The organism is Mucilaginibacter pineti, from assembly GCF_900101875.1.
Classification (GTDB): domain Bacteria; phylum Bacteroidota; class Bacteroidia; order Sphingobacteriales; family Sphingobacteriaceae; genus Mucilaginibacter; species Mucilaginibacter pineti.
Genome location: NZ_FNAI01000020.1, coordinates 1 through 57,671, shown reverse-complemented (window position 1 = coordinate 57,671; position 57,671 = coordinate 1). Strand labels below are relative to the sequence as shown.

The following is a 57,671-nucleotide window of genomic DNA, read 5'->3' as shown; positions in this document are numbered from 1 at the left end:
GTGTGTTTTCATTTTTTGTGTCTTTATGGATATTTTCTCTATTCAACCCGTTCATTAAAAGGTATATCTTAAACTCAATTGCACCTGGGTTCTGGAACCATAATAATCAATACTGTAGGGTTTACCCGGCGTGTTAAACTGATATAGCGGATAACCTCCTGGGTTTTGCTTTGGCGGAAACAATACAGGTGTAAGCCCCACACTTGATGTAGAATTGAATGTATTTGGTGAGAAATATTGAATGCCCCAGCTTTTATTGATGAGGTTGGTGAGGTTCATTACATCGGCTGTAATGGTTACAAAGCTTTTGCTATCTTCCTGAAGGTAAATATCATGTGACAGGTGCAGATCTGCCTGTATGTTCCAGGGAGTACGCCCTTTATTCCGCTCTGTAAACTGCCCGCGCCTGCTACTCAGGTAACCGTCTTTGTCAATATAATTATTAAACGCGGCAGCCTGTTCTATTGCCGAACCGGCAGCATTATCCTGGAAGAAACTGATAGCCTCATTTCTTTGGGGGATATAAGCCAGACTTACCTGCTGCGGCAATCCCTGTACGCTGTTATTAACAATACCGTAAGTAAAAGGACTGCCAGACTGGGCACTAAAAAACAGGGATACATTGCTTCTACCCGCTTTTGCCCATACCTTACTATAACTAATACTGCTTACAATGCGGTGCCTGATATCAAAATTACTATTAGCCAGCGTTGGATTATTGGGTACCAGTGATTGGTTCAACTGCCAGTTTGATTCCATAGAATTACGCACCCCGTTTGAAAGATCTTTTGATTGCCCGTAGGTATAGGAAACTGATGCCTGTAGCACACTGGCAATAGTTTTACTGATACTTCCGGTTAAACTATAGCGGTAACCCTGGCTGGTATTGCTTAACAGATACGTGTTTGAAAAACGCTGATCAACCGTGCCGCTATATATAGGCTGCTGACGGTTTTTATCATATGGATAGTAAGTAGGATTATCCTGTACGTTTAACTGCTGAAACAATACGTCCTTTATATTTTTGGTGTAAATAGCCTCAACAGTAAACTTCCATTGATCGGTAGTAGTGTAATCTGCAGCTAAACTGGTACGTAATACCTGCGGCATTACAAAGCCATTATCTATTAAATCAACCTGTGTTTTACCACTGTTCGGATTATCAGTAACTGTTCCGTTATCCCGGATGAAGCCTGCAATGCCGGTTGCCCCTCCTTTAAGCGGATTACTACCGGCCACAAAAGGTTTTTGATCTGCTTTTTGATCAAAGCCACCATAACTGTTACCCGTATTGTAATAGGCATAGGCAAGCCAGGCCATAGGAATACGACCGGTAAATAACCCTGTACCACCACGAATTATCAAACTTTGATCGCCAAACCAGTCATATCTAAATCCTACCCGTGGAGATAGCTGCACCTTATTCAGAAACTTATTATTGATCTTTTTTAATGGCGTATAAGTGTATGTTGTTCCAAAAAAAGGATCATCCATTGCTGTACGGGTTTTGTCGCTCAGTTCCGGCAGATCTGGCAGATCGGTCATATCCGCCCTTAAACCCGGGATCACTTTAAATTTGTCAGAAATTGTTATTTCATCCTGCAAATAAACACTGTACATATTTACATTAAATTTAGCGCCGGGGTTATTGAGGATATAATCCCGGTTATTATTAGTGTAGTTATAGGCGCCGCGTACGCGGTAAGGGTTATTGTTTAAATAATCTTCAATGCTATTATAATCTACACGCCCGTTCCAGGCGTTTACAAAGCCATAGGTAATATTGTACAACTCATTATGCGTGCCGACAGTAAAACGGTGTTTACCAACATTCCAGTTAAGATTAGCCGTTAGTTCCAGTGTACGCTGCTTCATATCAAAGATACTTGCTTCCCTATCTGTACCTAAATAAATGGTGGTACCGGGGGTACGGCCCATAATTTGTATCTGCGGAAGACTTGGATCGCTCAACGGATCGCGGGAATCATTTACCATAGTATAACCTACCAGTACATTGCCTGAAAGATTATTGGTAAGCCTGCTTTTTAATTCGGCAACGGTAGAGCTTTGATTATTCTTCTGCAGATAAGCCATACTGCTGAACCTGAAATCCTGCTGATCACGATCCATGCTGGTTGCCTTGGAAAGGATGGTATTATTACGGATAGCCAACTGGTTTCTGTCATCAATATTCCAATCAAGCCTGTTAAAAAACTTGGTTGACCTGGAATAGGTGTTAAAAGCTCCTGCTGTTCCTGCATTAAATGGACTGGCCTTGCTTATTGCCTCAGCATCGGCAACACTTAGTATCTGACTGGTTTCTGCCTGACCAGCCATGAGTTGTACCGGGTCCTGCCTGCGAGTAACCTCTTCATTGCTAAAAAAGAAAAGTTTATTTTTAATGATTGGGAAGCCTACCCGGAAACCCGTCTGGTAATCATAAAAATCGCTGTTCATTTTACCAAGCGTTCCCACCCTATCGTTACCTGTTAAGGCAGCATTACGGCCAAAACCATATACAGAACCACTGAAGGCATTGGTACCGCTGCGGGTTACTGCATTTACAGAACCACCGGTAAAGTTTCCTATCTTAACGTCATAAGGTGCCAGGTAAACCTGCATATCCTCAATAGCGTCAAGAGAGATGGGATTGGTACGGGTAGAACTGCCCGCCATTCCGGATGTACCCGATTGGCCGCCTAAAGAAGGACTAAACCCAATGGCATCGTTGTTAATCGCTCCATCAATGGTTACATTGTTGTATCGGAAGTTACTGCCGCCAAAGCTGTTATCCTTACTGGCCTGGGGCACCAGGCGGGTTATGTCTGTAATGCTTCGCGATACGCTTGGCATATTACGAACCTGTGCCGCGTTGATGTTTTTACCCGCACCGTAGGTACTGGCCTGTGCCCCCTTTTTGGAAGCTTTTACAACCACCTCCCCAAGCTGTTTAGCGTTATCGGTCAATACAAAATCTAATTGTTCAGCGGCACCTAAACGTACGGTTACATCTTCTTTTTTTGAAGGATTCATGCTAACCATAGTTGCCTCAACACTGTATGGGCCGCCTATACGCATGTTTGACAAATAATAGTGGCCATCTTTATTTGCTGCAACTGCGTACCTGGTACCTGATGGCTGATGAACAGCCGTTATTGTAACCCCGGGTAAAGCTTGTCCGGCGGCATCTTTCACCGTACCGCTAAGCGAGCCGCTTGTTTCCTGGGCCTGTATTGCGCAAGGCAGTAGCAGCACCAGGAATAATATTATTTTCTGGAGTAGTTTATTTAACGTCATCTCTAATATCTTAATTTAATTTACTGGGTAATCTTCAGTACGCTTCCAATAGTGTGTAAAACGCCGTTTCCGGTTAGCACGTCCTGTTTACTAAGGCTCACTACAGCGGTATTTCCCGTTCCTTTCAATTGAATTCCGCTGAAAGCCCCGGGTATCTTTGGATCGGGTAAAAGCCGTATCTGTACAGAATTTCCATCCATCATGGTTTGCTCTGTTTGATTAGAAGTACCCGTGCTGAGTATATAGTCATACACAAACCGGCGGTCGTTCAGGATATGATAGCGTAAAAAGGTTGCCAATACCGATGGATTGGCTTCATTAATAGCAGCCAGGGTAGGCAAACCATAAGTGATCATTGCCGCGTTATTAGGGGCAAACACGGTTAAAGGTCCTTTGCCCTGAAGTACCCCCAATAAACCTGCACGCTGAATAGCCTGGTAAAATAAGCTCAGGTTTTTATCCGAAGCAATGGCATCGGTGATCTGTTCATATTTAAAAGGCTCCAGCATCCGGTCAACCACCTGGATAAGGCCGTTTGAAGCCATTACATTTTGCGACAGTACTCTTGAGCCATTAATGGTAAGTATGGTATCGGTTCCCTTTACCCAGTGTGTTACAAAAAGTTTCCCGCCGTTTGATGAGCGAATTTCCTGATTGAACAAAAAAGGCAGTTTATTGAGTTCATACCTGCCATTAAGGATGTGGTAATTAATGATAGACGATATCCTGGCGGGCACCTCTCCCAAAACGGCCACGCTTGAACCATACCCCGCCCTGGCAAATGCATCATCAGAAGGGGTGATTACGGTGTAAGGGCCTTGTTCCATCATTTTGGCTCTCAAATTACTTACAGTAAGGGCTGTGTTGAATATAGATAGGTTAAAATTATCAGCAATCACATCGCTGAGCTTGCTGTTGTCCTGTGTGCTTGTAGCCTGTTTATCTTTTTTACAGCTGTACAGGCAAATACTAAAAGTTAGCAGGGCCAGTAAAATATATTTATAGTTATTCATTGATTTCCTTTTAATTCGTTAGCGTTTATCCGGGTACTAAAACCTGAAATCCCTGGGCACCATAAAATGATCAACCACATGAATAGGTCCCATAATGGTATTGATATCTGATTCAAGAATTTTAGCTGCCGGACGATTAGATCCTATTACCTTTATTGTTGTAGCACCATTACTCTTTTCAAAATCAAATGGCATTAAATAAGGTGGATAGGTGCCGTTATAGCCAGAATTAACCAACGTAAAGCCCGACAAAACAGCATTGGTTAAATCATTGGAATAGAAATTATTTGCGGCTTCCTGTCCGCCGCCATAATTGGGATCATAATAAGCAAACATCTTCCCCCAGCGGTGGTAACCAATAAGGGTATCCGTAGCCAATCCTCCTATTACAGAATAGGTATCAAAATCAACTGTTGGCAATGGATTACGATCATTCAACGCCATTACATCATCTACCGTTTGATAGCCCGCTGCATGAAAAACATCATCGGGAATGGCAAAAACAGAGGTAAACGCAACCGTGTTATTATAATCAGGAATAAGATTGGTAGTAAAGTCATGGGGTTTAATGCCATAAGTAAGTTCGGTAAACAAGGCATCATTTCGTTCATTCAGTTCCAGGTACATCTTAAACCGTCCGTCATCACGCAATGCTTGTAAAATTGTTTTTGTTGGCTTATGCAGTATCTGATCTATTGGCCAAAGGGTTCCGTCCTTTGCCTGTACAGGTACTGATTTCCCGGCTGTTTTACCATTTATAAAGAGCTCGCCATCTGTTAATTTAAGATACTGAAGATAATAGTAAGGGTCATAAACTGTAGCTCCATATACAGCAGCCGAAACCTGTAAGTTTACATTTGGCAGCAGCGTTTTACTTTTCAGGTTTTCTTTCCTGCCCTGCATATCTTCCAGGCTTATGTTTGCTAATAGCGTATGATAGAGCAATATACTGTCCAGCAAAGCGGGCGAAGTTTTATTGATCACCTCCAGCGTTAATCCCCCGGCTGTAAAAGCGGCATCGGTTGGCACAAGCAGTGTAAAAGGCACCTTGTTTCCTTTTGTCTTTAAAATACTATCCATACCGCCACGTTTCCATGCGGCTTTAAATAACGTATATGGCGATGCATCGAGCGCTTCTTTCAAAGTAAGGGTAAGATCAGTATGCGGAACAACCTGCCCTTCAGGCTGGGGCATAAATTCGGCTTTCCTGCAGGATACCAGCGCGGTTACCAGCAAGGAAAAAACAAATAGTTTTAATAATTTCATATCAATTGTTTGTTTTAGATAAATCAATGTTTTAAAGCCTGTTGTGGTAGTAGCAATAGTCCCTGAATATCATGCACCAGGCCATTATCGGTTAAGTTATCTGTTAAGGCCGGCAACAGACCGCTTGCACCTGGGTAGCTATCATAAGGGTAATCAAACGCCGTTCTGAGGCTTACAGAATAAGTAAGCGCCGCTGTATAATAGTCCCTTACTGATCCTATGGTCATATACCAGGTATCGTTATTGAGCTGTTTGGTATAGCCAGACTCTAAATTGATAATTGAGAACACATTAAAATCAGAAATAAAGAAGTGCTTATTATTTAAAATATAACTACCAAAAAGACGCTCGCCAACATATGCCGCCGTATCCATACCGGCAATTGATGCTGCTGTTATGTTACTGGCTTCAAATATTTTATTTTGAGGCGCAAAAACGGTAAAGGGACCGGTTCCGGAAAGCTTATCCCAGAGGCCAAACTTTTTTAAGCCACTCACAAAAATGCTATACTGCGGGCTTTTGGCTAACCAGCTTTGAACCGTACTGGCCGGTGTATATTTCATTACTTTATTTAGCACATGAATTACACCATTGGCCACCGTAACATTGTTACGGGTAACTGATGACCCATTGAAATAAAGATAATTTGCCGGATAACCATTATTGTTAGGCGAGTAGCTTGCCAGGGAGGCATAAACCTCTGTTCCGGCCAGTGTATGGTAGCGAATATCAACACCATTTACGGGAACATCATTAAACAATAGTCGCTGATCTAAAATGTGACGTTTCACCAATTCTTTAAGGCTATCGGTGTTCATCTTATTAAAGTCGGCGGCGGTGTGAATACCGATTTCATTAAAGGCTGTATTATTAGGTACCAGGAGCGTAAAGGGACCTTTACCCCGTAACTGCTCTGCCATTCCTGATTTTTCTAAAGCGGCCGAAAACAAGGTGAGCTCATAATTATTTTTAATGAAATCTGTCGCCAACCTGAAATTTTCATTTTCCTTGGTAATCTGCAGGTCTTCATGCTTGCAGGAGCCGAGTAACAGCAACGTTAATGCAGGAATAAACAGCAGTAAATTTTTTATTGATTTTATAATATCCATTTGAATTATATTTAAGATATGATCGGCGCTATTAATAAATCGGAGGGGCGTATTTTCGTTGTACAGTAGTGAGGTAAACATTTCCATTTACTATTTCAATGGTATTTACTGTAGCAAACGAACGCATGTTGTACTTACCCGATGGAATGTTCACGATCATGTTTGTTAACAAAGCACTATTTTGATTTCCGGGTACAAGTGTCTGGCCTGTAAGGATACAATCTATGGGAGCCCAGTTACCGTCTGTATGCGATTCAAATGTGTAGTATGGGTTATTTGAAGGATCTAAACCTGGCGCCATGATATCCAGGTGCTGCCATATACCGGTAACAATACCATTTGATGTGCCATCGGCAAACAATGGAAAACTGTAATATGGATTTACATCCGGTACCTCTGTATTACGGGTAAGGCCACCCATAAATTTTTGCGTGTAACCAGGCACGGGAGCCTTTACCGAAAGGTTGGTTTTGTACAACGTATAAAAAACATTCATCTTATCTTTTATACCATCGCCCAATGCTCCCGACTTTGCATAGGCACTTTTCAGGGTGCTGCTTGCCTCCTGAAATCCTTTGGCACTCATATTATAAAAGTTTACATATACGAGCGAATCTGATAATGACAAATTCTGAAAATTCTCTTTCCGCAGGTAGATGCCGTTCTTCTTCTTAACAAAATCCTTTTGCAATACATGAAGTGTATATACTTCCTTAGCATCAAGCGCCAGTGTAGTATCAATAAGTATATTGTGCTTTAATTTAGGATCCAGATCAAAGAAAGGCGTATTATTAACAGGCCTGAACATAAATACAACCCGGTGTTTACCAAAGGGGATCTGCGCCCAGCTGCTTAAATCAAACCCGTTAAGAATTGGACCAACCAGCACACTTTCTTTACCGGGATATTCCGGATTTTTATAGGATATACTTGTCCCCACATGTGAAGGGTATGGCGGTGCATAAGGTTCACGCTGATCCAGGAAATCGCCCTTAATAGCTGCGCTAACCGGCATCCCGTCGCCATCCATTACCGGGTCAATAAGCATGGTTAAAAAAGGCACAGGTTCATCCTTATTTTCAAGGGATATCGTATAGTTTAGGTTATTAAATACCCGTAAATAAGCCGGACTATCTATTTTCGCATATTCTACTTTGCTGCAGCCCGAGGCAAATACCAGCAAAGCTGCGGTATATAACAGCATATTTTGTAATCTCAATCGTAACATAAATTCGCTATTTACTGTGTTTTACAATGATCATTTTTGCTTTCTCTGCGGTTGGTACACCTGCGTCGGTTTTACCTACAAGCGCGATCGTATAAAAACCAGGCTCATGATTAGGCAGCGTTCCTCTAACATATAGCGCCGGCCTGGCTATCAGATCTTTCCCCGTTAAAACAGGAATATCACTTGCCCACGTGCCGGGTACCACTGCCGGGGTAGAACGGAATGCCATAATCTGGTACGGATTAGCATTATAAACCGCCCTGATGTAAGGAAACTCTATGGGGACGATGCCAGGCCGCAGGTTATTTACAGCGCCGGTATTGAATCCGTAAACGCTATTGAAATCCTGTGCATTATCAGTAGTGAGGGTTAAATAAGGCATATCCGGACAAAGGTTCAGGAAACGCATGGTGAATGAGAACTCATCATAATTACGTGCATAAGTAGCATCATCTGTTGCATTACCAACCAATGTGCCGCTCAAATCATTAGCCACCGCCGTAATAGTGGTTTTGCCACCAGCATCAGGATGAACCCAAAGGGTATAGTTGCTATTTGCGTCGGGTTTTAATGATGTGCTTGCTAATACCGTACCCGCAGCATTAACTGCCTGAATAGTATATTGCCCAATAATGAACGTACCATATTCCGTATAGCTGGTATAATCAATGGCCGCCCCTAAAGGCTTGCCATTAACCATAATTTTTATACCATTGATGCCCGGAAGGGCATTCACGGCCTGCATACGAGAATAGGTAATATTTACCGGTTCGGCAATATCATTAATCAGCCTTAAACTGTTTTGATAAGCTGTAGTGGTTTCGCCGGTTGTGGTACCTGCCGTTGGAATATTAAACTGGCGCGGGGTAACAACCATGGTATAAACACCTCCCGGCGCAAACGTTTTAATTGGCGCATAGGTAAGGCTGGTACCAACAATTGTGGAAGTGGTGGGGTTTAACACCATGTACTGTCCGTTGCCGGGTACCTGTATACCATTAGTGGTTAGTACTTTTAATTGAGCAGTACAATACGGCAGTTCAATATATTCGGAATACTTCCCTGGAAGGATATTACTGGTTTCACTGCTCACTGGCGTACCATCGGCCCAGGTGAGGCTCAATGGGGTTACCAGATCTTCTAATCTCGGGTCGCCGGTAACTTTACCTGTAAGGTTTAAGATCCGGATTTTAAAATGTGATGGATCAGGGGCAGCGGCTATTGATCTTGGTATTTTTAAAAAATCCGGCAAACCCGCCGTTAGTGCATTAGAAGCCGGGCCGGGTAAAAGGTAGTAATCAAGAGCCTGCTGCGCATCTTCCTGAACTTGTAAATCCAAACGGGCACCTCCGCCCTGATAACTCTTAGTTTCAACTAATAACCTGGCCGAGCTATTAATAAGTAAACCCTGCGGAATGCTCCAGGTAGTGCCCAAACGTCCGTTATCGGGAAAGTATTTAGTACCGGGATAACTATTTTCAAGCGGATCATTTAATGGCCTAACCACATAATTGGTCAGCGTATCGCCATTTACCTGTAGCTGATTGTAGCCGGCCAGGTTAATGATCCTTACAGATGAATTTTTACGCACATCGGTTATATTCCGGTTATCGGTATTAAAGTCCTGTTTAGTTTTTTTACAAGAGCCAAGCACCAGCAATAAAAGCAGGCCGATCCAAAAAAATGAGCCGCTTAAATATTTATTTAGTTCTTTCATTGTTACAATAAATTATAGGTAAATCCCAGCATGATCTCGCTTCCCCGTTCATAGCTCCGGTTAATGTATTCGTTACCATACCATTTGCCGCCAGTACCGGGATTGGCGTATACTGTTTTTACTGCCGGGTTGAGCACATTTTTCATATATCCCTTAAACAATATTTTACGGGTTACACGCTGACTGAACACAAAATCAAGCACTGGAACCGGCCGGGTATAGAGGTCGGGTTCGCCGGTAAGGTTAATTTGCACCAGGCGTTCGCCTACCATATTGAATGTTCCGGTGAGGCTGGTACCCGATTTTTTATTGTTGTAATTCAACCAGCCATTTACAGAATAAGGAGCCTGTTCAAACAAAGGACTATTGTTTGGTGAATGCCTGTCGAGAGAACGATTAGCGGCTAAACGTTCGGGAGATTTTTTAATATCACTTTGCGCCAGCATCAGGTTAGAACCAATGGAGAAATTGTTGAGGGGGTCCCATGTCTTTCCAAGGTCTTTCACAATTTCTACCTCAAGCCCCCATACCTTACCGGTATTCGGATCATTTTCAAACCGGATAGTTGGGTACTCGGGATAAGTAGCCGCCAGGCCGTTTGTTTGTAAACTAAAAACCTTGTACAATTGGTTTTCTATCCGTTTACCAAAAAGTGAAAAAGAGATCACCTCTCCCGGAGAAGGGAAATACTCCCAGCGAAAATCCAGATTTTGAGTAGATTGATTGATGAGATTTGGGTTACCAACTACAAGCCCCATCTGAAAAGCATCAAATTCAAATACATTGGTTATTTCCCGTAATTCTGGCCGGGCCAGGGTTGTGTTATAGCCAACCCTGAAGTTCATATTCTCCTTGTAGTTGTAAGTCATGTTTAAGGAGTAATAAGGCTTGTATCCTACTTTATAAACAGAGTTTGGATTAGTTAACGATAAGGGAATACGGGTACCATCTGCACCGGGAGTTGTTAAAGCAGGATCAAGGAAAACACCCGAAGTATCAACCGCCGATTGGATATTGGTAGATTCAAAACGTACCCCTCCGGTTACCCGGAGATCTTCGGTCAATTTAAGATCAAGCATGGCATAGCCAGCCTTGGTTTCAAAAAAGCCTTTATAATTATTGGGCGACTTTTGGCTGTTGTACAGAAACCCTCCTATCGGTGCAGCACCTTCGCCTGTGCCAGAAGTCATGGAATGTATGCCAATAACATCAGAACTTACCAACCTATTGAGGTTACCCTCTACGGTGTATAAGGGCAATGACCCTAATGATGAGAAATTAGACCCTGGCAGGAACAAAACATTCTCGGTAAATACCCTGTCGCGGTTCAGGTAGTTAAAGCCGGTTTTAAATTCCTGTTTTTTACCAAATAATTTAAACGGAATACTCACATCTGCCTTGTAATTATGGTTGGTTTCATCAAGATTACGGTACCTGCGGCCATTGGGTTCGGCCTGGATAATACCATAAGCACCAAAACCGTTTACATAGCCAGATGAAAGCGCATATAAATGATTCGCATAATTTTGACCTGGATTGGTGTTTACCGACCCAACCACTGGATTTGAAGAATAACCGCCTCCGCGTGGCATATAGTCGGCAAGCGTAACAAAGCGGTAATCCGGATCATTCTGTAGCGCCTTTGATGAGGCTACGTTATAACTCAAACGCGGAGAATATTCACCCTTCAGGAATTTATGCTCACCCTGTAAATTAAAAGTATTTAATGTGCGATAAGATTGTTTAAGGGAGTATATGGTACTTTTTACATCGCCCGGTAAACCAGTGTAATCATACTTACCATTTAAGTTGGTTGCCTGTGTTTCACCACCCCAGCTACCCAGATATTGCATACTAATTTCATGCCTTGAATTAAAACGGTACGTTAACCCCACTAATCCACCATAATTTAATGTTTGCGTGCCTGTATTTTCCTTATAGGTTTGATACTTACCCATGTACAAGCTATTAGGAGTAATATAATTAGGAATATTACGCGGACTGCTTACCTGCGGGTTACCGGTGATTACGCCCTGGTATATACTATACTGCTGAACATCTCCGCCAGAAATATCAGTAGTACGGCTATAATAATTGAAGCCGGCAATTACCCCCAGTTTATGTTTCTTAAAAATTGTATAGCTATCGCCAAAAGTGGCCGAGTATAACTGGTTAAGCGGTGTTTGTTTGTATTTGGTAGTTAATACAGGGTCAAAGCTTTGCATTATTCCATTTATCCGGTTAACCTCTTGCTTTACTTCGGGGCTATAACCGCTATTAGCAATCATGCGCTGTATTTGTGGCAGGCCTCCTTTGTATTGTTTAGCCAGGTTTAAAAAGTCAGGTGATAGATTTTTCTTGTTGATACGGTTACCCAAAAAGCCCATATCACTATTGTAAAAGCTATTGTGCTGACCGCCAATCCCAATATTGGAGTTGAAGCCTGTTTGCACAACCATTTCAAATACCATACTGTCTGGTACCGATTTGGTTTTCAGCTCCACAATACCCGCAGCAGCATCGGCCGGCTTATCGGGAGTTACCGTTTTAAAAATGGTGATATTATCTAACAGCGATGCGGGCACCAGATCAAGGGGGATTGCGCTTCGGTCGGGATCTGAAGAGGCTAAGCGGATACCGTTCAACTGGCCTATTACGCTTCTGTCGCCCAAGCCGCGTATGGCTACATATTTATCGTCGGTAACTGTAACACCAGATACCCTTTGAAGCGCCTGGGTTGTTGTGATACTGGCCGTTCGCTCTATCTGCGCGGCCGATATGGCATCCTGCACAATGGCCGACTTTTTCCGTTCGCTAAGTACAGAAATATCAGTATTGGTTTTTCGCCGGGCCTGAACCGTAACCTCGCCCAATTGTGTTGAAGAAGCTTTGAGGCTGATATTTATCTCTTTACTGCCGGCATCTACCTTAATTTCCCTTGTCTGATAACCAATATATGAAACCACTAAAATGCCGCCCTCTTCGGGTACGGTAATACGATAGCGGCCGTTACCATCAGTCATAGTGGTAACACCTCCGGTTTTGAGCCTTATACTTACACCAATAAGCGTTTCCTTGTTTTTTTCATCGGTTATAATACCTGTAACCACAAGTGGTACTGGCTTACTATCCACAACAATATAACCATCAACAATTTTGTACTGTAAATTGGTATTGATCAATATTTGTTCGATTGCTTTTTTAATGGTAATTCCATCAGCAACCAGGTTAATTTTAGATTTGATACTTTGTAACGACTGTTCTCTGATAGAGAACCTGATGCTGCTTTGCTCACTAATGGCCGACAGGCCCTGCGCTACAGAGGCATTTTGCAGCCTCATGTTAATTTTTTGATTAAGATCCTGACTCTTTACATTATTAGCCAGCAACATGCTCATAAAAATAAGCTGGGCTGCAATAACAATAAAAGAACATTTCATAATAAATCTGATTGAAGGATATCGTTTTAATCCTTTTTGCATATTTTTGAACATTACGGGGTATTCGCCGTAAGGCGATAATCTGTTAAATCCCGTATCCTTTCAGGATACGGATCGCTTTAAACCGGGAGGACGTCGAAATTCACACGGTTTATTCGTAAAATGCGTTCCCTGCCTCTGGCGGGGAATGTTGTTTGTAGCAATAATTACATACCTATACCTTTCTGTTATTTATGATTAATTGATAATTACCGTATTACCCTTAACGGCATATTTAAAGTGCCCGGTAGCACTCAGTACATTCATAATATTATTAAAAGGCCGGTCGGCCTGTAAGATGACACTGATTCTTTCGCCCGATTTTTTACTATTTTGATACTGAACATGTACATTATACCAGCGTTCAAGTACATCGGTAATGTTTTTTAATGTTTGGTCATTAAATACCTGGCGGCCATCTTTCCATGATCTCACATCATCAATTACGGCCTTACCGGCAAATGCCTGTCCATGATTATACGTTACTTTTTGACCAGGAGTAAGTACCGCAAGTGAACTATGGCTTTTGCCTGTATAATTGTCAACTCTTACCTTTCCTGTAACTACAGCAACCACAAGGGGCTGGCCTTTAAAAGCTTCAATTTTAAAAGATGTTCCCAACACTTTGGTTTGTACCGTTCCAGTATGTATAATAAAAGGCTTTTTAGGATTTTTGGTCACTTGAAAAAAAGCTTCACCTTGTAACGAAATTTCGCGCAGGTTACCGGTAAATACTTCGGGCACTGTTAGTTTACTCCCTGCTCCTAAAAAAACCTCGGAGCTATCAGGTAATATAATTTTTGATCTGCGACCGTAAGGATTGACCATTTCACGCATAGCAACCCGTGGTTCAGCAACGGGTTTTGATGAAGACCAAAAGCGATAGGTGAAGAAACCAATTACAAATACAGCCCATATGGCCGCATAAGAAAGGTATCTGCGTTGGTATAAAACCCTTATAAATGCCGATTTGCCCTGCCTCTGGCTATCAATTTCCTGGTTGTTTAACTTATTATAAAATTTATTTAATTGCAGATCCAGATGCGGCTGATCAATATCATTTTCGGGCTCAAGGCTTGTCCAGGTTTCTGATAATACTTCCTCAAAAAGGTGCTGCACTTCTGGCAAACTCATCAATTTCTGCAATTCCTCCATTTCCTGGGGCGTGCAGTTTTTGTTGATGTATTTCCTGATGAGATGTTTATTCCTGTTTTCTAAATCCATTTTATGAGTGCTTCATTAATATAAACACCATTATGAAAGAGCACCACCTATTGAAATGAAAAAATATTTTCTTTTGTGAATAGCTGCATCATCCAGAGCAGGACTCGCCGGCAGATTCATTAAAATATTAAAAATGGTAATGCAGCAAAGCAGATAGGCTAAGCCAGATAAATCAGAAAAAAAGTAAGGTAATAACCAGGAGTACAATTTGATCAGTATACTCTTTAAGATGCTTACGAAAAAAACTAAGCGAGGCAACCATATAATTCTCAACCGTGTTCACAGAAAGATCAAGATGTTTAGCAATTTGAGGATAGGTCATATTTTCCTCCCTGCTCATCCGGAATACCTTCTGGCGTTGAGGGCTTAGCTCGTTAAGTTTCTGTTTATAAAGCTTTTCGAGTTCGATATATTTAACTTTATCTTCAGCAGTAGCAGAGGTTTGGATAATTTCAGGGATAATTTGATCTATGGAAATAGTGGCTAATATTTTTTTTCGATGATGATTATAAATAGCGTTTTTGACAGAACGCTGAAGATAAGGACGAAGATCAGTATCGATTGTTATTTCTGCCCGCATTTGCCATAGTCTTAGCATCACGTCCATAATCAACTCTTCCGCTACCTCGTAATTGTCGACATTTTTCAACGTATATCTAAAAAGCGAATCGTAGTACCTTTTAAATAAAATATTATAGGCATCGGCATTGCCAAGAAGATGTTTCTTTAATAATATACTATCCGGTAAGTCCCTATCTGCTTTTGACATGTTCGACCAAAAAACTTTGGGCAAAAGTAAGCAGCATCAATCACTACACAGATTAACATAGTATTAACTTATTAATTAATTAAGTTACACGAAAACTCCAGCCAACGCCCCATTTTCCTTGTCCTTCGCCTACCATCTGAAATAACCAATTACCTATTGTTTGTTATTACAACGATAACACAACTTTAACGGCGGCTTAAAATTTGCCCGGTTAATAACCCTGCTTATAAGGTTTGAACGAACACCAAGCCAAACATATGATCTTGATAAGTGGGCATAATAATGGCTCCGGTTGCGGGATCTTGTCCTTTATGGCTGAACTGTTTTTTTATTACCGGATACAGCAAGTAAGACAACTTGGTAGATAATATTCCAATTCCGGCACCTGCCACTACATCACTAAACCAGTGTGCGTTGTTATAAATTCGTAAAGTAGCGGTTGTTGCAGCCAATGTATAGCCGGCAACGCTATACCAGGGCGAAATATCACCGTATTCCTGATTAAGAAATTCTGCCGATGCAAAGGCGTTCCCTGTATGGCCCGATGGAAATGAATTACGATCGGCACCATTGGGTCTTAAACGGTTGGAGGCTCTTTTGGTAATAAAGGTTGTTCCCGCAAAAATACCTTCAGAAAGAACATATAATGCCGTTCGGTCGGCAAAGTTATGTTTACCCTTTACCCCTGCAATATTTAACCCATATACCATTATGGCAGGTACAAACTGGGTAATATCATCAATGTTGGTTTTAAAATTTGGATGATCGGCCTGCCGGTCATTGTGTATATCATAATCAATTTGGCGGATACCTTTAATATGAAAAGAAAGCACACCATAGGTAATAAAGGCAACCGGAGGGATGTAAGAAATTAAAGCATTGTTGTATTGATGGCCCGATTGAACTGAGGTAACAGAATCTTGACCCGGTGCCTGTTGTGCTATGATCCTTACGGGAACAAGCATCATTAAAATAATGAATATTCTTTTTAAAAACATGAATGGCATTTTGAAAAACGTTTATTACATTTTCAATTTACCATATCAATTCTGTAGAAAATCTGAACTTTTCTTAGAATAGGCCGCATATGACTTTATTTTGATTAATTCTTTGCCCCCTTGTCAATTAATCCAAAATGTTTACAAATTGCTGTATTAGCTTTCGCAAAAAAACAGTGAAAATACTCATCATTGAAGACGAAACCGGGCTTCGCGAAAGCATTGAGGAATACTTTAGTGATACCGGTAATATTTGTGAAAGCGCCGAAGATTATAGCACAGCATTAAGCAAAGTAAATTTGTACAGATATGACTGTATACTGCTTGATATAACTTTACCCGATGGCAGCGGTATTGATATTCTTAAAAGCCTGAAGGATAACAACCATAAGGATGGCGTTCTTATTATATCGGCCAAAAACTCTTTAGATGACCGCCTGAACGGACTTTACCTTGGTGCCGACGATTACCTTGTAAAACCCTTTCATTTATCCGAACTAAAAGCGAGAGTAACAGCTATCATAAGGCGTAAAATGTATGATGGAAATAACTTTCTTCATTTTAATGAGATCGATATAGACCTATCTGCAAAAACTGTTAAAATATTAGGTGATTATGTAAAGTTTACCCGTAAGGAACTGGCCCTGCTCATTTATTTTATTGCCAATAAAAACAAGGTTGTTTCAAAGAACGCTATTGCCGAACATCTTTGGGGAGATGGTATTGACCTGGTCAATAACTTTGATTTCATTTACTCACATATAAAAAACATCCGAAAAAAAATGGTTGAAGCCGGATGCAAGGATTATATAGAGGCAGCCTACGGTATGGGTTATAAATTTGTTGACCGGTAAACCCTTTCATGATTCCAATTCAACAAACGAGCCAACGTAAATTCAAATAACAAATTGACTATCAAATAATTTACTACAAAAAATATACAGATTGATCATTTATCTTGATAAAAAAATACAATTATGAAAAAGATCATTTTAAGTATGGTAATGGCCGTTGCCGCAGTAGGTGCGGTAAATGCGCAAAATGTAAAAAGCGCAATGGTTCCTGCAGCTGCCAAAGCAGCGCTATTGAAAAAATACCCAATGGCCGGCAAGGCAACATGGGAAAAAGAAAAAGCTAATTATGAAGCCAACTGGGGCGGTAAATCTGGCGAAGATATGTCTGTACAGTTTACACCTGCAGGGGAATTTGTAGAAGAGGTTGTTGCCATTAATCCTTCACAACTGCCACAAGGTGTTGCATCATATATTAAGCAAAACTACAAGGTTTCTAAAATAAAAGAAGCCGGAAAGGTAACCGATGCCAGCGGCCTTGTTACTTATGAAGCCGAAGTAAAAGGAAAAGACCTGGTTTTCGATACAAAAGGCAATTTCCTTAAAAAGGATTAAATGACATTTTAATATCAAGTGCTTTGCTCAGTTCTTTATAGATTAAAAATCACTTTTTAAAACGTTTGTCGTGAGCTGGCAAACGTTTTTATTTTAAGAGCTTCCTGAACTCGCCTCAAAACAAGGTGGTAGTGAAACCCATACTTAAATTAAAACTCTGCGCGTTCAACAGGCGGTAATTACCGCGTGGAGATAAATAAAAAAAAGAGGGTTCAATGGTCACCGCGAAATGTTGGGCCAGGTAATACTCCAATCCGCCGCTTACCTTAAATGACAAATGGCTACGGCTAATCTGGTTTACACTTATCGCTCCCTGATCAATATGTACCCTATCGTAATTATTTATCCCGATACCAGGCTGTAGCAAACCAAACACCTTGAAGATACCCACCTTTTGGCGATAACCTAAACCTAAAGAAAAAATGGTTGACGATAGTTTACCGGTAGTTACGTTAGTAGGTGAATTTTGATATACCTGCTGGTAATGGTTAGTTATAGCATCGTAATTAAACCGTATAAATAATGCGTTTCCCTCAACAGGTCTAAACTCCAATGCTGTGGTTAGCATAATTCCCCGTTTTAAATCTAAGTGGGGGTTTCCGAAAGGATAACTTATCCCTAACCCACCCGGAAAATAAAACTTTGATGTGATACCGCTGTTTTGCGCGTAGCTTTTAACAACGGTTACCAAAGTAACGGGCAATAGCAATACAGCACATTTTAATAACAACGATAACTTCATAAATGCCCGGCAACGGAAATAAAAGCCTACTTACGTACTAACTTTTGAAAAGGAATTTTAAGGATATTAAAGAACCTGCCGTTTCTCAAAGGTTCCATATGCGTATCTACGCCATAAACGGTGTCCTTTTTTTCAAGCTCGGCATAGGTTCCAAACAAGCGATCCCAGACGCTTAAAACATCGCCATAATTACGATCTGTGTAAGGTAACTGGTAATGATGATGAACCTGGTGTAAATTGGGGGTAATGAAAATTAGTCCTATAATTTTGTTTGCCCGTGCAGGCAACCTGAAAGTTGTATGGGCTGCAATATTTGAAAAGGTTTGAACCGTTTGTCTTAACACTATAACGGCAGCAACCGGGCCAAGCAAAAACACCCAAAGCATTTGAAATGCCATTCTTACAAATGTTTCACCGGGGTGTTCTCTTATGGTAGTAGATACATCAACCCTTAAATCGCTGTGATGCACGAGATGAAATTTCCACAAAAAATCAAGTTTATGCATAATAACATGATAAACATATTCGCACAAGTCCATTAAAATAAAAAGGCTTATGTAATAAACCCAGGCATTTTTACTGTAAGGTAAGTAATGAATTAAGCCCCAATGATGCAGGTTAGTCCACACGGTTATCATAAGTACAAAGCTTACCATAACCAGTTGTATAGGCAAGGCTGTAAAAATAAACAACAGGTTTACGCTGGTATGTTTAAATTTAGCAGGAGCTAAATCGGCAGTAAAAAAAACCTCGCACATCCACAATGAAATGATAATTATAGCGAAGTAAGCCAACTGAACAATATCCTGATACCGGGAAAGCGTTGATTGAACCGTCATTTTTTATAATAGGGTTATAACTACTGACCAATTTTCAAGTCGCCGGCAGGTGACATCAATAGTTTATGTAACAAACATATATACTGATTATGAAGTAAAACTGAATTTTTTAAATTACTTTATCCTTTTTAACAAGTTTTAACATTTATAAACAAAAGTTACCAAATAGTAACGTTGTAAATTAAAAGTAAATTCCAATACTGGCTGCGCGGGAAAAATTACATTTGCTTTATAGAAAGCTATCAAATTACCCAATAAGCCCCTCCAATATTAAGCCAATATTAAGCTTTGGTTATCGAATAAGTAATTTGGCAAATATTCAGTATTCCTCCAACATTCAGCGGGTTTATTTGCGCAAAATTAAACCCGTTGTTCATGAAATACCCGTACTTTCTTCACCGGCTTTTGCTGTTTTTTGCATTAAGCCTTTTATTTTCAATTCCGGATTTTGCCCAAACCATAAGAGGAAAGGTAACCGACTATAAAACCGGCGAACCCCTTGTTGGTGCAACCGTACATTTAATCCAAAATGGCGAAAGCCGGGCCAATGCCGTAGGGTTAAATGGTGCTTACGCTTTCAAATCTGTTAAAACCGGCGTTTACAGGTTACAGGTGCTGTATGTGGGCTATAATTCCTCACAAATTTATGAAGTCGCGATTACTGCTGCCGATGAAACAAAAATTATAAATGTAAGGCTGTTAGATGCAAGCCAGCAAATAGCGGAGGTTAAAGTATCTGCCCAGGCCAATAAAGAAACAGACCACGCAGCCAGAAATATTGAAAGAAATGCACCGGTAGTTTTAAACGTGCTATCAGCAAATACCATACAATTATTGCCAGATGTTACCGTTGCCAACGCATTGCAACGTGTAAGCGGCGTAACTATACAGCGTTCTGCCGCCGGCGAAGGGCGTTATGCCATTATACGCGGTATGGATCAGCGCTATAACTCAACACTGGTGAACGGCATTAAAATACCAAGTCCCGATCCGGATTACCGTTTTGTGCCAATGGATATATTCCCATCAGAAATGCTGGAACGTTTAGAGGTAATTAAAGCACTAACACCCAATATGGAGGGTGATGCTATAGGTGGCGCCATGAACCTGGTAATGAAAAGCGCGCCGAGTCATTTTATACTTAGCGCCAATATCTCGGGCGGTTTTTCAACCCTGTTTTCAAATGGCCGCCTATTTAATGCCTTTAACTCGTCGCCTAACAGCCAATCGCCTGCCATAGTACATGGTAACAGCTTTGCGGCCACCCCGGCAGATTTTAACAACAGCGCATTTACCAAACAGCATAGCCTCAATAACCCGATGAGCTCAACTGGAGGCTTAACCATCGGCGATCGTTTTTTGAATAATAAGCTGGGCGTAATTGTATCTGCCAGCTACCAGAATGTTTACCGCGGATCCAACTCCAAACAGCTTACGCCAAACGCGCAACCATCGCCAGATCCGCTGCCAAACTCTCCTTTGTTTTCAGACGCTTATGATCGCACCTATTCTACGCAAACACAACGCTTAGGTATCCATAATAAAATTGATTACGTGATCAACAGTAAAAACAAGTTATCGCTTTATAATTTATATATCCATCAAAATGAATTTGAATCGCGTTTAACTGCTGATACGCTGGGCTTAGGCTTAAACTCCACGGCTTTAAACAAACAAATAACCATTGGAAACAGGAGTACGCTCACCAGGCAAACCATTTACAACTCTACACTGCATGGTGATCATATTTTAGGCGATAAATTTATCTTTAACTGGGATGGTGTTTACTCTGTTGCAAGCAGGCATATGCCCGATAGAACTGAGTTTTTGTATGATGCCAACAAATCCCTTAACGCCGCCGGTGTGGTAACAAGCGAAACGGATAACAATACCGAGTTGATTCATCACTGGCAAAACAATCGCGATCATGACGTAAGCGGCTACGCTAACCTGATCTATAAACCGGTGATTGCCGGCCACGAAGTGGAGTTTTCTACAGGAGGATTATACCGTCACAAAACAAGGGATGCCGATTATATTGATTATCATTTAAAAGGCGGACAAGCCTTATATAACAACAACTTTAACACATTGCCTTTTGTTATTACTTTGCCCGCCGGTGGTTTAGGCAGTAACAATGACCTGTTGGAAAACAATTATCACATCACCGAAAATGATAATTCAGAATACGTGCAGGTAAAATTTAACCCATGGCCTAAATTGCAGGTTTTGGGAGGTGTAAGGGTTGAAAATACCGATATGACCTATGCCACTCAATCACCATCAACGGTTACACAACGAAGCGGTAATATAAAATATACCGATGTGCTGCCAAGTATCCATTTAAAATATGAATTAACGGATAACCAAAGCTTACGCGCATCGTATTTTTCGTCAATCAGTCGCCCTGGCTTTGGCGAGATTATACCTTATAAAATTTCGGGCGAGTATTTTGACCAGGAAGGCAACCCGGACCTGAAGCACATTACCGCAGATAATTACGATCTGCGATATGAATTTTTCCCCGGAGGAGCTGATCAGTTTTTATTGGGTACTTTTTACAAAAAAATATACAACCCTATTGAGTACTTTGTAGTACGTGAAGGCGCCGGACCAAGTGCACAGGTCATAAAACCACAAAACGACCTTAGTAACGCAACCAACTATGGTATAGAAGCCCTTGCAAGTAAGTTTTTTGGCATTATAGGTTTCTCGGTTAACTACACCTATACACATTCAAGAATCACCACTTCAAAATTGCTTTATTACAAAGATAACACGCCCGAACAAAAGTTGCACCAGGACCCTGTTAATGAAACGCGCCCTTTACAAGGCCAGGCAGATAATGTGGGCAACGCTTCTATCTTGTTCAAAAGTCCCGAATTAGGTTTGGATATGCAGGTTGCCTTTGTGTATACAGGCGAGCGCCTTGCACAGGTTTCTCCATATTATAACCTCGATTTTTATCAGCATGCTTACAACCAATTAGATTTTTCTTTTGAGAAATCTATCAGTAAAAAGCTTTCATTTTATGGTAAGGTAAATAACATTACCAATGCGGCCAGCAAAATTTACTTAAAATTTCCGCATGATAAACTTACTGCCAAACAACAGGAGTTTTTAGGCAGCCAGGATATAGCAGCCCAAACCCTTGTACAAAGTGATTATTATAAAACCTTTCTGCTTGGTGGTTTCAGATATAAATTCTAATAAAATATAACGATGAAAAAATATATAATTCCAATTATTTGCATTGTCCTTTCAGCAGCATTTTCTGGCTGTCAGAAATGGAAAGGCGAACACAAAGATATTTACAGCTATACACCACCCGCAGCAAGCCCGGTAAGCGATAAAGCTCCCCTGTCATGCAGTGCCAGCGGTACATCAGTTGTATCTGTAAAAGGCACTATGCTTAGCGGTAAAACTTACACAGTTGAAAACGGTTGCGACCTGGTAATTAACCCTTTAGATACCTTGTTATTACAGCCCGGTGTTACCCTTAATATGGGTACCGGCACCAGCCTTATTGTATTAGGAACATTAGTAAGTAATGGCTCAAAAGACCAACCAAACTGGATCACCGTTCCCGGTATAGCTAAAAACGATGTACCAGGTGGTATAATACCGGCCAATGACCCCGCTTATGCAGGTAAGTGGAAAGGTATAATTGGTGGCCCAACCTGTAATTTAATGGTTTTACGGTGGACGCATGTTGAATACGGTGGTCTTCAGGAAGGCGATGCTACCGCAACAATAGCAAAAGCCGGTGCGGGTAACCAATACAGCATTTTGTTTGCCAATTATAAAGGCAACTTTATTATGGAAGATTCATGGCTTTATGGCGGTGTGGATGACCCTATCCGTATATCGGCAGGTCAGATAGCCATATTTCGTAATACGTTTGAAAAAAATGGCGTGCTTGGCGGCGATTGTTTAAATGCCAAAGGCGGCACCGTAGGCACTATGGCCTATAACCTATTTTTAGGCACGGCCACAAACGGGCAAAAAGCCTCCAACAAAGGCCAGGCTACGGGGGCCCCGCAAACAAACATTGTAATGTATAACAACACGTTTATAAGCGGCGGTTACCGGCAGATTCAAAGTGGTCGTGGCGGTTGTATTAATTTTGAAGAAGGCGCCGCCGGTATGTATTATAATAACGTGGCCGTTAACTGTAAGGTTGGTTACAGAGTATCCGGAAACCCTATAGCCGATGTAGCCCATCTGGCTTACGGTAATAACTTCCAGTGGGCTGATTCTGTTAAGGTTGCTAACCAGTTTTACCCTACCGGTTATATTACACAGCCGCAAGTAACAGATATCCCTTCCATAACAACATCGGGCAATTATTTACCTTCAGGATATAAGTTAGGTGATATTTATGACGGTACCGACGCCGTTCAGAAAAACAACCCTGCATTTTTGAATTTCCCTTTACCTACGGTTGGCCATGCTTTAGCACAATACTCGGCAGTTGGCGATTACAATTTCCGTTTGCAGGCAAGCTCACCATTAATTGGCAAAGGTAATACTACTATAAAACCATTAATTAGTGTACCTCTTGATAATATATATGGTTTATCTGAAGTTACGCTTCCGGGTGCCGATTTGGGCGCATTCCAGCTGAACGGAACAGGTAACCAGCATTAATAACACTTATTTACAAGGGATAATTAAATTTTATTTGGTTATCCCTTTTTAACTATCATAAATGAAAAAAATAATCAATTGCTTTTCGGCATTATTACTAATAGCAGGTTTACTACCTTTTAGTTCCAGGGCACAATCTGCCAGCCTCAAAATTGTGTTTATCCGTCATGCCGAAAAACCGGTTAAAGGCGACAACCTTACCTGCCAGGGTATAAGCAGATCATTAAAACTGCCTGCGGTTATTAATGCCAAATTTGGCGTGCCGGCATACCTGTTTGTGCCATCTCTGGGTTTGGGAGAAACCACTAAGCATGCCCGGATGTTTGAAACAATTGTACCGTTGGCCGCAAAGTATAACCTTACCGTAAACAGCAGCCGCACCGAAAAGGATTCGTTAGGTATGGCAGCAGATCTTAAAAGCCGTACGGGAGTTGTTCTCGTATCCTGGGAACATGGAGGAATAGCAGCAATTGTAAGAGCTTTAGGCGTAAAAGATTTCAATTTAAAGTGGCCGGATGATGATTATGACAGCATTTGGATAGTTACATTTAAAAACGGAAATGCATTGTTTACCCGCGACAAAGAGGGAATCGTTGTAACAAGCGATTGTAACTTTTAAACCATTAAATCCATTCAATTTTTTAGTAAAACAAAACAGGCCTGCTCATGATTTGAGCCAGCCTGTTTTGTTTTTAAAGACCGGTGACAATAGTACCGAGCCGTTTGCCAAAGAATAGTTACCTAATCATGCAATAAACATGATAGTTCGATATACATTAATCTATCTATTATTTTTTGATAAATAATAATTGATACTGTACTGCTGATGAATATGATCATAGTTCAGCAGATCGCCATCTGTTCTAAAGCGGGTATCCAAAATATCAAAATGTGGCCCGTTCCTGTATATCTTTTTCAAATTTCCCACGGTAAGCAGGTAAACTTTATCGGAGCCCTTTACACTGAAATAATGGGTAACAATTGGTTTGAAGAGATTAAGCTTATCGCCCGGGCGCTGGTGTTCGTAAATAATGATGGCACCACTTTCCAATACTTTATAATCAGATAAATGAGGATGTTTAACAGCTACAAGTGAGTCCTGAATTGACGGAGTAATTTTAGCATTAAAGCTACCGGCTTGCACCAATGATCTTGAAAAAAGCAGGGCAAGCAAAACAATTGAAAATTTAATAGTTTTCATTTTTAGAAAATTTAAATATGTTAATGCCGAAATCATTCAGCATTAATGGATTAGGAAAAAAGTATAATTAACAAATGGAATGGTCTAATTAGCCGGGATGGCAATTAAACAAACAAATAGAAGAGGAATTACCGGAGGTATTAAATTCTGTAGTTGGAGTAGAGGATATAAAGTGGATAAAGCGGGGCAGGTGGCGCCTGGCTATTGTAGGCGCTTATCTCATTTAAACTGATTCTTTCTGGAGAGGCAGAAATGAAAAAAGCAGGAGTAATTAAAGCAACCGGGGCCTTTAACGTCAGATCATTTTTGGCCAAAAAGTGATTGTCTTTTATATTAAAGTTTATTTTAATGTTCTTACAGCATGCAGAACCGACGGCTTTACCACCACTTTTGAACGAAGCATTAACAGGTACATCAGCCAGTTTACCGCAGCAATAAAACCTCCTTATGGTAACTCCATAAACAGATGCTGAGTAGATAAGGATGAGCAATACAACCGCTATTTTTTTCACAATGCTAAATTAAAAAAAGTTCGTTAGGCTATTTTTATAAAATTCTGTTTTAAATTTATATCCTATTGCAAAATAGAAAAACAATCCAGATCATATTTTATCAATCGGTTTCCGCCTGGCTTTTCCGGATGACCTGAACTGGCTTGGCGTTAAGCCGGTGATGCTTTTAAACTGGGTAGATAAATGGGCGCTGCTGCTGTAGCCCATCTGGTAGGAGATCTCATTGAGGTTCAGTTCGCCGTATTCGAGTAGTTCCTTTATCTTTTCTACTTTCTGCCCAATTATAAACCGTTCAATGGTCATGTCTTGCGAGTTGGAGAATAAGCGGCTCAGATAAGTATAATCTTTTTCCAGCCGGGTTGCGATGACGTCAGAATAGGATGTTTTCAACTCAGACAGGTCAGAATAATGTACCAGTTCAATGACAATGTTTTTGATCGCTTCCACGGTTTTATCCGCTTCTTTGTTGATCAGTTCAAAACCCGGAACTTTTAGGGCGGCTGCAATCATTTGCAACTGTTCTTCATTGGGCTCAGGCGTGATCTCTGCATGCCCCAAAGCAATTTCTTTTACCGTAAATCCCAGGCCTTCCAGTTGCGGACGGATAATCATCATGCAACGGTCGCAAACCATGTTTTTAATATGAAGTATCATCTTTTTTAATTACGCTCTAAGTTACGCGATAGCTATCGCATTATAACCCTTTTGCTTCAGGGTGTCAATTACCTCGGCTGCTTTCAAGGTATCATCAGCCTTTACGGTTAAAACCTTATCGGGATTTGCGGTATCTATTTCCCAATGTTGAATATCTTTCATTCCGTTTAATACGGGTGTTACGGCAGCCACACAGCCACCGCAGTTAATATTAGTTTTAAATTTTAGCGTTTCCATGTTTATTTAATTTTAATTATTGATTACAAATCGAGTTTTGAAAATTTGAGCCTACAAACCCGATGCGGAATATATAAAAACATTATATAACCGCGGATCGGTTACAACCTACCTTAAAAGCAAAAACGAATTGCAATACATAGGTATGCCGGTGGGCGGCATTAATTGCGGTACGGTATATTTAGGGGGCGATGGCCGCTTATGGCTTTGGGATATCTTCAATAAAAACCAGGAAGGAATTGAGCCCAAAGTTGTTGAATGGGACAGAAACGGTAAGGGCATTAAGGAGAAAATTCGCTCGCGCGATGGGGCATGTTATGTACAGCCATCAAAAGATCTCCGCCCTATTGAACAGGGCTTCGCCATAAAGATCAACCACAAGGGAAATACAATTATAAAGCATTTTCATGCTGATGATTGGGAGGAGATAAAATTCGAGGCCACCTACCCTGTGGCTATTATTCATTATATAGATACAAAACTCCCGCTTGAAATTAAGCTTACTGCCTTTTCGCCTTTTATTCCTTTGGATGAGGACAATTCAAACATCCCGGTAACTGTCCAGTCGTTTGAGGTAAAAAATACCGGTACTGAGGTTGTAGAGATAGCTATAGCCGGCTGGCTTGAAAACGGAGTGAATAAATTTTCGGCAACAACTGCTGCCGATGGCAAAAGAACAAATACGGTTATAAATTATGCAGATCATATAGCTGTATCATCAACCTTTAGTCCGGCCGATCCAACAAAATACCACGAGGCAGGCGATACAGGTTCCATGTGCTTATCATTCATTGGTGGCAATGCTATCGGTATTCCCTCTTTTCAGCTTCCGGTTACGGCAGCATCATTTAGTCCAAATCACGAGGAAAAAGTCACAGTTAATGCCGACGAAAAACTAACGGGTGCTGTAATTTCTACGCACAAAATATCGCCGGGAAAAACTGTCCAGCAAAATTTCGCAATAAGCTGGCATTTCCCAAATGTGGGCAAGCGGATTGATGTGCCCGATGCCAAAACCGGCCATTATTATATTAATAAATTTTCGGATGCATTGGCAGTAGCAACTTATGTAGCTGCTGATTACTCAAAGCTATCATCACAAACATTATTGTGGCGAGATACCTGGTACAACTCCAGTTTACCATGGTGGTTTCAGGAACGCACGTTTTCAAATATTTCGGCACTGGCTACCACAACATCCCACCGTTTTAAAACCGGGCGTTCATGGGCATGGGAAGGCGTTGGTGCCTGCGAGGGTAATTGTACCCATGTATGGCATTACGCGCAGGCTATTGGGAGGATATTCCCGGGTATTGAGCGGGATAACCGCCAGCGGGTAGATCTGGGCATTTCATTGCAGGATGATGGCAGCATCTGGTTCAGGGGCGAGTATGATAAACGGCCTGCCATTGACGGACAGGCAGGCCGGGTTTTAGGTTGCCTGCGCGAACACCAGATGAGCGCCGATAACACTTTCTTAAAAACTAATTGGCCCAATATTAAAAAAGCTACGCAATTCATTATTAACCAGGATAAGAACGGCGACGGCATGACCGATACGCCTTTGGAAAACACGCTGGATGCCGTTTGGGACGGAGAAATTGCCTGGATAGTTGGCCTGTGCATTGCCGCCGTAAAAGCAGGTGGTTTAATGGCGACAGAAATGAATGATACCGCCTTTGCTGCCCGCTGTAATGATTACGCGGCAAAAGGCATCAAAAACATGGACGAAAGTCTGTTTAATGGCGAATACTACATCCACCGTCCGGATGCCGTGAAGGGGCGAAAAGAAATTGGTTCCTACAACACCTGCCATATAGACCAGGTATTGGGGCAAAGCTGGGCATGGCAATTAGGCATCGGCCGCATAAACGAAAAGGAGAAAACACTAAGTGCTTTAAAGGCGCTTTGGAAATATAATTTTATGCAGGATGTTGGTCCGTTTATAAAGCAACATACCGGCTGGCGACCCTATGCCCTAAATGGCGAGGGCGGCATGGTAATGAATACCAACCCCAAAAATGAGCCAAAGCCTTACGGCGAAGCAGATGCCTGGCAACTGGGTTATTTTTATGAGTGCATGAGCGGTTTTGAACACCAGGTAGCCAGTCACCTGATGGCCGAGGGCTTAACTGATGAAGCCCTGACCCTAACAAAGGCCATACATGACAGGTATCATGCCTACAAACGCAACCCGTTTAATGAAATTGAATGCAGCGACCACTACGGCCGCGCAATGGCCAGCTACGGCACATTCATTACCGCCTGCGGGTTTGAATACCACGGCCCCAATGGATCTATCCGCTTCGCGCCAAAATGCCATAAGGAAAATTTTAAGGCCCCCTTTACCACAGCGCAGGGCTGGGGTACCTATTCGCAAAAACAAACAGGCAGTAAGCAGGAGCATCATTTTCAAATAAAATACGGCTCCCTGCAATTGCAAAAGATCAGCCTCGAAAAATTGGATGGCGAAAAGGCAAGCCAGCTTTCGGTAACTATGAACAGGCATAAGATCCCGTTCAATTTTCAGCAGCAGGATACAACGCTTTTGATAACATTCCTAAAGCCGGTGACCATACCCGCTAACGCTTCTTTAATTGTTTCAACTTAATCGCTATGTTTCAGATAGATCTTTCAGGAAAAACAGTTTTAATAACTGGCGCGGCAGCCGGCATTGGCTTGGGTGTTGCGAAAATGTTTGCCACAGCCGGGGCCAATATTGCAGGCTGCGGATTGGAGCAAAGTACCCCCGAGTTTACACAGGCTGCGCAGGAAAATAATGTAAAAGCGTTTTATGAACCCTGCGATGTTACCAGTAAAAATGATTTGAATCGGTTTGTTAAAAACACCATCAACCTATTTGGCGGCATTGATATTTTGATAACCAATGCAGGTAGAAATATTTTTGAAGGGGTAGAAAATTGTGACGATGAACAGTGGTCGCGAAATATGCAATTAAACCTTGAATCGCACTGGCAAATAGCAAAGCTTTGCAAACCATATCTTGAGAAAAATGGCGGTGTAATTATAATTATCACATCTAACCATGCCTACGCCACCATTCCCGGTTGTTTTCCATATAATGTTACCAAAACGGCATTAACCGGCTTGGTAAAAAGTTTAGCTATTGAATGGGGACCGCACATTCGTACGGTGGGTATCGCACCTGGATTTATTGATACCGATGGTAACCAAAAGTGGTTTGATTCCTTTACCGATCCTGCAGCTGAACGGCAACGGACAATCGACAGCCATCCGGTAAAACGCTTAGGCACACCGCAGGAGATTGGCGGCTGGTGTGTGTTCTTAGCCAGTGAATACACGGCCTTTGCCTCCGGCAGTACCTACCTAATCGACGGCGGCAAAAGCGCTTTACTGCAGGACAATCAGGGCTAATTTAATACTACATCAATGAAAACATGGCACGCAGAAGTTTTATCTGAAACCAAATTGCTTTTAGGCGAAGGCGCCTATTGGCATAATGAATGGGGGAAATTTTTGTTTATAGATATAAAAGGCAAACGTGTTGGAGCGATTGACCCAACTACCAAAGAAATAAACATCCGGGAACTGAATAGTATCCCAGGCATGGTTGGCCATATTGGTGGCACCAAACTTTTTATTGCCACACAGGGTAAAATTGAGGAGATGGACTTTGAAACAGGCGAAAGGCAATTACTTGTTGAAATGGAACCCGAAAAGCCTGAAAACCGTTGTAACGATGGTGCCTGTGACGGAATGGGGCGATTATGGATAGGTACTATGAATGTTAACGCCCAGGCTCATGAAGGAGCATTATATTGTTTTGACGGCAGTTTGAAAAAGGCAATTGACGAAACAAGTGTATCTAACGGCATTTGCTGGACAAAAGATCACCAAACAATGTATCATACCGATTCATTTGAATACAACATAAAAGTGTATGATTTTGATCTGCAAAACGGCCATATTTCTAACGGGCGTATAGCTGTTGAATTTACAAAAGGCACAGGTATTATGCCGGATGGGATGTGTATAGACGAGGACGGAATGTTATGGGTTGCCATTTGGGGAGGAGGATGCGTTAACCGTTATAATCCGTTAAGCGGCGAATTGACAGGCAAGGTAACGGTAGCGGCCCCGCATGTTACCTCATGTGCATTTGGAGGAAGTGGCCTGAAACAATTGCTAATTACAACTGCAATAGATGGATTGACGAAGGATCAATTAAAACAGTTCCCATATAGTGGTTCGCTTTTTACTGTTAATTTGGATGTATCGGGTCTGCTGCCAAATAATTTAAAAAAGTAAACCTCACGAATAATTCTTACGATTCCCCATAAAGGCGCAAACTGCCCACCAAAATGTCGTGTACACACCTTATCAACACGGTTAAGGTTAACTACCTTTACTCGTGTTAGTTTAAAATAAACAACGATAAACCACTAAACAAAAATGGAAATAACAGTTGAAACAACCATAAACCTCCCTGTAGATACAGTTTGGAAACTTTGGACAACGGAGGTTGATGTTAAGCAATGGAACAAACCTTCAGATGATTGGCACACAACAAAAGCCAATGTCGACTTTAAAGAGGGTGGTAAATTTTTACTGAGAATGGAGTTAAAAAATGGCCAGGGCGGATTCGACCATGCCGGGGTATATAACAAGATCATTGTAGACAATTTGATCGATTATACCGGCGTCGACGGAAGAAGATCAACTGTAACTTTTATTGCCGATGGAGAGAGAACCCGCCTAACAGAAACATTTCAACCCGAAGAACAAACGCCATTAGATGTGCAGCGGGCCTTTTGCCAGGGCGTATTGAACAATTTTAAAACATATGCCGAAACAAAACAGCGTTAACTGATTTGTTTCGGCATATAAATATTACGCCTCCTCGCCTTGCGCTTCTTTTTGTTCCTGGCGGTTATCCTTCATGGTTTCGTCATGTTCTTTTTTCAGGTCTTTTAGGCTTTCGTTCATTTCTTTGCGTGCCTCGCGCTTTTCTTTGGCATCATCGTACTGGCCGTTTTTATATTCGGCAATGATCCTTTTACGTTCTTCATCGTAGGTCATTTTTTCGGCAAACATGCTCATATCATATTGTAGCTGTGCCTGCAGTTTATTGAACCGGGCTTGATTTTTTACAACCAGTTCAGGATCGGGATTTTCCAACACCTGTATCACCAGTTCGGTTATCGATTTATAGAACTTTTTGGTGGTGGATGCCAATTCGCCCGTCATATTCTTCCCATTAATTGTTGAAACCGGGGCAATTCCATTCATTACCTTATTTGAATTTTTAAACGCCGTCAGCAAGCTATCGCGGGTTTGTTTGGGCAGGTTTTGCAGTAGCGAAAAATTTTGAAAGTTGATCTCGGGTGATGATTTTACCTCCTGGGCAAATGAGAAAGTTAAACCTGACAGCAGGATAAGCAGGGTAGCAAGTAGTTTTTTCATGATAGGTTACTTAGGAATAATAAGGTTAATAATCTTACTTAAAAACAGCATCATCGCCGCTTTTTAGTAGGATTAAATTGCAGTAAGAAGGTTTAATGATTCTCCAAAATAATTCTACAATCCCTAATTCCTATCTCAGCGTAGCGTAATTGTAAAACTGTAGTTTACCCGTGCCTTGTACGTTGATGGTTTTGGTTTCGATAGCACCTTGCGCATTGGTGAGCTTTATACTTACCTGGTTATCCCCTTTTTGCAGCGGTATGCGGGCATAAGAAATATAAGCCGGCAGGGTTTGCCAGTTGCGGGTATCTGCTTTTTCGGAGAGTAAACTGTAAAGCTGCAGGCCATAACCCAGCCCCTCGAGCAGGCCATTGGTTTTACCATTACTCTCCGCAGCCGCGCGTACCGAGTATTCGGCTATTTTTTTTACGGCTAACCGCGACAGTACTTTGCCCATTTCCTTTAGCATCCGTTGCTGCAAGGTTTTAAATGCCAGTTCATTGATATCCTCGGCTTTTACAAAAGGTATTTGCGTATTGTTGCTGATAATGCTGGCACTTGAATAGTAAGGCGTTTGGGCCACATACTTAGGGAACGCGGCGCGCAGGCTTTCAACAGATTTGGTATTTACTTTGCTCCTGTCGCCATTATAATCAAAGGGGATAACAAGGCCGCCAGCGGCGTCTGTAAAAAACAAATTACCGTCGCTATTTCTTATGAGGCTAAAAAACAGATCTACCTGGGTTTTAACCGGGGCGAGGCCATTTTCCCAAAAAAATATCAAGTCGCCGCCTTCTGATGGTTTGGTTGGTTGATAGTTGATGCCAAAAGTTGTTTCAAATTGATCTGCCTCGGTAGTAAACCCGTTCAGTTGCGCGGTGCGGATAACATCCTGCTGCAAACCAAGCGGCATAGGGGTTCCGTAATATGTTTTATCGGGACTTTTCAGGTAGATCTCCGCCGCATTACGGTAGGAGATAAAAGCATTGTTAACATCGTTATTGCTTTCGTAAAGCATCCCCTGCAGCATCAGCGAAAACGCGTCATTGGAGTAACGACTATCCTTATTATTAAATTTATCGCCCTGTGTATTTGCTTGCAGGGTTATACGGCGGGCCTCAACAATGGCATCCTCGGTTTTGTGCAGGTACAGGTAATTAAGTGCCTTATAATAATGGATCATGAACTTCTCAAAATCCTCGCCCTTGTACCTTTGCGACATAGAGTTAAGCAGCACCCCTACGGCTTCGTCTGATGCGCTGGTTAAGCCCTGGTCAAGCAGTTGATCGGCCTCATTAAAATACTTGTTGCTGTTTTCATACTCGCCCCTCAGGTGGCTGATGCGCCCCTTTTCCATGAGGTATAATAGCTTGTTGCGTGGCTTTTGTATCAGGCTGTTTTTATCCAGATCTTTTTCGGCCTGCGCGTAATTTGCAGTCGAAACACTCTTATAATAAGGCGCTATGCTTTGATTATAGGTAGAGCAACCCAATAAAAAAAGCATCAGCCCGATAACAGATGATGCCCGGAAAATATGCGTACGTATGTTTATCATTATAAAATGCAAACCACCCATAACATGGTTTAATCATGTTATGGGTAATGAGAATTACCGGCTTAGTTTTTTACGAATTTGGCTATCTTCTTTTCCCCTATCCATACAACTTCATTTGTTTGGATATTGGTAAGCTCGAGATTTACCTGGTAATAAACTACTTTTTGGCGTTTATGCGCATCAACAATTGAATTTATTGAGCCTTGCAATATAAAATCGGCACCGTTTTCCAAACCAAATTTTTTAATGCTGGATACGGATGCGTTGGTTTGCTGATCGGCTTTTTCAGCACGTAACTCTTCGCGTTTTTTGCCGCCCTGTACCAAGCGTACTTTTTGCGATTGGATGAAAGCGCTTTCAATATCTGCTAAAAACGTTTCAGCATCAATATGTTCGTGGCTTTTATTTTGTACAAAACCTACAATAACTACCGGTTTTTTACCCTGGTGATCGTTCTGGTGATTTTCTATCCAGTTGGCGCCAAGTATTTTCCCTGTAAGTTCATCAGCAGCCATACGTGCGTCGCTGTTATTCCAGTTACCGCTTACATCAATAGTCTGGTCGGTACTTACACGTGATACCTGTCTTGTTGCACATGAGGTTATAAAAATTCCCGAAACTGCGATGGCAGCAACTGTTAAAATTCTATTAAATTTCATTTGAATGGTTGTTAATTATGATAGTTAGATTGTGTGCTTATTTATTTTACCAGCCGAAACCAATGCCAACGCTTGTACGACCTCCCCAACGGCCTCCGCGGCCCCAGTTGCCATAGCCGTAGCCAAAATTACTGTATGGATAGGATGAGTAACCACCATACAAACTCCACGACGGCGAATAATCATAACCGTTAAGGCGTTCCTGGTGCCTCCACTCGCGGTTTTGTCTGCGGCGCTCCAGCTTTGCCTCATACCAATCGTAAGCTTTATAGGTATCCTGTATGGTTGTACCATGTAAGCTGTTAAGGGTGTCGGCAACCTGCGCATATTTAGCCTGGCTTTCTACATAACGCGGGTTTTGATCTGGCGCTAAAGCGATATGCTGAGCTTTTACTATACTGCTATATAAGCTGCCGAAAAACATAAGGGTTATAATAATGATCTTCTTTTTCATCACTCTTAAATTTGATAGGTAAAGTTACGCAAATTGCTGTTGAATTATTATTCACTAACGCGTATATGAGCTAAATTATATATGCAGACATATTTTTTTACTTAACCATGAAATGAGTTGGTAATTACAGGATAATGGCGCAGGTTATTGCATACATATTCCTTGCTTTGGTAACATTCGTTATTCTGCCCTTAAGCTTTTAACGGGATTGATAATTGCCACTTTTACGCCTTGATAAACCACTGTTGAAAAAGCTATGATGACCGAAACAATACCTGTTATAACGAATATCCACCAGCTTATATTAACGTGATAAGGGTAGTTTTGCAGCCATTTATTCATGAGCCACCAGGCTATTGGCGATGCAACAACAAATGAAATGCATACCAGCACCAGGAAATCTTTTGTGAGCAGGGCTGTTATCCTTGCCACAGAGGCGCCAAGCACCTTGCGGATACCGATCTCTTTCACACGCCCTTCGGCCATGCAGGCGGCCAATGCAAACAAACCAAGGCAGGATATAAAAATGGTTAAGCCCGAAAACACGGCGGCAAGCACCCCGGTATTCTGTTCTTCCCTAAATTTAATTTTATAGGAATCGTCCAAAAACTTATAATTAAAGGGGTAATCGGGATTATATTTTTTTAATACAGCACCTATCTTACTTATGTTATCGGTTACCGAATTATTGGTGTTTAATTTTAAGGTAATGGTGCCAAATTGTTTATTTGCCCCCTGAATTACAGCGGGCATAGTTTGCATATATGGCCAGCCGGCTACAAAGTTTTTTACCACTCCTACAACATGAAAATTGCCTTGCCAATTTTTGATAATTTTACCAATGGGATTTGCAAATCCCATTGTTTTAGCGGCCTCTTCATTTAACAATACCGCAGCAGTATCGGTTGGGTAGCTGGCAACATCAATATCCCTCCCGGCAATTAAAGGCAAGCCCATTGTTTTAGTAAAGTTATTATCTGTTAAATAACCGGCAAAATCCGATCGTTTGTTTGGCGATTTCCCAGCCCATTCATAGTCACCATCTGTCCACACATCAATAATTGGCGAATTGGTGCGGGTAATATTATTTATAGCGCCGCTACTCAGCAATTCATTTTTTATAAGCGCGTAGTTTTTAGCAATGTTACCCTTCATATATACATAAACCAGGTTATCGGGATTGTAACCGGTATCGCGGTTTTGGCCATATTTAATTTGCCTGTATATAATGGTGGTACAAATTATAAAGGTAATGGCAAACGTAAACTGAAGTACAACCAATACCTTGCGCGGAGCAATAAGCGCATTGGCCGCTTTAAAAGTACCTTTAAGTACACTAACCGGCTTAAAAGACGACAAGTAGAAAGCAGGATAACTACCGGCAAGAATACCCGTGAATAATAAAAATCCAATACCCATGAGCCAGAAATAAAGATTACCAAAAGGTATCGCCAATTGGCTTTCTACAATTTCATTAAACCAGGGCAGGCATATTTGAACCAGCAACAACCCAATTGCACCCGCCGCAAACGCAATAAGTACCGATTCGCCGAGAAACTGTTTTATCAGCCAGCTTTTACCTGCCCCTGCTACTTTACGGATGCCTACTTCTTTTGCACGTTTCGTACTGCGGGCTGTGCCTAAGTTCATATAGTTGATGCAGGCAATGAGCATTATAAACGCTGCAATTAAACTAAACAACCGTACAACTTGTATTTGACCACCAGTAAACTTACCGTTCTCAAATTTCGAATACAGCCACCATTTACTCAGGGGGTGTACAATCACTTCGTTTTTTTTATCGCCGTTGTGCTGTTTGTAAACATCTTTAAAAATACGATTGGCCGTACTTTCTGTTGTACCGGGTTTAAGCATTACAACGGTTTGTACCGAATAAAAATCCCATTTCTGGTTTTCCCAGCCAACTTCTTTCATATAGTTCCAGGGCACCAGGTATTCAAAATGGAACTGGGTATTGTTTGGCAGATCTTTCATTACGCCGGTAACGGTAAAGTTTGCTGTACTATCCACCTTGATTACCTTGCCCATAGGGTCGGTATTGCCAAAAAGGCGGGTAGCCAGTTTTTCTGTTAGTACGATGGAATGAATGCCGTTTAACGCTGTGGAGGCGCTGCCTTTTAGTAATGGAAAACTAAATATTTTCAGAAATCCGGGATCGGTAATAAAACCCTGCGTTTCTATTTGTTTACTGGCTGTTTTTAATACAAATGCCCCTACCCAATTTATGCGCGCCATTTCCTGTACCTGGCTATAGTCAGCTTTTATGGCAGGGCCCATTGGCATGGGCGTATTGCCCCAGCACTCTAATTTACCGTTAACCATTGCGCGGTTAAATAACTGGTAAACCTGGTCTTTATTTTTATGAAACTGATCGTAACTCAACTGATTTTGCACCCATAGCAATATCATAATGGCGCTGGCAATCCCTACGGCCAAACCGGTAATATTGATAAAAGAAATGGTCATGTTGCGCTGCAGGTTACGCACGGCGATCTTCAAAAACTGACCGGCCATGGTAATCTCGCTCATGAACCCGCGCAAACGATTTGGATTGGTATTTTGCAGACTGAAAGTAGCTGAATTATAAGCAGCATGAGTCTTGACTTTTTGAGTATATGCTGCCGCAAGATGATTTTCAGCCCGAAAAGCGTCTGCTTCATCCAGGAGGGTATAAATATCAGTCCGGGTAACTTTGGGGTCGGCGTCCTGATACTCCATCAAAAAACCTTTTACATTAACATATACAGCAGGATACAGCGCAAGTAAAACATGCAGCTCCTTTATTTCGGCAAGCGACGCTTCACCCGAAATAAATTTTTCAACCAGATCCCATATATGTTCTTCCATGACAGGTTTTGATCACCTATTACTATTACTTTTTACCAGCACATCCCGAGCCAACAATTTAAGTAATTATTAATCAAATAATTACAATTAAAAATAACTTTTAAACTGTACGTTTCCGTACACTAAGTGTACGCCTGGCGACAGTTGTGGACGGCATTATATATTTAGCTACTAAAATAATTATATAAACAACTACTGCACAACATCTTTCAGCAAACGCAAGTACTTACAGATTATAAATTACAAAACACATTTGTTATAATAACAAATGTTAAGTATCATTAATAATTCTTAATAATTGTTAATAAATTAATAAGGAAACATCAAACCTACGTCTTTTGCTTCATCGGGAGCCATCACATCTATGAATAAATTATTACTATTTTTTGCGCTGTTATTAATACCATTTATATTAAAAGCACAAAACAAGGCCATTATTAAAGGCCAGATAATAGACTCGTTAACAAATACCCCCATTGAATTTGCGACCATTGCAGTTTTAGATACCCGCGATACCACATCTACCCTGCTGGCTTATACCCTGAGCGATAAAACCGGTAACTTCAATTTACACAACCTGCCATCCGGTATCCCACTTAAAGTGCTTATTTCATTTGTGGCTTACAAACCGTACCGCAAGCTATTCATACTAAAAAAAGCAGAAACGCTTGATCTTGGAAATATCAGCGTTTCTGCTAAATTAATGAACGAAGTATTGATCAAGGGCGAACGAATGCCTATTGTTGTTAGGAAAGATACTATTGAATTTGATGCCGAAGCTTTTAAAACCCGTCCCAACGCAGTTGTGGAAGATTTGCTGAAAAAATTACCCGGCATTGAGGTAGCTAACGATGGCATCGTAACCGTGCAGGGTAAAACGGTGACAAAAATATTGGTTGACGGCCGGGAATTTTTTGTGAACGACCCGCGCATTGCAACCAAAAACCTTGATGCCGATATGATTGCAAAAGTTCAGGTTTATGATGATAGGGAAAACGACCCTAACCACCGCATCCCGACAAACCTGCTAAATAAGATCATCAACCTTAAATTTAAAAAAGTGCTGAAGAAAAGTTTGTTTGGGAAAGTTTACGGTGGTGGCGGCACGCAGGAACACTACCAGGCGGGCACCCTGATAAATTTGTTCAGGGATACGTTACAGGTAAGTTTATTGGGCTTAACCAACAATTTAAACAGTACTGGCTTTGATTTTAATGACCTTTATACACTGGGCGGTATAGACCGGGGCGGCGATGCCTTATCAGGTGCTTCGGGATTTGGCAGGGAGGTAGTTGGAAAGGCAGCAACCACACTGGCTGGCGTCAATATTAATAATGATTACCGTAAAGGATTAAAATTAAATTTTGCTTATCTATATACACGTTTAAAATCGGAGCTTGATACCCGCAACAACAACCAGCGTTTCATTGGCGATACTACGTTGATTACTGCATCTGCTAATGACCGTATAACTACCAGTAATAAGCACAGCATTAGCAGTACATTAACCTATAAACCCGATGTTAATCACAGCCTTACCTATACGCCCACAGTTAATATTACCGAAGATTTTACAACCCGTACCAACACCGGTAATAGCTACAGCAACTTTATTAACCCCATCAATCAGTCGGTTAGTAATTACAACTTCCCGAATAAAAACTTCAGGTTTCAGCAAGCGTTCAAGTATAATCAAACCTTGGGTAATGGTTCGGCAATTACTATTGATCATAACCTGGAGATAAGCCCTGCCAGCAATGTAGAATCTGAAAGTCAGGCACTCACATCTTATTTATCCTCGTTTCCATCGTATGCTTATCAGCGTAAAACATATGCCAGAGCGAAAAACAATGATGCAAGTGTAACTATCAATTACTTTAAGCCTTTATTTAAAAAACTTAATGCAGATGTAACGCTAAATTTGGATTACAATACACTGGCAGATAAGCTATCGGCATACAATTATAACCCGGTAACGGGTTTATACGACAGCGTTTTGGTGGCTACAAATCACGATTTAAAACGAACCAAATTTATTGAGGCGATAACGCCTGGAATAGCTTACACCTTTCCGCACGAAATAATTTTGAACGCGCATTTGCTGATGCAGTTTCAGCAGGTGAATAATATATTTAACAGGAACTCGGCCGATATTGATCAAAATTTTGTAAATCTGTTACCTAATATAAGTTTGAATGCGGGCAACTTTTCGGCGAGCTATAATAAAGGTTTAAACCTGCCGAACATTGGCGATATGGTGCCGTATTCAGTAGTTTTTAACCCATTGTACACGGTAACCGGTAACCCATACCTAAAACCGACCACTACAAATAATTTTAATTTAAGCTATAACAAGTATAATTATCAAACCGGTGTGAACTATAATGTATCTGCAGGGGCTGTTTTTGAGCAAAATACAATTTTCAGGCAGCTTACCATCGATGAAAATTTAGCAGAAACAAGCACACCTATAAACCGTAACGGAAGACATTCCTACAGTTTAAGCGGCAGATACACAAAGGGTTTAAAAAAACGGAATGGTTTTCAATTTAGTGCTTCAACCAGTGGCAACGTTTACCTGATGCATGATTTTTATATACTTAATTACCAAAACGGATATCAGAACAATATCAACGCTACACTATCGCAGCAGTTTTCTGCAAACTGGAAAGATATTATTGAATTTGACCCTCAATATACCCTAACAGGCTACAGAACTGCTTACACCGGCATAAATAACAACAAGCAAACCTTTTTAATGCACAATTTTTACATTCATTTCATGGTGTATTGGCCAGCCCACATGAATTTAGAAGGGAATTATAACTATTTTCATAACCCAATGTTGCCTGCGGGATTTCAGCGAAACAGCAATTTGCTAAGCCTAAGCCTCGCCCGCCAATTCCTGAAAAAAGACCGTGGTGAGCTAAAACTATCATGCTATGATATTTTAAACCAAAACATTGGTACCACCCGGCAGATAACGGAAAACTCCATTTCGGACGTTCAATCGCAAGTTATAAAAAGGTATTTTATGCTTACGCTGCAATTTAAATTCAACAAATCGGTATCTGTTGGCGATGCCAAGTAACGCTACAATTCAATAATCATCGGATGGTCTCTTATTGCAGGGTTACTGAATTAACATTATTTAAAGTTTGCGTTGCCCACGTTCCAGTTTACAACTCATTATATCCATTGTAACAAAACGTTTGCAATAAGCCCCCAAACCAGCCTGTAGCTGCAATAAATTTCATCTCATCAATCCTATTGCATATTTTAGGTACATGAAAAACTCTAACCACAATTTGGGCTTTGGCATGTGGCATAAGGCAAGGCCATTTGTTTTAGGCATGCTGCTTTGCAGTGGCGGAAGCGCCTTTGCGCAATCCACCAACCCGGTGATCAATAACATAGTGACCGAAGAAACCAGTAACTCGCAATTGCAGAAACTGGCGCATGAACTTTTTGACGGCATAGGCCCGCGTTTGGTAGGCACGCCGCAAATGAAACAAGCCAATGATTGGGCGGTAGCAAAATACAAAAGCTGGGACATAAGTGCCCGCAACGAGAAATGGGGCGAATGGCGCGGCTGGGAACGCGGCATTTCGCATATTGATATGATATCGCCAAGGGTAAAATCATTGGAAGGAACGCAGCTGGCCTGGAGCCCTGGCATGGGCAACAAAACAGTTACCGCCGAGGTTATTGTGCTGCCAGATTTGGCCGACTCTTTAGCTTTCCAAGCCTGGTTACCCAAGGCAAAAGGCAAACTGGTAATGATCTCTATGTGCCAGCCTACAGGCCGGCCCGACTATAACTGGCAGGAATTTGCTACCAAAGAATCATTTGATAAAATGAAAGCCGAACGTACAGCAATGACAGATGCCTGGAAAAAACGCATCAGTAAAACGGGCTATACTAACAGGACCTTGCCTGTAGCACTTGAAAATGCAGGCGCAGTAGGCATACTCACCAATAACTGGTCGGCAGGTTTTGGGGTTGATAAGATCTTTTCGGCATATACCAAGAAAGTGCCTACCGTTGATATTGCTTTGGAAGACTATGGCATGCTGTACCGACTAAGCGAATCTGGCGGCAAGCCCTTGATCAGCCTGCATACCGAATCAAAAGAGTTGGGGGTTGTGCCTACCTTTAACACCATCGCCGAAATAAAAGGTACCGAAAAACCTGACGAATACGTAATGCTAAGCGCCCATTTTGATTCATGGGACGGCGGCACCGGCGCAACGGATAACGGAACAGGTACGCTTACCATGATGGAAGCTATGCGTTTACTTAAAAAATTCTATCCTCATCCTAAACGCACCATTTTAGTGGGGCATTGGGGCAGCGAGGAAGAAGGCCTGAACGGCTCACGCGCTTTTGTAGAAGATCATCCCGAAATAGTAAAAAACCTGCAGGCTTTGTTTAACCAGGATAACGGTACAGGCCGTGTGGTTAACCTGAGCGGTCAGGGTTTTGCCGATGCGAAGGATTACCTGGGCAGGTGGGTAGCGGCTTTACCAGATTCGCTTAAAAACCGCATTAAAACCAGTTTCCCGGGTCAGCCAGGTGGTGGAGGGTCCGACTTTGCATCCTTTGTGGCAGTTGGCGCTCCGGGCTTCTCGCTGAGTTCGCTTAACTGGTCATACGGGGCATATACCTGGCACACCAACCGCGATACTTATGACAAAGTTGTATTTGACGACCTGCGCGACAACGCTATGCTGGCCGCCATACTGGCGTACCTTGCCAGCGAAGATCCGGCTAAAACAAGCACCACTAAAACCGAGGGCATCAAATGGCCCGTACAAATTAAAAGTACCCGCCGCGGCGGACTGGATAAATAATCCATTATAACCATATATAAAAAGAGCCGCCCGGGCGGCTCTTTTTATATCGTCAAAGCCATATCAATTCACGGTATCCCGCTTTACCACCTCATAGTCAATACCGGTAATGCGATGCTGTGGTTTCAATAATTTTACCTTGTGTTTTACGTAGCCCTCCTTATCCTGTTCAATTATATAGGCTATGTGGTGGCTGTTAAAAGAATCACCGCCGTCCTGCTGCGCCAGACTTATCAATTGGGTAAGGGTGGTAAAATTGATCTGCTTAAAAGCATCTTCAGTTATAAGACTCGTGTTTTCAGTTTTCTTGCGATTATAAATAAACGTGGGATTTTGATCATATTTAAGGCACTCGCACTTAATAGCATAATATTTAAAAGCACCATCAATACCTGTTTGCAGCATCCGGTCGTTAACCGGGGTTTTAAGGGTATCAACCAGGTAATATACCGTATCAACTTTACGCAGCTTTTGGGCAGTAGCGGATAAAGAGGATATCAATATTACCAACAGGATATTCATTAATGTTCTCATAATTATGCTACCAGGTTTATATAGTGATCGACCGACACAAGCTGATCACTATATAAAGATGATAAAATAATTACTAAATCAATGATTTTTAGATGAGTAAATTACCGCTGTAGCAGGCATATTACAAAGCAATATTAAGCCATTCCCAGCCAGCCTTTATTACAATTCCAAAGTTATCCTGCCGATAGTTCTGCCGCTTTCAATTTGCGTATGCGCTTCGGCCATCTTTTCAAAAGGGAAAGTTTTGGATACGTGCGATTTTACAATGCCTTTTTCCAAAAGATCAGCTATGGCTTTCATATCGTCACCATTTGCCTTTACCATAGTTAGTACGCTTGTTACACCTGCATCTTTACCTTTTTGAATAGATGAATCATGCAACGGACCGGTTATTGTAAGCACTTTTCCACCTTTTTTGGTAATGGCGATGGAGCGGTCGGTATCTTCGCCGCCAAACGCATTAAGTACAAAATCTACGTCGCTTAATATTGTGTCAAAATCCTGGGTTTTGTAATCGATGTGTTCATCGGCACCAAGGCTCAACACAAAATCTTTATTAGCTGCAGACGAGGTACCTATAACGTAGGCACCTAAATGCTTGGCCATTTGTACAGCATAATGCCCTACCCCGCCCGATGCCGCGTGGATCAGTACCTTGTCACCAGCTTTAACGTTGCCGTGCGTGGTTAAATTTTGCCATGCGGTAAGGGCGGCAAGCGTTGCGGCCGCAGCTTCGTTGTGGGTAATGTTTGCCGGTTTTAATGCCAGCTCATTAGCTTTCGCGGCTACGTATTCGGCATAAGCACTGCCTAATTGCGGGAACGCGATCATGGAGAACACTTCATCGCCTACTTTAAGATCGCTTACATCGGCCCCAACCTGGGTTATTACCCCCGAAAGATCCCAGCCCAATATAACCGGCAGTTTATCTTTTATCACGTGATTCAGCGATTTGCCAAGCCTTGCTTTTGCATCTACCGGGTTAATGCTCAAATATTTTACTTTTATAAGTACTTCATCGTTTTGGATAGCAGGTACAGGAACCTCCACAAGGGTTAAGTTATCTACACCGCCGAATCCGTTTAATGTTATCGCTTTCATTTTTCTTTGCTTTATTTAACAGATCAAAATTATACCAATAAAAATAATCAAATTGGTACATATACGTTATAATTTGGTATTTTTGCCATCATGCTAAAAGAAAATCTGTACCAGCCATTCAATATTTTTTACAAAACATTGGATAAATGCCCTAAAATGGAACATCAGCATAATTTTTTTGAGCTGGTGTATGTGATATCAGGCACGGGCAAACAGTATATTAATAAAAGCAATTTTTCTTATCATCCCCGGCACATGTTTTTACTTACACCCGAGGACAGTCACTCTTTTGAAATAGAAACAACCACCGAATTTTTCTTCCTGCAGTTTAATGACATCTGGCTAAAGAACAGCGGCTTACTTACCGATAACGTTAAACGACTGGAGTTTATATTACAAAATGCAAGCCACAAACCTGGCTGTATCCTTTGCAATCAGCGGGATAAAAGTTTGGTTGGCCCTATGGTAGATGCTATCAAACAGGAATTTGATCATCGCGATGTGTACGACAAAGAATTGATACAGCAATTAGTGAATACCATAATCATTATAGTAGCCCGCAACATTGCCATGCAACTACCCGGACAAATGGATATGGGTACCGAAGAAAAAGCGATGGATATTCTGCAATACATACAACGGAATATTTATTACCCTGAGAAGTTGAAAGCCGAGGCGATCAGCAATAGTTTCGGAATTTCGGAGGCTTACTTAGGCAAGTACTTTAAAAAACACGCTAATGAAACACTGCAGCAATATATTACCAATTACAAAACAAAACTGATTGAGCACCGCCTGCAGTTCAGCGATAAACGCCTTAACGAGATTGCCGACGAGTTTGGTTTTACCGACGAAAGTCATTTTAATAAATACTTCAGAAAGCAGAAAACACATAGCCCCAAGGAGTACCGCAAACTTGTACGGTTGCCTCAACCAGCTTTGAATTAACCTTTTATTGGTATCGTAAACCAAAAAGTGCTCCCTTTACCCGGTTCGCTGTTTACGCCAATTTCGCCGCCATGCCGTTTTATTATTTCGGCGCTGATATATAAGCCAAGTCCAAGACCTGAATTTTGAAAACCCACTGCTTCGGCCTGGTAATACCTTTCGAACAAATTTGGCAGCTTACTTGCCGGGATGCCGGGACCATTATCTTTTACAGAAACACGGGCATTATCGCCTTCTTTTTCAATAATGAGATAGATCTTTAAAGATTCTGGCGCATATTTTACGGCGTTGTTAACCAGGTTAACAATAACCTGGTCTATAGCATGTTCATCGGCGCGTACCTGTAATTGCTCATCGCCATGAATAATAAGCTCATATTTACCGGCCACCCTGATGTGATTGCAACAAGCGTTTAACATATCATGTATGGTAAACGTTGTTTTATTAAGCCTGAGCTGAGAATCATTGGTGCGGCTCACGTTCAGCAGATCTTCAACCAGCGAGCTTATTTTTTGCATACTCCGGCTCGATTGTTCTATCAATCTGGGCAGCACTGTAGCCGATGGGTTATCTTTCATCCGCTCCAGCAGTTGTAACGATGCTTTAAGACTGGTTATCGGTGTTTTAAGTTCGTGGCTGGCAATACTGATAAAATCGTCTTTTTGTTGATTAAGGCGCTGTACCTGTGTAATATCAAGCAAGGTTCCTAATATTTTGTACGGCTTATGTTCCTGATCGTAAAACACTTTACCCTGCACCCTTATCCAGTGTACAGATTTATCGGCATAAATAACCCTCGCTTCGTAGTAAAGCTTGCCGGTTTTGAGGGCATCTGCGTGGGCTTTAGCTCGTGCCTGCCTGTCGTCCGGATGAATGGTTGCTGCAAACTCCTCCCGTTCGAGTGGCCTGTCGAAACCAAATATAGTATTAAACCTGTCGGAGGTTATCATCACATTGGTATCCAGGTTAAGGTCGAAGGTACCTATTTCAGCTGCTTCAATGGCAAGCCTGTTGCGCTCTTCAATTTCCTCAATACTGCGGCGGGCCTTAACTTTTTCGGTAACCTCTATTGCCAAAACCATTATCGCATTTATAGATCCATCGTAATAAGGCAAAGGCTCATAAACAAAATCAACAAAAACACTTTCGGGAATACCGTTACGATTAAGTGATAGTTCATGCTCTTTGGCACTAAAGGCAATACCTGTACTTATAACCTGGTTCATTACCGGGGCATAAGTTTCGGCCGCTTCGGGGATAGCCTGCCAAATGGTTTTATTTTCCAGCTCGCCGCGCTGCCGACCAACCAATTCCAGATAAGCATCATTTACATCTTGGATCAATAGATTGCCGGCACGGATAATACAAATACCTATAGGAGCTTGCCTAACCATGCTCCTGAAACGGCTGTTGCTTTCTGATAATTCTTCATAAAGGATCCTGAACTGATCCTGAGATTCTGTTAGCTCCTCGTTTGTTGTCCTTAATTCTTCGTTTGACGCTGCAAGCTCTTCGTTAATCGCGGTAAGTTCTTCGGCCATATCCTGCTCGCGTTGCTGGCTTAGATATCTTGGGGTAACATCTGTGGCTGTATGTAAAATACAATAGGTTTTACCTTCGGCATTTTTTATAGCGCGGTATTCAAAATCGAAATAAAAGGTTTGCAGCTTTCCTTCAATTTCAAGATCGGCAGGCGTGTTTGTTCCAGATATGGTGATCCCTTCGTTCCATACCTTTTTAAACATATCTATAAAGGGCTGCCCCTTTAACTCGGGCAAAGCATCCTCTAACGATTTGCCAATAACACGTTTATCCTTACCCCAAATGGCTATCATAGCGTCATTGGCATACTGAATTATGCTATCCACACCATAATGTATAGCGATACCGCTGTGGTACTGCGACAAAACATCTAATAATTGCTGGTTGCTGAGTGGCTGTGCCGGGTCGCTCATGTATGTTTTTTTAAGGTATTATAACCAATTGCAATACAAAAGGTTTGGCGAATATAAATTGTTTAATTAAAAATGAAACTGGCTGATACAAAAAAATAGCCGCCCATTTTTAGGGCGGCTATTTTTCGTGATATTATATTGAAGTTAATAATAAATAACTACTTATCATGCGTGTAAAATGTAAGTTCTTCCATCGCCATAAAGCTGCCATTACCCCAATTTGTTAAACATTTAATGCGGATGTACCTAACCTTTGGCGAGCCAGCAGGCAATACAAATTCTTCCCCGGCTTTTGCATAAGCAACATCGGTAGCGGTTACAGTACCTAACGGTGCGCCGGATGGTTTTATGGATGTGCACGAGGTTAACTTTGTCCAACTGCTATCATAGCTACCATCGGGATTAGGGTTATTGCTGCCCCATACCTCAAACGTTTTAACATTTTGCTGATCGTACAGCCTGTCGTTAGCCTGCCACATCTTAAACCTGCTTATAGAGGCAGATGCTCCCATATCCATGGTAAACCAGCATGGGATCTGATTACGGGTGGCAAAACCCGGCGGATTATAGTTTTCGTCCCATAAAAAATTCTCGAGCCAGCCGTAGCCGCCTTCCAATACATCAGTAGGTAGTATAACTATCTTAAAGTTCGATTTTAACATCTGCCTTTCAAATTTTGGCAATGTTACCGATGATGCAGCCGGTGAAAAAGTTTCGAATGCGCTTGAATCTGGCTTGTATAATGATTTGTAGGTAAGCTGAGTGCTTTCCTTATAATCGGGCAGCTCGGTATTTACTTCATTTGGCGAAACAATGATCTTACGTACCACACCATTTAAGCCGGTATAATTAACTTCAATACCCAACTCACCACCGGCAGGTTCACCCCAGGCAAGTTCAATTTTGTTGCCATCTGTTGATTGCGTTAACGACTTTAATGTTCTGTTGGTTAATGAGGCCAGGTAACTCGGACCGTAAACCACCCCAGAAGCGTTGCTTACAACCGATTTATGGTTTTGGCTATCATACGTATAAACAACAAAGTTATAGTTCCCTTCGGTTAGGTTGGGGATGATGACAGTCGCGGTGTCTTTACCGGCTGTGCGTGTAACGGCCACATCGATAGAATCCAGCAGGTTATTCCAATAGATCCTGATTTTAGTTACCAGCGGATCATTCCCCAAAACTACCGCAAGCTGCACCCGGTTGTAACCCGAGCGCACCAGTACAGAATCGGCCCGGCCGGGATAAGTGATCTCGCCCCCTGCCTCGTATTTTTTATAGGCATCGCCTGTGGTTTTTGTACACGAGGTTAACCAGGCAACCGCGCCAAACACACATAGCAAAGCAAAATATTTTATTGTTTTCATAAATTCAATTTTGATCGTTAATTATTTTGTATCGCCCCACATCATCAATTCATAAAAATTCACATAGGTACCGTTCGACCAGTTTTTCAGCGTTTTAAACCTTATGTAGCGCACTTTTGGCGTATTCAACGGGAAAGTGACGGTTTCGCCTGCTGTGGCAGCATCGATATCAGCTTGCGAAAGCTGCCCCTCCGGTAAACCCGATGGTTTTATCTGGGTATGTACAACCAAAAGCGTCCAGCTGCTGTCATAACTGCCATCCGGGTTGGGGTTATTAGATCCCCAGATCTCTACAACGCGCGGGTTATGTAGCGTATAAAAAAAGCCTGGGCGCATAAACCAGCTTAAGCGGCTTAGCTTGGCGGTAACACCCATATCATAGGTAAACCACTGCGGCATCCTCGCGGCATCGCCGGTATGGTAAAATCCATCCTGCGTATTGCCATCAAAAAGGCCTGCAATAGTTCCGTTGTAGCCAAGCGGGGCATCAGTAGGCAGCACCAAACCTTTCATTTTTGTACGGTCTAATAATTCTTCAAACAAAGGCGTAAGCGTAACAATCAGCGTATCTGATAAATTGCCCCACCTGTCCCTTACAAACACACCAAATTTTGTTGGGGTTGATGGCAGGCCTCTTATAGAGAAATCGCCTTTTTTAAGATTGGTATAGTTGGTGTTAATAGGCGAAAACTGACCAAGTGAGTCGTTAGTTAACACTACAATCGCCATACTCTCTTCGGTACTGTTAAAGAATTTTATGTTAATTCCGCCGAAGTCTGGCGTTACAGTGAGGCTATCCCTAACAATTTTAACCGTTGGCGTAAGCGGATGCACCGTTACCTCCAGCGGGCTCGAAGCGTTTTCGCTTTTATCAACCGCGTAAAGCGTAACCTGGTAAGCGCTGGTATCGCCAAATCCAACAACAGTTAAATCACTGTTATAGCGGCTCACCTTTGTTTCCCGCACAACACCTTGTTTGGTTTTATAAGAGGCTTTTACATATAACAGATCGGCATCGGCAGGTACCGAATAACTTATTTTTGCCGCCCCATTTAGATTTATTACCGTCACATTACTTATAGGCCCGGGTGCAACCGAATCTTTTGTAATGGGACCGCGGACATCCTGCTTGCATGAATTTATGACCAATAAAGCCAAACCAATGCCGCAGATAAAAAATATCTTTTTCATTATCTTATATTTTAGATGGATATAATTATTTGTTGACAACATTTTCATTTTTTAATTACCATCCGGAGTTTTGAACCAGGTTTGGATTAACCTGCAGGTTATATTCCTTAATTGGCCAGAAGTAATCACGCGGTCCAACAAATTTTGGATTGTACAACAATACCCTGCGGTTATAATCTTCAAATGTGCTTTGTAAGATATCCCAGCCATAAATTGGCGCACTCAACGTTTGCGGTGCTGTTTTCCAGCGGCGCAGATCCCAGAAACGGCTGCCTTCAAATGCCATCTCAATATTGCGCTCGTGCTGAATGATATCGCGCAGGCCATCAACAGTTGTGTACTTGGTTGGGGTAGTTGAAAAATTAGTCCATGAACTTTCAACTGTGTTTAGTCCGGCCCTTGCCCTTATCTGATTAAGGTAAGGCAATGCAGCTGCAGAATTGCCCGATTCATTTAAAGATTCGGCGTATAGCAGGTAAAGATCGCTCAGGCGCATCACCGGCCAAGGGTATGATTCAACTGTTGTATTAGTGGCCGTATAAACCAGGTTCCAGTTAACTATTTTTTTGGTGTAATAACCGGTAACTGAATATAAACGACTTTGTTTTTTACCCGTATACTCGCCTAATTTACTTTGGATATTGAAAGTACCGTTTTTCATGAACCAGGTTGATCCGTCGAAAGCCATATCTGCATAAAACCGGGGCTCTCTTTCAAAATGTAGCCCTACCGTTTGGTAACCGTTTTGCATCCCGGCGTCCTGCGCGGTAACAGTACGTAGTTTAAAACGGTTGGCATAATCCCAGGTTTTATCTTCTTCAATGGGTACACCGTTTTTTGTATAAAACAACTCGGCCATTTTTAATGGAGGAGCCAATTTCCCTTTCATATCCAGATTGATATTATTAGGATCAAGCTGCGGACAGGCAAATTCCTGCAACCAGAATGTTGGGTTACCACCCGATGTTAAACCCCATATCAGCTCGCTGTTCCATTTTTCACAAACAGAGTTACGGATATTCATTTCGGTTTTTTGGGCATCATTTACTACCACAATACCAGGGTTAAAATAATATAGCTTTAATCCCGCTGCCGTGGCGGCATCAATAGCTATTTTACAGGCATCGGCCGCTCGGGTCCATTTTGAGGCATCATATTGCGGGTTAAACAACAATTTTCCATCCCGGCCTTTTAAACCTGCAAAATCATTATTGCCGTTAAACAAGGGGCTTGCCGCTGTAACCAATAAACGCGCTTTAATAGCCAGTGCCGCAACTTTGGTAATACGACCGAGCTCTGTAGCGCTACTTGTGATAACACTTGGTAAACCGGTGTTATCATCACCCGCGGTGGCTTGATCAATAAGGTTTGAAATATAGTTCACCACGGTATCAACCGGTTGCCTGAAAACTTTAAGCTCTTCTGGTGATGCAGTGATTGGTAAATTTTTATCGGCGATAGGTATCGGCCCGTACATTCTGAATAAATACCAGTGAAAATATGCTTTCAGGAATTTAGCCTCGGCTATCCAGCGTACCTTTAAATACGGCTGCAAATCGGTTACCTTATCCACATTATCTAAAAAAGTATTACAAGCCCTTATGCCCTGCCAAAGCGATTTACCATCATAACCGTCCCAATAATTCATGTAAGGGTTAGCCCGGTTCTGGTTACCCCGCGCTATGTTATAAGGATCGAGGTAAAAGAAATCCTCGGTCATTGGCCAGTAGGTCCATGCTTCGTCGCCGCCGCTAAAGGCCGGGTTTTTATCCGGATGTCCCTCTTGCGGAAGATAGGAATAGCAGGTAAATAAATATTTTTCGGCCTCGTTACGGTTAGCAAACGCGTTATCAATGGTGGCAACGTTATCCGGCACCACATCCAGGTAACTTTTTTTACAGGCAGACAGGCATACTATCCCCAGGAACAGTAATGCAGGTACCGCATGTTTTCGATTTAAGAAGCTTAAAAATCGAGTATATGTATTTGACAATTTCATGTTGTTTTAATTTTAAGGGGATTATAACTGAATATTTAATCCTACGTTAAACACCTTTTGAATAGGATAACCCAGCCCGTTACTGCCTTGTTCAGGATCCCAAAGCTTAAAGGCGCTTATCAGGAACAGGTTACTGCCATTGGCATAAAACCTCAAGCTTGAAATGTGGAATTTTCTTAAAGTTTTCTCTTTAATGCTATAACCTATCTCGGCAGTTTTCATTCTTAAAAAGGCGCCATCGCGCATCCACCAGTTTGATGGTTGGTTGTTATTGGCATTTTGAGTTAAGCTAAGGCGTGGCCAAAGGGCGTACAGATTACGGTTATCTTCAGACCAATGGTCTTGAGCTATCACATCAAGTAAACCGTGCTGATTAGCCCCATTGGTAACAAACGGCGATACCGCGCTTGGGTCAATAAAGAATGACGACCTGGCCGAGCCCTGGAAGAATGTGCTGATATCGAAGTTTTTGTAACCGAATGAAAAGCCAAAACCATAAATGATCTCGGGCGTGGTTGGATAACCCAATCCATTTATCATATCCAGATCGGTGATCTGTCCGTCGCCGTTTAAATCGCGATACTTGATATCTCCTCCCCTTACTTCGCCGTAATTTTGTTTAGGCGAGTTCTTTACATCTTCATCATCAACAAATAACCTTTCGGCAACAAGACCATAAACCTCACCTAATGACTGCCCTACCCTTGAAAGGTATTGCATGTTTGAAGGATAATTTGGTTCTTCATTTACCAAAAGCTTACTGGCAGCATAAGTAAACGTACCACGCATTTGCAGCCAGGTATTGCCAAAGTTCTTGTTGTAATCCATAGATACATCAACACCTTTGCCTTCGGCAACGCCAACGTTTGCACTTACTGGAGCGGTAAGACCTAATGTGGTTGGGATATAAGCCCTTTGCATTAAAATATTACTGCGATGTTCTTTATAGGCATCTACTACAATGTTCAGCGCATCAAATAAACCAAGATCCATACCTATGTTGGTTTTCTTTGATTTTTCCCAGGTTATGCCTGTATTGGAATACCTTGAAATAGAAACACCCGGCCTTGAATAAGCGTAGTTTTCGCCAAAGTATGAGCCGAAGTTTCCGTCGCTAAGGTTTACGTTTGATAGATAAAAGAACCTGTCGTTAACGTTACCTATCTGGTCGTTACCCACTAACCCATAAGTTGCGCGAAATTTCAGTTTAGTTATTGTTCTTGACAGTGGCTCAAAAAACTTTTCGTTATTTACATTCCACGCCACACCTACAGATGGGAAAAAGCCGTACCTGTTATTTTTGGCAAAGCGCTCAGACCCATTATAACCAAAATTGGTTTCAAAAAGGTAACGATCGTTATAACCATAAGTTAACCTGCCCGATACCCCCTGGTTTCTGAAAGGAAGTGATGATTGCAGATCGCCTGCATTACCTGTGAGGTAGTTTCTTTGAATACCTATAAGCAAGCCGCTTACATTGTGTACTTTATTAAAAGTACGGTTGTAGTTTAAAGCAACCTCGCCATAGGTGGTAGTATTTACCGTTTTGTTTCCTTCTTTATAATTAAGGTACTCTGTGGCCGTGGTTTCGTTCAGCAGATTTAAATTATATCCCCTTGGATCGGTATTAGATGGACTGGCTGAGTAGTAAAATGGATTATACTGCCGGCTTAGATTAAAATACGAATAGCGCTGGGTATAAACCATTCCCCTGGCCGAAAGACCTTCGGTAATAAATTTAAGATCCTGCTTAAGCTCAACCTGTACATTTAACGTTGATGTACTATATTGTTGAAAGCCCGATACCATATCGGCATACGGGTTATCATAAACATCGCCGTTTGAACCTCTTGGCGCGTTACCAAACAAAGGGTGCTTAACCAATGGCAGATCTGAAGCCGGGAAAGTAGCTGGAAACAACACCGGGTTTGCATTTAACGCGCTGGCAAAAATAGCGCCGCCACCGCCAATAGGTCCGTTATAATCATCAAAATCGCCAGATGTTCTTAATATAGCCTCTGTAGATGAAGTAAGCTTTACGTTAACATTTGAACGAATCTCATAGCTTTTTAAGTTAACATTGTTATTAAAGTTATTGCCGCTTTGTGCCTTTAATACCCCGTTATCCTGGTTGGCGGTTGCCGCGATGTAGTATTGCGCCCTGTTAACACCGCCACTTAAATTTAAGTTAAAACGCTGATTGTTGGTGTAGTTTTTAATAAGCTGCCCTATCCAGTTGTTGCTTGGGTAAAGCAGTGGATTATCACCGGCCTGTGTATGGTCTATTTTATTTTGAGTGTATGGCAGCGGTGATAGTGGGTTCCGGGTTAGCGCAGCCTCGTTTGCCAGTTTCATGTAGGTAATGTTATCGGCCAGGGCAAAGTTTTGCGTGTTTGAAGATGTAGAGTTTTCAAAACGTACATTGAACTTGGTATCGCCAACTTTACCAGATTTTGTGGTCACCAAAATAACACCGTTTGCACCACGCGCGCCATATAATGACGAAGCGGCGGCATCTTTAAGGATTGAAAAGCCGGCTATATCATCGGGCTGCAGGCGGGCCAGGTTGGTTGATGTTGATTCCATTCCATCTATCAGGATCAGCGGATCAATTTTACCCGAACCAAATGATGTTATACCTCTTATAAAGAAAGAAGCATTATCGGCCCCCGGCTCGCCGCTGCGCTGGTAGGATATTAAACCCGCCACGCGCCCCGCAAGCATAGTGGTTAAGTTACTGGTTGGCCCTTTTAATTCTTTGGGGCTAATGGTAGTAATGGAACTTACCATACTTTCCTTTTTCTGTACGCCGTACGCAACAACCACTACCTCGTTGAGGTTGCTGTTGTCATCAAGTAACACAATATTGATAATGTGCTCGTCTTTTACGGCTACTTCCTGTTTTACAAAGCCAATAAAGGAAAACACTAAAGTGCTGGATGCACTGGGGGCTTTAAGTGCAAACTTTCCTTCGTTATCGCTTATGGTACCAATGGTGGTACCCTTAACGGTAACACTTACGCCGGGCAGCACAAGCCCCTTGTTGTCGGTTATTTTACCGCTCACAGCAAATGACGATTGTGCCCTGGCGGCAAAGCCCGGAAGCAGCAAAAGAAAAAAGCAATACAGGTATTTCACCTTTAAATAGGTAAAAATTCTTTCATTCATAATTGGTTTGAGTAAAGGTTTAACTTATAATGAGTTATTTGGTTATTTGTACATACATAATTACATATTAAAAATGTTACAAGCAAATTTTTTGAAAAAATTTATTCATGAGGCTTTTATCAGCCATTATTAATTAATAAATAGGCATTTAGGATAATTTAAGCGCAGAGAAAACTAACAAATAACACCTGAAATTGACTAAGTAAAGTAGGTTTATACTATACATATGTACTTACATTATATATATGTATTTACATAGCTAAAACGTTTTATTAAGGATTTTTTACTTGAAAAATCCCAGCTAAGAAATGTGCTAAAAAGATATAAAGGGGACAAAACGCACCTATTATACGTAACGACCTGAAAGTTTTGCAAACGTTTGCGCAAAGCAGTAATTAAAACCACAAAAAACGTTTAGCGGTTCTTAAAAGATCAAAAAAGCGCGTAAGACTTCATAAATTAACATAAAATTAACCGGCTGGCTGACCAATATGTAGCTTGTTGGACCAAAGATTAAAGAGCAAGGAATAAGGATAAAGACCAGCGCTAAAACAAAACGCCTAAAGCTATTAAATAGCTTTAGGCGTTTTGTTTTAGGATATGTTTTGTGTTAGCTTATCACTTAGTAACCCCATGCAAGCGGTACATCTGTAGGCTTGGTGCCCCAGTTTTTATTAGGTTTGGAACCCATTACAAACTCGAGTTTACCGCCATCGGCAATGTCATTTTGAGTGATGTAGGTTTTACCGTAAGCTTTGCCGTTTAGTTTTACCGATTGAATGTAGCAATTGTTTTTACCTACATTTTTGGCATCCATGGTGAACGTTTTACCGCCGCCTAAACTAATTTCGGCATGTTTCAATATCGGCGATCCTATCGCATAAACACCATTAGCAGGATTTACCGGGTAAAAGCCCATAGAGCTGAAAGTATACCATGACGACATCTGGCCACAATCTTCATTACCAGAATAGCCCGACGATGAATTGTTATACAACTCATTCAAAACCTTGGCTACGTAAAATTGTGTTTTCCAGGGCTGGCCCGAAAAATCATACAAATATGTTATATGGTGACTTGGCTCGTTACCATGCGCATACTGACCAATAAAGCCAGATGCATTACCATTCACCTCACCTGGTTTATCTCTCAGGGTGAAAAAGGTATCCAGTTTTTGATTAAATGCTGTGTTACCGCCAACCAAACCTATTAATCCGGATACATTTTGCGGCACATACCAGAAATATTGCCATGCGTTAGCTTCGGTGTAAGGGCTACCGCCATTACCACCGTATGATTGCGGATTAAACGGTTCCTGCCAGCTGCCATCTTTAAGTTTGGCCTGGAAAAAACCTGTTTTCGTATTGTACAGGTTCTTATAAAATTCAGATCGTTTGATGAACAGATCATAATCCTCATCCTTACCTAACTTTTTAGCAAGCTGGGCCACACACCAGTCGTCATAAGCTACCTCAAGGGTTATCGATACCGATTGCGATTCCACATCTTCGGGAATGTATTGGTATTTTGCCCATGCTGTAAATGGCGAACCGGGATGATCTGTTAAAGACGATCCTTTAATAGCCGCATAAGCTTTTTCTACATTGAAACCAGGGATGCCTTTCAGCGCTGCATCTACAATAACCGGGATGGCGTGGTTACCTATCATACAATAGTTTTCATCACCCCATAATTGCCATATAGGAAGGTAGCCATAACTATCATACTGGCGCATCATGCTATTGATAAAAGCTGTAGTTTTTTCCGGTTGGATCAACGTATACAGCGGATGCGCGGCACGGTACGTATCCCAAAGCGAAAAAGTTGAGTAATGTGTTTTATCCGGCGCGTTGGCAATGCTCAGGTCGGTTGCCTGGTAGTCGCCATTAACATCGGCCATGTTATTGGGCTGGGTAAAGGCGTGGTATAAGCCGGTATAAAATATCTGCTTTTGCTCCAGCGTACCGTCTATCTTAATTTTTGAAAGTTCTTTTTCCCATTGCGCGCTGCTTTGACTGCTTGTGGCATTAAAATCCCAACCGGGTAGTTCGGCTTTAATGTTCATGCGGGCGTTTTCGGTACTAACCGGCGAAAGGCCAACCTTTACCATAATCTGCTCTTTATCGGCAGTGTTAAAGTTTAACGCAGCTTTAAGATTGCTGCCGTTAATAATAGTAAGATCGGGATATGTTTTACCGCCACTCGCTAAAACAGTGCTGATGAATGGTTTTGAAAACTCGGCATGGAAATAAATCTTACGCAGCTTGGCCCATCCGCTTAAAATACGGTAGCCTTCAATAGTATGATCATCAACCACGCGAATTTCGGCCCCAATAATTTTACATGACCAATACCCCCTCTTTTTATCCAGCGAGTGATCCATATCAATAATAATATGTGATTGTGCATTCTGTGGAAAGGTATACCTGTGTAAGCCCACATGCGATGTTGAAGTTAATTCGGCGTTAATATTATAGTCTTTCAGCATCACCTGATAATAGCCTGGGCGGGCGGTTTCTTCCTTATGAGAAAACGCCGAGCTGTAACCGCTATGCGGCTTATCGGGAGTGCCCGCGTTGAATTTAACATCGCCGGTAGTTGGCATCATCAGTACGTCAAACAAATCGGCAACGCCGGTACCGCTAAGGTGATTATGGCTAAAACCTACTATGGTCTTGTCGTTATAATCATAGCCCGATGCAGGATCATCCGGTGCATCGCGGGTATCGGGGCTAAGCTGTACAAAACCAAACGGAACAGTTGAGCCAGGAAAATTACTTCCGGAAAGGCTATTCTTATCAACAGCGCCGGTACCTATAAATGGATTAACGTATTGAACGAAAGTACCGTCTGGCTTTGTTTGCGCTAATACTAATGAGCTGAAACAAACTAAGCCGATGCTTAAAACTTTTTTCATTGTGAGAGATTGCTAAAATTTTCAGCCAAGATAATATAAAATCGGGCTCAAATCCATCAATTCCAACAGTTAAGTAAAAGGTTTTACCATAAATACTCCCACAAAAGTGTTACAATAGGTTGCTTTGCTGATTATCAGTTTGTTTTATTTATTAAGTAGCGTTATTTTACTTAATAAAACCGATTCCCCAACAGGGTATAATCAGCTTTTTTTCAGCAGTTTTTAAGGATAAAAAAAGGCCGGTTCATGTATTGCGGATCAGTAGATAAATAAGCACTTTCGACAAACCTTTATTTAACCAGCATGACAATTA

Annotated in this window: 42 protein-coding genes (1 of these 42 running past the window's edge); 12 read left to right on the top strand and 30 right to left on the bottom strand. The window is 41.7% G+C overall.

Going from position 1 to position 57,671, the window contains the following annotated elements; genetic code table 11:
* From BLS59_RS28140 to BLS59_RS28090, 11 genes are all read right to left on the bottom strand, one after another.
* Positions 1-12, bottom strand: the start of a protein-coding gene (locus tag BLS59_RS28140) for an IPT/TIG domain-containing protein (RefSeq protein WP_091156262.1). Its footprint begins 2,172 nt before the window's first position; the window shows 12 of its 2,184 coding nt (coding positions 1-12); the start codon lies at positions 10-12; its stop codon lies off the left edge, out of view.
* Positions 13-54: 42 nt separating this feature from the next.
* Positions 55-3,297, bottom strand: a complete 3,243-nt coding sequence (locus BLS59_RS28135; protein ID WP_091156258.1) for a TonB-dependent receptor — start codon at positions 3,295-3,297, stop codon at positions 55-57.
* Between the two features lie 20 nt (positions 3,298-3,317).
* Positions 3,318-4,310: a fasciclin domain-containing protein gene (locus BLS59_RS28130; protein ID WP_091156255.1), complete on the bottom strand. Its 993-nt coding sequence runs from the start codon at positions 4,308-4,310 to the stop codon at positions 3,318-3,320.
* Positions 4,311-4,346: 36 nt separating this feature from the next.
* On the bottom strand, positions 4,347-5,576 hold the full coding sequence (locus BLS59_RS28125; RefSeq protein ID WP_091156251.1) for a fasciclin domain-containing protein: 1,230 nt from the start codon (positions 5,574-5,576) through the stop codon (positions 4,347-4,349).
* Between the two features lie 23 nt (positions 5,577-5,599).
* Complete coding sequence (locus BLS59_RS28120) at positions 5,600-6,685, bottom strand: fasciclin domain-containing protein (RefSeq protein WP_162842801.1); 1,086 nt, start codon at positions 6,683-6,685, stop codon at positions 5,600-5,602.
* 31 nt (positions 6,686-6,716) lie between these two features.
* Positions 6,717-7,889 carry a hypothetical protein gene (locus tag BLS59_RS28115; RefSeq protein WP_240315365.1) on the bottom strand — a complete coding sequence of 391 codons (1,173 nt, stop codon included), beginning with the start codon at positions 7,887-7,889 and terminating at the stop codon, positions 6,717-6,719.
* Between the two features lie 31 nt (positions 7,890-7,920).
* Positions 7,921-9,630, bottom strand: a complete 1,710-nt coding sequence (locus tag BLS59_RS28110) for a DUF4397 domain-containing protein (protein ID WP_091156241.1) — start codon at positions 9,628-9,630, stop codon at positions 7,921-7,923.
* A 2-nt stretch (positions 9,631-9,632) separates the two neighbouring features.
* Positions 9,633-13,070 carry a carboxypeptidase-like regulatory domain-containing protein gene (locus BLS59_RS28105; protein WP_240315364.1) on the bottom strand — a complete coding sequence of 1,146 codons (3,438 nt, stop codon included), beginning with the start codon at positions 13,068-13,070 and terminating at the stop codon, positions 9,633-9,635.
* 237 nt (positions 13,071-13,307) lie between these two features.
* Positions 13,308-14,333, bottom strand: coding sequence for a FecR family protein (locus BLS59_RS28100; protein WP_091156237.1), 1,026 nt, complete (start codon positions 14,331-14,333; stop codon positions 13,308-13,310).
* A 172-nt stretch (positions 14,334-14,505) separates the two neighbouring features.
* A complete protein-coding gene (locus BLS59_RS28095) occupies positions 14,506-15,102 on the bottom strand; it encodes a sigma-70 family RNA polymerase sigma factor (protein ID WP_091156234.1) in 597 nt (198 codons plus the stop codon).
* Positions 15,103-15,326: 224 nt separating this feature from the next.
* Positions 15,327-16,100, bottom strand: coding sequence for a phosphatase PAP2 family protein (locus BLS59_RS28090; protein WP_162842800.1), 774 nt, complete (start codon positions 16,098-16,100; stop codon positions 15,327-15,329).
* A 176-nt stretch (positions 16,101-16,276) separates the two neighbouring features.
* On the opposite strand from BLS59_RS28090, the gene BLS59_RS28085 reads away from it, so the two are divergent.
* Both BLS59_RS28085 and BLS59_RS28080 read left to right on the top strand, forming a co-directional pair.
* Positions 16,277-16,954, top strand: a complete 678-nt coding sequence (locus BLS59_RS28085) for a response regulator transcription factor (protein WP_091156351.1) — start codon at positions 16,277-16,279, stop codon at positions 16,952-16,954.
* A 123-nt stretch (positions 16,955-17,077) separates the two neighbouring features.
* Positions 17,078-17,506 (top strand): PepSY-like domain-containing protein, encoded by a 429-nt coding sequence (locus BLS59_RS28080; RefSeq protein ID WP_091156226.1) that lies wholly within the window; start codon positions 17,078-17,080, stop codon positions 17,504-17,506.
* Positions 17,507-17,621: 115 nt separating this feature from the next.
* Here BLS59_RS28080 and BLS59_RS28075 read toward each other — a convergent pair whose 3' ends face one another.
* Entirely contained in the window at positions 17,622-18,248 is a 627-nt protein-coding gene (locus tag BLS59_RS28075) for an outer membrane beta-barrel protein (RefSeq protein ID WP_091156223.1), read from the bottom strand.
* 26 nt (positions 18,249-18,274) lie between these two features.
* On the bottom strand, positions 18,275-19,087 hold the full coding sequence (locus BLS59_RS28070; RefSeq protein WP_091156220.1) for a sterol desaturase family protein: 813 nt from the start codon (positions 19,085-19,087) through the stop codon (positions 18,275-18,277).
* 375 nt (positions 19,088-19,462) lie between these two features.
* On the opposite strand from BLS59_RS28070, the gene BLS59_RS28065 reads away from it, so the two are divergent.
* The 3 genes from BLS59_RS28065 (at position 19,463) to BLS59_RS28055 (ending at position 24,356) form a co-directional block, all read left to right on the top strand.
* Positions 19,463-22,297 carry a TonB-dependent receptor gene (locus BLS59_RS28065; protein ID WP_091156216.1) on the top strand — a complete coding sequence of 945 codons (2,835 nt, stop codon included), beginning with the start codon at positions 19,463-19,465 and terminating at the stop codon, positions 22,295-22,297.
* A 12-nt stretch (positions 22,298-22,309) separates the two neighbouring features.
* A complete protein-coding gene (locus tag BLS59_RS28060) occupies positions 22,310-23,737 on the top strand; it encodes a hypothetical protein (RefSeq protein ID WP_091156213.1) in 1,428 nt (475 codons plus the stop codon).
* A gap of 61 nt (positions 23,738-23,798) precedes the next feature.
* A complete protein-coding gene (locus tag BLS59_RS28055; RefSeq protein ID WP_205411372.1) occupies positions 23,799-24,356 on the top strand; it encodes a histidine phosphatase family protein in 558 nt (185 codons plus the stop codon).
* 162 nt (positions 24,357-24,518) lie between these two features.
* On the opposite strand, the gene BLS59_RS28050 is transcribed toward BLS59_RS28055, so the two are convergent.
* The 4 genes from BLS59_RS28050 to BLS59_RS28035 form a co-directional block, all read right to left on the bottom strand.
* Complete coding sequence (locus BLS59_RS28050) at positions 24,519-24,938, bottom strand: hypothetical protein (protein ID WP_143014268.1); 420 nt, start codon at positions 24,936-24,938, stop codon at positions 24,519-24,521.
* 140 nt (positions 24,939-25,078) lie between these two features.
* Positions 25,079-25,450 (bottom strand): HYC_CC_PP family protein, encoded by a 372-nt coding sequence (locus BLS59_RS28045; protein ID WP_091156208.1) that lies wholly within the window; start codon positions 25,448-25,450, stop codon positions 25,079-25,081.
* Positions 25,451-25,540: 90 nt separating this feature from the next.
* Positions 25,541-26,104, bottom strand: a complete 564-nt coding sequence (locus BLS59_RS28040; protein WP_091156204.1) for a helix-turn-helix domain-containing protein — start codon at positions 26,102-26,104, stop codon at positions 25,541-25,543.
* 21 nt (positions 26,105-26,125) lie between these two features.
* Complete coding sequence (locus BLS59_RS28035) at positions 26,126-26,341, bottom strand: heavy-metal-associated domain-containing protein (protein ID WP_091156201.1); 216 nt, start codon at positions 26,339-26,341, stop codon at positions 26,126-26,128.
* A 130-nt stretch (positions 26,342-26,471) separates the two neighbouring features.
* Between BLS59_RS28035 and BLS59_RS28030 the strand changes: the two genes are divergently transcribed.
* The 4 genes from BLS59_RS28030 to BLS59_RS28015 all read left to right on the top strand — a co-directional run bounded on the left by BLS59_RS28030 (position 26,472) and on the right by BLS59_RS28015 (position 31,189).
* Positions 26,472-28,952 (top strand): GH116 family glycosyl-hydrolase, encoded by a 2,481-nt coding sequence (locus tag BLS59_RS28030; RefSeq protein ID WP_205411371.1) that lies wholly within the window; start codon positions 26,472-26,474, stop codon positions 28,950-28,952.
* Positions 28,953-28,957: 5 nt separating this feature from the next.
* On the top strand, positions 28,958-29,737 hold the full coding sequence (locus tag BLS59_RS28025; protein ID WP_091156194.1) for an SDR family NAD(P)-dependent oxidoreductase: 780 nt from the start codon (positions 28,958-28,960) through the stop codon (positions 29,735-29,737).
* A 15-nt stretch (positions 29,738-29,752) separates the two neighbouring features.
* Positions 29,753-30,631 (top strand): SMP-30/gluconolactonase/LRE family protein, encoded by an 879-nt coding sequence (locus tag BLS59_RS28020; RefSeq protein ID WP_091156191.1) that lies wholly within the window; start codon positions 29,753-29,755, stop codon positions 30,629-30,631.
* A 144-nt stretch (positions 30,632-30,775) separates the two neighbouring features.
* Positions 30,776-31,189, top strand: coding sequence for an SRPBCC domain-containing protein (locus BLS59_RS28015; RefSeq protein WP_091156188.1), 414 nt, complete (start codon positions 30,776-30,778; stop codon positions 31,187-31,189).
* 24 nt (positions 31,190-31,213) lie between these two features.
* Here the strand turns inward: BLS59_RS28015 and BLS59_RS28010 are convergent, their stop codons facing one another.
* The 5 genes from BLS59_RS28010 to BLS59_RS27990 form a co-directional block, all read right to left on the bottom strand.
* Positions 31,214-31,786, bottom strand: a complete 573-nt coding sequence (locus tag BLS59_RS28010) for a hypothetical protein (RefSeq protein ID WP_091156185.1) — start codon at positions 31,784-31,786, stop codon at positions 31,214-31,216.
* 130 nt (positions 31,787-31,916) lie between these two features.
* A complete protein-coding gene (locus BLS59_RS28005; RefSeq protein ID WP_091156347.1) occupies positions 31,917-33,341 on the bottom strand; it encodes a COG3014 family protein in 1,425 nt (474 codons plus the stop codon).
* A gap of 62 nt (positions 33,342-33,403) precedes the next feature.
* The gene (locus BLS59_RS28000; RefSeq protein WP_091156182.1) at positions 33,404-34,000 is read right to left on the bottom strand and encodes a penicillin-binding protein activator LpoB; all 597 of its coding nucleotides are present in this window, start codon (positions 33,998-34,000) and stop codon (positions 33,404-33,406) included.
* Positions 34,001-34,046: 46 nt separating this feature from the next.
* Positions 34,047-34,454, bottom strand: coding sequence for a hypothetical protein (locus tag BLS59_RS27995; protein WP_091156179.1), 408 nt, complete (start codon positions 34,452-34,454; stop codon positions 34,047-34,049).
* A gap of 180 nt (positions 34,455-34,634) precedes the next feature.
* Entirely contained in the window at positions 34,635-37,322 is a 2,688-nt protein-coding gene (locus BLS59_RS27990) for an ABC transporter permease (RefSeq protein ID WP_240315363.1), read from the bottom strand.
* A gap of 364 nt (positions 37,323-37,686) precedes the next feature.
* Between BLS59_RS27990 and BLS59_RS27985 the strand changes: the two genes are divergently transcribed.
* Positions 37,687-40,413, top strand: a complete 2,727-nt coding sequence (locus BLS59_RS27985) for an outer membrane beta-barrel protein (RefSeq protein WP_091156175.1) — start codon at positions 37,687-37,689, stop codon at positions 40,411-40,413.
* A 196-nt stretch (positions 40,414-40,609) separates the two neighbouring features.
* Positions 40,610-42,175, top strand: a complete 1,566-nt coding sequence (locus tag BLS59_RS27980) for a M20/M25/M40 family metallo-hydrolase (protein ID WP_240315362.1) — start codon at positions 40,610-40,612, stop codon at positions 42,173-42,175.
* A 63-nt stretch (positions 42,176-42,238) separates the two neighbouring features.
* Here BLS59_RS27980 and BLS59_RS27975 read toward each other — a convergent pair whose 3' ends face one another.
* Both BLS59_RS27975 and BLS59_RS27970 read right to left on the bottom strand, forming a co-directional pair.
* On the bottom strand, positions 42,239-42,709 hold the full coding sequence (locus tag BLS59_RS27975; RefSeq protein ID WP_143014267.1) for a hypothetical protein: 471 nt from the start codon (positions 42,707-42,709) through the stop codon (positions 42,239-42,241).
* Between the two features lie 159 nt (positions 42,710-42,868).
* Entirely contained in the window at positions 42,869-43,810 is a 942-nt protein-coding gene (locus tag BLS59_RS27970; RefSeq protein WP_091156170.1) for an NADP-dependent oxidoreductase, read from the bottom strand.
* 90 nt (positions 43,811-43,900) lie between these two features.
* On the opposite strand from BLS59_RS27970, the gene BLS59_RS27965 reads away from it, so the two are divergent.
* A complete protein-coding gene (locus BLS59_RS27965) occupies positions 43,901-44,758 on the top strand; it encodes an AraC family transcriptional regulator (protein ID WP_091156167.1) in 858 nt (285 codons plus the stop codon).
* Here BLS59_RS27965 and BLS59_RS27960 read toward each other — a convergent pair.
* The 6 genes from BLS59_RS27960 to BLS59_RS27935 all read right to left on the bottom strand — a co-directional run bounded on the left by BLS59_RS27960 (position 44,755) and on the right by BLS59_RS27935 (position 57,358).
* Positions 44,755-46,713 (bottom strand): PAS domain-containing sensor histidine kinase, encoded by a 1,959-nt coding sequence (locus tag BLS59_RS27960; RefSeq protein ID WP_091156164.1) that lies wholly within the window; start codon positions 46,711-46,713, stop codon positions 44,755-44,757. The two genes, BLS59_RS27965 and BLS59_RS27960, sit on opposite strands and share 4 nt — an antisense overlap.
* A 158-nt stretch (positions 46,714-46,871) precedes the next feature.
* On the bottom strand, positions 46,872-48,083 hold the full coding sequence (locus tag BLS59_RS27955; protein ID WP_091156160.1) for a DUF4998 domain-containing protein: 1,212 nt from the start codon (positions 48,081-48,083) through the stop codon (positions 46,872-46,874).
* A 21-nt stretch (positions 48,084-48,104) separates the two neighbouring features.
* The gene (locus BLS59_RS27950; protein WP_162842799.1) at positions 48,105-49,274 is read right to left on the bottom strand and encodes a DUF5000 domain-containing lipoprotein; all 1,170 of its coding nucleotides are present in this window, start codon (positions 49,272-49,274) and stop codon (positions 48,105-48,107) included.
* Between the two features lie 55 nt (positions 49,275-49,329).
* Positions 49,330-51,273, bottom strand: coding sequence for a RagB/SusD family nutrient uptake outer membrane protein (locus BLS59_RS27945; protein ID WP_091156153.1), 1,944 nt, complete (start codon positions 51,271-51,273; stop codon positions 49,330-49,332).
* A gap of 21 nt (positions 51,274-51,294) precedes the next feature.
* Entirely contained in the window at positions 51,295-54,441 is a 3,147-nt protein-coding gene (locus tag BLS59_RS27940) for a SusC/RagA family TonB-linked outer membrane protein (RefSeq protein WP_091156150.1), read from the bottom strand.
* 622 nt (positions 54,442-55,063) lie between these two features.
* Positions 55,064-57,358, bottom strand: a complete 2,295-nt coding sequence (locus BLS59_RS27935) for a GH92 family glycosyl hydrolase (RefSeq protein WP_091156146.1) — start codon at positions 57,356-57,358, stop codon at positions 55,064-55,066.
* Between the last annotated feature and the right edge of the window lie 313 nt (positions 57,359-57,671).

Bases quoted from the DNA above. Each gene is read 5' to 3' on its own strand.
- BLS59_RS28135 (WP_091156258.1), bottom strand. From the start codon at position 3,297: ATGACGTTAAATAAACTACTCCAGAAAATAATATTATTCCTGGTGCTG.
- BLS59_RS28130 (WP_091156255.1), bottom strand. From the start codon at position 4,310: ATGAATAACTATAAATATATTTTACTGGCCCTGCTAACTTTTAGTATT.
- BLS59_RS28125 (WP_091156251.1), bottom strand. From the start codon at position 5,576: ATGAAATTATTAAAACTATTTGTTTTTTCCTTGCTGGTAACCGCGCTG.
- BLS59_RS28120 (WP_162842801.1), bottom strand. From the start codon at position 6,685: ATGGATATTATAAAATCAATAAAAAATTTACTGCTGTTTATTCCTGCA.
- BLS59_RS28115 (WP_240315365.1), bottom strand. From the start codon at position 7,889: ATGCTGTTATATACCGCAGCTTTGCTGGTATTTGCCTCGGGCTGCAGC.
- BLS59_RS28110 (WP_091156241.1), bottom strand. From the start codon at position 9,630: ATGAAAGAACTAAATAAATATTTAAGCGGCTCATTTTTTTGGATCGGC.
- BLS59_RS28105 (WP_240315364.1), bottom strand. From the start codon at position 13,070: ATGAAATGTTCTTTTATTGTTATTGCAGCCCAGCTTATTTTTATGAGC.
- BLS59_RS28100 (WP_091156237.1), bottom strand. From the start codon at position 14,333: ATGGATTTAGAAAACAGGAATAAACATCTCATCAGGAAATACATCAAC.
- BLS59_RS28095 (WP_091156234.1), bottom strand. From the start codon at position 15,102: ATGTCAAAAGCAGATAGGGACTTACCGGATAGTATATTATTAAAGAAA.
- BLS59_RS28090 (WP_162842800.1), bottom strand. From the start codon at position 16,100: ATGTTTTTAAAAAGAATATTCATTATTTTAATGATGCTTGTTCCCGTA.
- BLS59_RS28080 (WP_091156226.1), top strand. From the start codon at position 17,078: ATGAAAAAGATCATTTTAAGTATGGTAATGGCCGTTGCCGCAGTAGGT.
- BLS59_RS28075 (WP_091156223.1), bottom strand. From the start codon at position 18,248: ATGAAGTTATCGTTGTTATTAAAATGTGCTGTATTGCTATTGCCCGTT.
- BLS59_RS28070 (WP_091156220.1), bottom strand. From the start codon at position 19,087: ATGACGGTTCAATCAACGCTTTCCCGGTATCAGGATATTGTTCAGTTG.
- BLS59_RS28065 (WP_091156216.1), top strand. From the start codon at position 19,463: ATGAAATACCCGTACTTTCTTCACCGGCTTTTGCTGTTTTTTGCATTA.
- BLS59_RS28060 (WP_091156213.1), top strand. From the start codon at position 22,310: ATGAAAAAATATATAATTCCAATTATTTGCATTGTCCTTTCAGCAGCA.
- BLS59_RS28055 (WP_205411372.1), top strand. From the start codon at position 23,799: ATGAAAAAAATAATCAATTGCTTTTCGGCATTATTACTAATAGCAGGT.
- BLS59_RS28050 (WP_143014268.1), bottom strand. From the start codon at position 24,938: ATGAAAACTATTAAATTTTCAATTGTTTTGCTTGCCCTGCTTTTTTCA.
- BLS59_RS28040 (WP_091156204.1), bottom strand. From the start codon at position 26,104: ATGATACTTCATATTAAAAACATGGTTTGCGACCGTTGCATGATGATT.
- BLS59_RS28035 (WP_091156201.1), bottom strand. From the start codon at position 26,341: ATGGAAACGCTAAAATTTAAAACTAATATTAACTGCGGTGGCTGTGTG.
- BLS59_RS28025 (WP_091156194.1), top strand. From the start codon at position 28,958: ATGTTTCAGATAGATCTTTCAGGAAAAACAGTTTTAATAACTGGCGCG.
- BLS59_RS28020 (WP_091156191.1), top strand. From the start codon at position 29,753: ATGAAAACATGGCACGCAGAAGTTTTATCTGAAACCAAATTGCTTTTA.
- BLS59_RS28015 (WP_091156188.1), top strand. From the start codon at position 30,776: ATGGAAATAACAGTTGAAACAACCATAAACCTCCCTGTAGATACAGTT.
- BLS59_RS28010 (WP_091156185.1), bottom strand. From the start codon at position 31,786: ATGAAAAAACTACTTGCTACCCTGCTTATCCTGCTGTCAGGTTTAACT.
- BLS59_RS28005 (WP_091156347.1), bottom strand. From the start codon at position 33,341: ATGATAAACATACGTACGCATATTTTCCGGGCATCATCTGTTATCGGG.
- BLS59_RS28000 (WP_091156182.1), bottom strand. From the start codon at position 34,000: ATGAAATTTAATAGAATTTTAACAGTTGCTGCCATCGCAGTTTCGGGA.
- BLS59_RS27995 (WP_091156179.1), bottom strand. From the start codon at position 34,454: ATGAAAAAGAAGATCATTATTATAACCCTTATGTTTTTCGGCAGCTTA.
- BLS59_RS27990 (WP_240315363.1), bottom strand. From the start codon at position 37,322: ATGGAAGAACATATATGGGATCTGGTTGAAAAATTTATTTCGGGTGAA.
- BLS59_RS27985 (WP_091156175.1), top strand. From the start codon at position 37,687: ATGAATAAATTATTACTATTTTTTGCGCTGTTATTAATACCATTTATA.
- BLS59_RS27980 (WP_240315362.1), top strand. From the start codon at position 40,610: ATGAAAAACTCTAACCACAATTTGGGCTTTGGCATGTGGCATAAGGCA.
- BLS59_RS27975 (WP_143014267.1), bottom strand. From the start codon at position 42,709: ATGAGAACATTAATGAATATCCTGTTGGTAATATTGATATCCTCTTTA.
- BLS59_RS27970 (WP_091156170.1), bottom strand. From the start codon at position 43,810: ATGAAAGCGATAACATTAAACGGATTCGGCGGTGTAGATAACTTAACC.
- BLS59_RS27965 (WP_091156167.1), top strand. From the start codon at position 43,901: ATGCTAAAAGAAAATCTGTACCAGCCATTCAATATTTTTTACAAAACA.
- BLS59_RS27960 (WP_091156164.1), bottom strand. From the start codon at position 46,713: ATGAGCGACCCGGCACAGCCACTCAGCAACCAGCAATTATTAGATGTT.
- BLS59_RS27955 (WP_091156160.1), bottom strand. From the start codon at position 48,083: ATGAAAACAATAAAATATTTTGCTTTGCTATGTGTGTTTGGCGCGGTT.
- BLS59_RS27950 (WP_162842799.1), bottom strand. From the start codon at position 49,274: ATGAAAAAGATATTTTTTATCTGCGGCATTGGTTTGGCTTTATTGGTC.
- BLS59_RS27945 (WP_091156153.1), bottom strand. From the start codon at position 51,273: ATGAAATTGTCAAATACATATACTCGATTTTTAAGCTTCTTAAATCGA.
- BLS59_RS27940 (WP_091156150.1), bottom strand. From the start codon at position 54,441: ATGAATGAAAGAATTTTTACCTATTTAAAGGTGAAATACCTGTATTGC.
- BLS59_RS27935 (WP_091156146.1), bottom strand. From the start codon at position 57,358: ATGAAAAAAGTTTTAAGCATCGGCTTAGTTTGTTTCAGCTCATTAGTA.